The following is a 55,537-nucleotide window of genomic DNA, read 5'->3' on the forward strand; positions in this document are numbered from 1 at the left end:
GGTTCGGGAGGGCTTGCGCATGGCAGCGGACGGGGTTCGGGCGGCCGGATCGGGACTCGGGCGTCGCGCCCGGCCATGGGGCACGATCTGCGGCACGATGGTCCTGGCGGCCGCCGCCTGCGGCGCCCTTTCAGCCGCGGGCGCGCTCCCGGCCCTCGGCGGTGCTTATGCGGCCCTGTCCCTTCGCCTGGAGCACCAGCTTCACACCCAGGCGCCGGCTCCGCCGGCCCGGATCGCGCTCGGCCCGCACGGACGCGACATCCGGTTCGCCGGCGAGATCAGGGAGGGCGCGGCCGACCGCCTCGCCGCGCTCCTGGCGGCTCATCCCGCGGTGACGCGCATCCACCTCACCAGCGAGGGCGGCCTCGTGGCGGAGGCTTCGGCGATCGGCGACCTGATCGCGGCGCGGGGGCTTTCCACCTACGTGCCGGATTACTGCGTCTCGGCCTGCACCCTCGCCTTCGTGCGCGGCACCACCCGCGCCCTGGTGACCGACGGGCGCCTCGGCTTCCATGCGCCCTACGATCCCGGCCTGTTCGGCCAGGTCGTGCAGGCCGATGCCGCGGTCGAGCGAGCGGCCTACGTGGCGGCGGGCGTCGACCCGTCCTTCGCCGCCGAGGCCCTCGGCGTCGCCTCCGACAGCCTGTGGATTCCCGATCCCGCGCGCCTGGTCCGGGCCCGGGTCGCCACCGAACTCGTCGACACCGACCGCTTCCCCGATTCCACCCTCGACGACGACCCGAGCCTCGCCGGCGCCCGGGCGGCGGTTCTGCGGGCGCTGCCCCTGCTGGAGGCGCTGGCGGGGCGGGACGAGATCCTGTCCGCCCTGGCCTCCGGCTATCTCGATGGCTACCGGGCCGGGATCTCCGAGGGCGAGGCCCTGGATCGCCTGCGCGCCCGGGCGGCGCGCGCGATCCGGCAGGTCCTGCAGGGCGCCGATGCGGCGACCTGGACCGAACTGGGCGGACTCGTCCTGCGAGCCATGCGCCAGGTGGGTCCTGATGCCGATCCTGATGCCGATCCTGATGCTGGTCCTGACGCCTGCCTCGCCATCGGCGGGACGGGCGATCTTCTGGCTTTGCAGGACGTCCTGTCGGCTCCGAGCCTGAGCCCGGATCGTCCGGCGGCCGATGCCGTGCGGACCCTCCTGGCCCGGGCCGCGCGGCAGGCCGGGCCGGGCGGTCGCGAAGCCGGTCCCGCCCCGGCGGCACGCCTGCCGCGCGACTGCGCCGGTCTGATCGCCGCCTACGCCGAGGCCCTGGCGCGACCCGGGGCAGGGGGCGCCGTACGGGCGCTGGCCAGCCAGGGTGTCCGCCCGGCGCGGGAGGCCGCGGCCCTGCCCCGCTGAACCGGCAGGAGGCCTCCACCATTCTGTCACTCCGTCAGGCGCCCTCGCCTGCGCGAATCGGTCAGTGCCGCTGTCCGTCCGGCGCGTCCCGGAGGTGCCGGGCGAGTTCGTGGCCGATCTCGATCATCAGGTGGTCGAGGAGCCGGGACAGGCCCGGCCGCGCGAGAGCGTCGGCCAGGCCGCGCAGGGCGATGGCGTGCTCGGCCATCCGGTTCACCGCATGCTGGTCCCGGGGGTCGTCGGCCGGCTCCTCGGTCAGGTCGAGGACGATGCCGCGCGCCCGTGCCGGCCGTCCGGCGGCGTCCGCCTCGATGCGCCCGCGTAGGTCCAGCCGCCGCGGGGCGTGGGCGGTGCGGAAGGCGATCGCGAAGGCACCGCCTCGCGCGATGGCGGCGTGGAGTGCATTGTCGACCCGCGCCCGGTCGTCCTCGTGGGTCCGCGCCAGGAGGGTGGCCAGGGGAATGCCCCGCAGGCCCGCTTCCGGCGGCACGCCGAGGGCCACGGCCACGGCGTCCGACACCACGAGGCGGTCCGCCCAGATGTCGTGCAGCCAGACGCCGACGACGCCCGAAGCGGACAGCGCCGCCTGCAGGCCGCCGGGGAGATCCGCATCCGAATCCGGCAGGGGGGATCGCGTCATGAGCCTCCTGGACGGGGCGCTCGAAAGGTCATGGCGGGAAACGTCAGGACGACCTGAGGTTGGCATCGGGGTCTCGCGCATCCCGCCGGTACAGGAACAACCTAGAGGGGAAACCCGCTGACGCAAAGGGCGCGGGCAACATTCGATGCCAATTTTAGCAACCTGAGATTGCCGATGCGGGCTTCGGCGGCGCCGACGGCTTAACCGTTGGTTAACCATGATGCGCGACACCGGGATCGCAGCATCCTTGGGTCACAGGACGAGGGGCACGGGACAGGGGCCACCGCCCCGCCCACCGCCGGCGATCCAGATTGCGGGATGCGTCCGCCGCACATGCCACCGGGATTCCGCGCCACCGGAATTCCACGCCACCCGAATTGATCGACGCTCGCGAAGGGATGCCAGGATGAAAGCCATCACGTTCGTCACCCAGAAGGGGGGCAGCGGCAAGAGCACGCTCTGCATCTCGCTGGCCGTCGCCGCCCAGGAACGCGGGCTCTCCGTCTGCATCCTCGAGATGGATCGCCAGGCCACGATCAGCGACTGGCTCGATCATCGCACCGCCGAGGGTCCGGAGGTCGCGCAGATCGACGCGACCCAGATCGAGGGCGTGATGAACCAGCTGCGCGATTCCGCCTACGACTACGTCTTCATCGATACCCCGGGCGTCGATTCCGCCGGCACCCTCTCGGCGATCCGTGCGGCCGACCTCTGCATCATCCCGTGCCGCCCGACGCCCGCGGATCTGCGCGCCTTCAAGCCGACGCTCGCGGCGATCTACCGGCTGGAGAAGAAGTTCGCCTTCGTGCTGAACCAGACGCCGCCGCGCTCCTATCGCATCCGCGATGCCGCCGACGGCCTCGCCGTGCTGGGCATCCTGCCCGACGTCAACATCGTCGCCCGCACCGACCACCAGGACGCCATCGGCGTCGGTCAGGGCGTCACCGAGTTCAACCCGAAGGGGCAGGCCGCGCTGGAAGTGCGCAAGCTCTGGGGCTGGATCGAGAAGCGCATGCAGGTGAGCAGATCGGAGAGTAAGCCGGGGATCAAGCAGGTGATCAAGAATGCCAAAGCCGCCTAAGCTGAGTCTCGCCTCCATCGTCGCCGCCTCGAGTTCCCCGCCCAGGTCATCCCACCACCCTTCCCACCAGACCGCCGAGATCGTCCAGCTCGACACCGGCGCCCCACCCGGCCGACGCCCCAACGCCACCCTGAAGCAGCGCGCCCGACAGATGTCGGTCTATCTGGAGCCGCCGGTCTACGATCAGCTCCGCGACATCGCCCATGCGGAGCGCGCCAAGATGCACGGCCTGATGCTGGAGGCCCTCGACCTGCTGTTCAAGCAGCGCGGCGCCCGGTCGATCGATCAGCTCAACGATCCGGGCGGCCGCTGAGGCCGTATCCGAGCCTCGACGCGAGACGATGACGAAGCCCTGGCAAGAGGTTGCCAGGGTTTTCTCATGGAACGGGCGAGGGGGCGGTATCCGATCCCGCCGCCACACCGCAGTCTTCGACGAACCGGACGGCCGAGGCGTCTTCGCCTGTGGGGACAGGGGTTTGGCGCCGGTTCCGGAGGCGACGCTTCCGCGGGGGTCGGCGGAGCCCGGCGACGCTGCCGGACACCCGCTTCGCGGTTCCGTTCAGCCTTCCTTTACGCCGTCCGGACAATCTTGGCCCATCGAACGGGAGGCACAGCGTGCGTCCGTCGAGGGTCCGGCCGGTCCTGCTCTTGCCCGCCGGCGGGCCGATCCAGCGTGTTGTGCGTATCGGGGCGAGGGCTTGAGGCGGATCATCGCGATGGCGCGTAGGACGAAGCCGGAACACCAGGATCCGGCCCCGCTGCCGCTCTGGCGGCTGCTGGCCGTCTCGGCCGTGGCGCTCGCCACCGCCAATTGTGCCCAGAACCCGCAGAAGCTCGCCGGAGCCTCGGGAAGCGGCTCCGCGCTCGATCCCAAATACGGCGTCAAGGCCAGCCCGCGCCTCTATAACGAGGGCGACGTGATCCCGAAGGGCGGCGGACGCCGCTTCTCCGGCAAGCCCTACGTGGTGGCCGGGCGCACCTACGTGCCCCGCGACGACGCCAAGGGGTATGTCCGCGAGGGCCTGGCCTCCTGGTACGGCTCGGCCTTCCACGGCCGCATGACCGCCAACGGCGAGGTCTTCGACCGCCATTCGATCGCGGCCGCGCACCCCACCCTGCCGCTGCCGAGCTATGCCCGCGTGACCAACCTCGCCAACGGCCACTCGATGATCGTGCGGGTCAACGATCGCGGCCCCTATCATGCCAACCGCCTGATGGACGTCTCCGAGGAGGTGGCCGAGGCCCTGGAATTCCGCCGCAGCGGCACCGCGCGGGTCCGCGTCGAGTATGCCGGCAAAGCCTCGACCGCCGGCAGCGACGACCGCAAGCTTCTCGCCACCCTGCGCACCGACGGCCAGCCCGCAAGGGTTCACGGCCAGGGGCCGGTCATGATGGCCGATCTCGGCCCCGACGCGCCGCAGGTGCCTTCCGAGCGCCTCGCCCGTGCGTCCCAGCCGGCTTTGGCCTTCAAGGCGGACAGCGACCGCGATGCGGCACCGGAAGCTTCCGAGGAGGCCGTGCCGGCGCCGCGCCCGGTCCGGTCCGCACCGGTGCTGATGGCGAGCGCCGCCACCGTGGCGGTGCCGGCCGCCCTGCAGCCCACGGCGGCGCGGGCCGAGGCCTTCCGGCCGGTCCGGCACAACCTGCCCGAGCCGCAGGCGGGCACGACGCAGGCCGCCTCCCGCCCGAGCCCCCTCAGCCTCACGCCGCCGCCCCTGCGGCTCGCCGGTGCGCGGCCGGAGCCGGTCCGCTCCGGGACGGCCGGCGGGAGCCGCGTCGCGACGGTTCAGTCCGGCCCGGCCGCGGCGACCGCCCGGATGGCCGCCGCCCGGCTGGCCGGGCAGGGTATGGCGGGCCTCGCGCCGAAAGCGGGCGGCTCCCGGGCCCCTGCCGTTCAGGTGGCGAGCCTGAAGGCGGGGTCTTCATTGAGGCCGGGCCTCGGCGCTCAATCCGACGCCGGCCATCGATCCGGGCCGACACCGAAGGCGATCGTTGTCGCCAAGGTCTCGGCTAAGGTCTCGGCCGAGGCGGCGCGGAGCGCCCCCGGGGGGGGCAAGGCGCTGGCGTCCGGCCCGATCGCGTCCGGGACGAAGGTGGCTTCTGGACCGAAGCTGGCTTCGGGGGCCAAGGTTGTCTCCGGGGGCAAGGTTGTCTCGGGGACCAAGGTTATCTCGGGGACCAAGGTTATCTCGGGGACCAAGGCTGTTTCGGTCGGCAAGCCCGCGCTCGTCGCCAAGGCGTCGGCCCGCGCCCGCTTCGCCGAGGCGCGCTGAGCGTCGCCTCGGCCTGTCCGTGGTGTTCCGGACGCATCGTCGCGTCATCGACAATCGGGTGCGATTGGGGTTCGATCTCGGCGGCGAATGCCTGTAACGTCACGCTTGATCGTGGGGGCGATGGACGGGTCGGCGTGAGGCGGGGAATGGGTTTGAGATTGGTCCTTGCGGAGCGTACCGGATCCGGCCTCGCAGGGCGCAGCAGATCGGGCCGCGCAGTCGTGCCGGGCTTGATCGTGGCGTCGGTGCTGGCGGCGCTGAGCCTCTTCGAGACGGGCGGCGCCCGGGCCCAGAGCTTTCAGACGGCGGCGCCGCACGCCATCCTGGTCGATGCCGATTCCGGCTCGGTGCTGTTCGAGAAGGGGGCCGACGAGCCCTTCTCGCCGGCCAGCATGGCCAAGCTGATGACCACCGAGATCGTGTTCAACGAGATCCGGCGGGGCCGGCTCACCATGGATTCGGAGTTCCAGATCACCGAGGACGCCTGGCGCCGGGGCGGGGCGGGCGGCGGCGGCTCCTCGATGTTCGCGCAGCTCAACAGCCGCATCAAGCTGTCCGATCTCCTGCGCGGCCTCATCGTGCAGTCGGGCAACGATGCCGCCATCGCCATCGCCGAGGGCATCGCCGGCACGGAGGAGAATTTCGGGCGGATGATGACGGCGCGGGCGAAGGAGATCGGCCTGACGCGCTCGACCTTCCGCAACGCCACCGGCTACTCGGCGCCCGACCAGAAGGTGACCGCCCGCGACCTCGCCAAGCTCGCCCTGCACCTGATCGAGACCTACCCGGACCTGTACAAGATCTTCGCCGAGCGCGAGTTCACCTGGAACAAGATCAAGCAGCAGAACCGCAACCCGCTGCTCACCCTCGACATCGGCGCCGATGGGCTCAAGACCGGCTACCTGGAGGAATCGGGCTACGGCCTCACCGGCTCGGCTGTGCAGAACGGTCAGCGCCTGATCATGGTGGTGAGCGGGCTGAAGACCGCCCGCGACCGGGCCGCGGAATCGCGCAAGCTGATGGAATGGGGCTTCCGCGCCTTCGAGCCGCGCCAGATCTTCACCAGCGGCGAGACCGTGGCGGAGGCCTCCGTCTACGGCGGCGCGGCCGGCAGCGTGCCGCTCGTCGCCAAGAAGGCCGTGCGGGTGCTGCTGCCGCGGGGCTCCGGCGACCGGATCACCGCCAAGGTGGTCTACCAGGGACCCCTGGTCGCCCCCGTCGAACAGGGCCGCGAGATCGGCCGCCTGCGCATCACCCGCGGCGACACCCAGGCCCTCGACCAGCCGCTCTATGCGGGCGACACCGTGGAGGCGGGCACCATCCCGCAGCGGGCGCTCGACGCGACCTGGGAGGTCGGCACCGGCCTGTTCCGCAAAGCCTTCGAGAAGGCCGGCGCGAAATCGTGACGGCGGCCGGATCGGGGGGAGGGACCTTCATCACCTTCGAGGGCGGGGAGGGGGCCGGCAAGTCCACCCAGATCCGCCGCCTCGCCGCGCATCTGCGCACGGAATCCGGCCGCCCCGTGCTGACGACGCGGGAGCCCGGCGGCTCGGTCAAGGCCGAGCGCATCCGCGAGGCGCTGCTGTCGGGGCTGGCCAAGCCCCACGGTCCCTTCGCCGAGGCGCTGCTGTTCTCCGCCGCCCGGATCGACCATCTCGACACCCGGATCCGTCCCGCCTTGGCCCGGGGCGAGATCGTGCTCTGCGATCGCTTCGCCGACTCGACCCGGGCCTATCAGGGCGCGGCCGGCGGCCTCGACCCGGCCGTCCTCGGCGCCCTCGAGCGCGTCGTCGTCGGCCCGACCCGGCCCGACCTGACCCTGATCCTCGATTGCGACCCGGAGCTTGGCCTCGCGCGGGCGCGGGCGCGCCGCGAGGCCGGTTCCGACGGGGCGGTCGACCGTTTCGAGGCGGAGGCCCTCGCCTTCCATGCCCGTCTGCGCTCGGCCTTCCTGGCCATCGCGGCGGAGGAGCCGAAGCGCTGCGCCGTCGTCAACGCCGCCCTGCCGGCCGATGCGGTGGAGGCGGCGATCCGCGCCGTCGTCGCCGAGCGCCTGCCCCGCCTCCTGCGCGGCTCGGCCGGGCCCGAGCAAGACGGGCCGGGGCAGGACGATTCGGGGCAGGACGGTCCCAAGCAGGGCGGTCCGAAGCATGACGATGCGGCCTGAGCGCGCCCCCGAGGATGTCGAGCCGGGCGACCTCCCCGAGGTCCCGCGCCCGCGCGAGCAGGCCGACCTCGTCGGCCACGCGGAGGCGGAGGCCGCCTTCGTCGAGGCGATCGGCTCCGGGCGCCTGCACCATGCCTGGCTCATCGGCGGCCCGCGCGGCATCGGCAAGGCGACGCTGGCCTACCGGGTCGCCCGCTGGCTCATCGCCCATCCGACGGCGCGGGACGTGCCCGACACCCTCGCGGTCGATCCGTCCCATCCGGCGGCCCGGCAGGTGGCGGCCCTGTCGCATCCGAACCTCGTGGCCCTGCGCCGGACCCGCGCGGCCAATGCCAAGACGTTGGCGACCAAGATCTCGGTCGATGCGGCCCGGGGCGCCCTCGCGCTCTTCGGCTCCACGGCGGGCAGCGCGGGCGGCTACCGCATCTGCATCGTCGACAGCGCCGAGGACCTGAACGCCAACAGCGCCAACGCGCTGCTCAAGATGGTGGAGGAGCCCCCGCCGCGCTGCCTGTTCCTCATCGTCAGCCACGCGCCGGGACGGCTGCTGCCGACCATCCGCTCGCGCTGCCGCGCCCTCACCCTGCGCCCCCTGGCCGAGGCGGACGTGGCGCGGGTGATCACCCGGTTCGCCCCGCCCTTCGGGCAGCCCGATCCGCAGGCGCTCGCCCGGGCGGCGCAGCTCGCGGAGGGGTCGGTGGCGCAGGCGGTGGCGATGCTCGATCCCGCCCGCGCCAACCTCGTCGCGGAGGTCGAGACCCTGCTCGCCCGCCTGGACCACCCGGACTGGCGCCGCATCCTGGCCCTGGCCGAGAAGCTCAGCGGGCGCGAATCCGACGATCTGTTCGCCGACAGCCTCGACACGGTGTTCCGCTTCGTCTCGGCCGAACTCGACCGGCGCCGGCACGAGCCGCCCGCCCGCCTTGCGGCCCTGATCGAGGTGTGTGACAAGATCGCCCGCGCCGCGCGGGAGGCCGCAACCTACAATCTCGACCGCCGGCCCCTGGTCCTGTCCCTGTTCGGAGACCTGGCCGGTGCGCTCCGCGCCGTCTGACGCGGGCTGGTATCCTAGGATCCGATACCGTCGCGCCGGCCCGTGATCCCATGAACCCTGTATCCGGGGAACCTTTCGACGTGACCGCCACCGACCCGGCCGCCGCCAAGACCTTCAGCCTCTCCACCGCGATCTCCTATCCGAACGGCGCGCCGCATATCGGCCACGCCTACGAGGTGATCGCCACGGACGCGATCGCGCGCTTCAAGCGCCTCGACGGCTACGACGTGCTGTTCTCCACCGGCACCGACGAGCACGGCATCAAGATTCAGCAGACCGCCGCCAAGGCCGGGATCACGCCGCGCGACCTCGTCGACGACATGTCCGCGCGCTTCCGCGCCATGGCCGAGGCGCTCGGATGCAGCCACGACCGCTTCATCCGCACCACCGAGCCCGATCATTACGCCGCCGCCCAGGAACTGTGGCGCCGGATGGAGGCCAACGGCGACCTCTACCTGTCGAAATATGCCGGCTGGTACTCGGTGCGCGACGAGGCCTACTACGCCGAGGACGAGACCGAGATCAGTCCCGACGGCGAGCGGCGCTCGCGCGAGACCGGCACGCCCCTGACCTGGATGGAGGAGGAGAATTTCCTGTTCCGTCTGTCCGCCTATCAGGACCGGCTGCTCGCCCTGTACGAGGCCGAGCCCGACTTCATCGGACCGGAGACCCGGCGCAACGAGGTGGCGAGCTTCGTGCGCTCGGGCCTGAAGGACTTCTCCGTCAGCCGCACCAATTTCGACTGGGGCGTGCCGGTGCCGGGCTACCCGGACCACGTCATGTACGTCTGGGTCGATGCCCTGACCAACTATCTCACCGTCACGGGTTTTCCCGACGAGGCCGACGCGCGGGCGAAATTCTGGCCGATGGACCTGCACGTCATCGGCAAGGACATCGTGCGCTTCCACGCGGTGTACTGGCCGGCCTTCCTGATGTCGGCCGGCCTGGCCCTGCCCAAGCGCGTCTTCGGCCACGGCTTCCTGCTCTCCAAGGGCGAGAAGATGTCAAAGTCGCTGGGCAACGTCGTCGACCCGATGGATCTGATCGCGACGTACGGCGTCGACGCGGTGCGCCACTTCGTGCTGCGCGAGGTGCCCTTCGGCGGCGACGGCAATTACAGCCACGAGGCGATCATCACCCGCTACACGGCGGACCTCTCGAACGGCCTCGGCAACCTCGCCCAGCGCTCGCTCTCGATGATCGCCAAGAACTGTTCCGGCGCGGTTCCCGAACATGGCGATCTCACCGAGGACGACCGCGCCCTGCTGGCGCTGGCCGACGCCTTGCCCGCCACCGTGCGGACGGCGATGGACAAGCTCGCCCTCCATACCGCGCTCGCCGAGATCTGGTCCGTGATCACCGCCGCCGACCGCTACTTCGACGCCCAGAAGCCCTGGGTGCTGCGCAAATCCGATCCGGCCCGGATGGCGGCCTCGCTCTACGTGGTGGCCGAGACCCTGCGGGCCATCGGCATCCTGGTTCAGCCCTTCATGCCGGGCTCCGGTGCCCGGCTCCTCGATCTCCTGGCCGTGCCGATGGACCGGCGGCAGCTCGTCGACGTGGGGGAGGGCGGCCGCCTCGTTCCCGGAACGGCACTCCCCGCCCCCGCGGGCCTGTTCCCGCGCTTCGTCGAGCCGGAGGCGCCGTCCGCCTGAGGCGGAGGTCGGGTTGAGGAAGAGGACTGGAAGGCTCGATCGTCTCGCACTACATTCTGTAACGACAGGGCCTGATGGGTTTTCAATGGGACCCGCAGAAGGACGCGGCAAACCAATCCAAGCACCTTGTCGGCTTCCGGCAAGCCGCTGAGGTCTTCCGCGGATTTCGACTCACGCGTGAGGATACCCGAGGTGCCTACGGCGAGCCGCGGTTCATAACCCTGGGCACGTATGAGGGAACGGTGCTCTGCGTGGTTCACACACCGCGCGGCGACGACATCCGGATTATCTCAGCATGGAAGGCGGGACGACATGACCGGGAAGCGTATCTCCGAGCCCGGGACGACGGTGCGGTTTGACAGCCTCGATGCGATGCCGCCCGCCGAGCCGTTGAGCCCGGCCTTCAAGGCCCTCAGCGATGAGGACGTGGCTCATCGTGCCCTGCAGGATCCGGATGCAGGCACGGTGCCGGACGGCTTCTGGGATCGGCTGCCCGTTGCCAAGCCGGAAGCAAAGGAGCAAATCACGCTGCGCCTCGATCCGGAAGTGCTGCGCCACTTTCGAAGCCTCGGCAAAGGCTATCAGTCTCGGATCAACGCGGTGTTGAGGAGCTACGTCAGGGCGAAGGGCGGCGCGGGCTGAGGCTTTAGCCTCCCGCTGCCAGCGTTCCTGCCGGCCTGCTTCAGATGGTTCAAGGAATCCCGAGCCCCCCCATGCTGGTCGACAGCCACTGCCATCTCGATTTTCCGAACTTTTCGGAGGATCTGCCGGGCGTCATCGCCCGTGCCCGGTCCGCCGGCGTGACCCGGATGGTTACGATTTCGACGCGGGTCGCCAGGGCGCGGACCTACGAGGCCCTGTCCGAGGCGCATCCGGAGATCTGGCACACCATCGGCACCCATCCGGACGGGGCCGGCGACGAACCGGACGTGCCGACCGAGGCCATCGTGGCCCACACGCACCATCCCCGCTGCATCGGCATCGGCGAGGCGGGGCTCGACTTCCACTACGACAATGCGGCTCCGGAGGCGGTGCAGGAGCGGGTTTTCCGACGCCACATCGCCGCCGCACGCGAGACTGGGCTGCCGCTCGTCATCCATTCCCGCGATGCCGATGCCGAGATGGAGGCGATCCTCGTCGACGAGATGGGGCGCGGCGCCTTCACGGCCGTCCTCCACTGCTTCTCGTCCGGCGCGCGCCTCGCCGCGGTAGGAGTCGAGCTCGGCCTGTTCGTGTCGTTCTCCGGCATCGTCACCTTCCGGCGCTCGCACGACCTGCGGGCGATCGCCCTCACGGTGCCGCGCGACCGCATCCTGGTGGAGACCGATGCCCCGTTCCTGGCGCCCGAGCCGCATCGCGGCCGCACCAACGAGCCGGCCTACACGGCGGACACTGCCCGCTCCCTGGCCCAGACCCTCGCCCTGGAACTCCCGGACTTCGCCGCCCTGACCACGGCCAATTTCCATCGGCTGTTCCACAAGGCCGCGGCCTGAGCCGGGCAGGGGGCTCGGATCGGGGCGTGACAGGCCCTGCCCGCCTCCGATACCAACGGGCACGGAGGGGCGGATGGGTTCATTGACGGTGACGATCCTCGGCTGCGGTTCGTCGGGCGGCGTGCCTCGCGTCGGCTACGGCTGGGGGGCCTGCGATCCGGGCGAGCCGAGGAACCGGCGCCGTCGCTGCTCGATCCTGGTCGAGCGGCATAGAGACGGGCGCGATGCGACCAGGAGCGACGCGGCCACCACCCTCCTGGTCGACACCTCCCCCGACCTGCGCGAGCAGCTGCTGGGGCGGGCGGTCCAGCGCCTCGACGCGATCCTCTTCACCCATGCGCATGCCGACCACACCCACGGCATCGACGACGTGCGCGCCCTCGTGATCCATATGCGCCGGCGCATTCCGGTTTTCGCCGATGCCCGGACCCGGAGCCTGCTGGAGGCCCGCTTCGGCTATTGCTTCGAGACCCCGCCCGGCAGCGAGTACCCGCCGATCCTCGACATGAACGACCTGGCGGATGGGGAGGCGATGCAGGTGGACGGCCCCGGCGGAGCGGTGACGGCCCTGCCCTTCGGCCTGGAGCACGGCAACGAGGCGGCGCTCGGATTCCGCTTCGGCCCGGTGGCCTACGCCCCCGATGTCAGCCTGATGCCGGAGGCGGCGCAGGATCGGCTGCACGGCCTCGACCTGCTGATCATCGACGCCCTGCGGGAGACCCCGCATCCGACGCATTACTCGGTCTCGGACGCCCTGGCGCTGATCGCGCGGGTGCGTCCGCGCCGCGCCATCCTGACCAACCTGCACACCGATCTCGACTACGCCACGCTGAGCGCCAGGCTGCCGCCGAACGTGGTGCCGGCCTATGACGGGTTGAGCGTCACGCTGGACCTGTGAGGGCCCGGGAGGAGGGGGGAACGCCCCACCTCCCTGCCCCCAGCGACGGCCCTGACCTCCTGTCGAAGCCTCTTCGGCCGTAGCGGTGGGGTCTCGCCCTCAGTTCCGGGTGCTCGCGTCCTGCGGCAGGCCCGCATTGACGAGGATCTGCGCGGTGGCGGCCTGGGCCAGGCGATCGTAGCCCGCATCGGTCATGTGCAGACCATCGGGGCCGATCATCTGAGTCGGCGTCAGCAGGCCCTGGGCGGCCCAGGCGCGCATCAGGGCATTGCGGCGGATCACCGGCACGTTGAGCTCGGTGGCGATGGCGTGGAGGGCGACGCCGTAGGCCTCGGCCCCGTCGGTGGTCGAGAGCTTCTTGCACCATTGCTGGTCCATCAGCACCACGTCGGCGCCGGTGGCGCGCATGGCCTGGATGCCGGCGCGGGTCAGTTCGGAGAAGCGCGCGACACTGACGCCGCTCATCGGGTCGTTGCTGCCGGTCTGCCAGATCACGAGGTCCGGCTTGTCGGCGAGCACGTCGCGCTCCAGGCGGCGCGCCATGGCCTCCGAATCGTCGCCGCCCACGCCCCGGTTGAGCACCGTGACGGCGGAATGGGCGGCTCCCATCCCGCTCAGCCGGGCCTCGAGATCGCGCTGAAGCTGCGCCGGGTAGGTGGTGCTCGGCGAGGAGGCGCCGGAGCCCTCGGTCGAGGAGGAGCCGAAGGCCACGATCCGGATGGGCTGGCCCTGGGCGATGAGGCTGGCGAGACGGGGGAGGCGGGCCAGGGTCCGGCGCGGGATCGCCGCGCGCGTCACGGTCATGGGCGGCGCGACGGCTGCAGGCGTCTGGACCAGGGCCAACCGCTCGGGATCGGTCTGTTCGTTCGGGACGGGAGCCGGCTCGGCCCGGGCCGGATGTCCGAGGGCGACCGCAACGGACCCGAGGGCCATCAGGGCCAGGGTCAGGGCTGCGGAGGGGCGTGCGGGAATCGGCATCGCGTTCGCTTCGGAAGAGAATGGATTCGGACGGGCACCCGCCGGGATAGCGTCCGGTATCATGTATTATGAGGGGGAATTGTGACATCCGCCAGCGATTGAGTCCCGAGATCCTGCCGGCCGGACTGTGATCTGCAGATGACGTGAATCGCCGGTGTCGAGATTGCGTGAAGACCGGGTGTCGGAAAGCGGTGAACCTTTCGTCAGCACGAGCCCCCTGCCCTGATTCTCGCTGGGCAGGTTCCATAATATATCTTATGCGAACGGCATTCATGGGGTCGGGAACGAGGCTCTGAACCCGGGTCCGGGACGGTTGTCCGGCCGCTGTCCGGTCCGAGATCCGGCGCCCTGGTCCCGGCACCCTGGTCTACGCCGCCGTACCGTCCGGGTCGCCCCGGGCGAGGGCGTTTCAGGCAACCGGTTCGAGCGCCCTGCCCCGCGCCGTGCCGAAGCGCGCGAAGCGTAAGCTCAAGGTCGGCAGGATCAGGAGGTTGAGCACCGTCGAGGTGGCGAGGCCGCCGAGGATGACGATGGCCATCGGACCCTCGATCTCGCGGCCGGGCTCGCCGGCCCCCAGCGCCAGGGGTAGGAGGCCGAGGCCGGTGACCAGGGACGTCATCAGGATCGGCACCATCCGGTCGGCGGCCCCGAGTACCGCGGTGTCCCGGTTCCAGGCCTGCCCCTCCTCCACCACGAGGTGCTCGTAATGGGCGATCATCATGATGGTGTTGCGCAGGGAGATCCCGAACAGGGTGACGAAGCCGACGATCGAGCCGAGCGACAGGACCGCGCCGGTGGCGAAGACGGCCAGCACCCCGCCCACGAAGGCAAAGGGCAGGTTGACCAGCACCAGCATCAGGTTGCGCAGGCTTCCCGTGACGATGGCCAGCAGCAGCACGATGCCGAGGCCGGCCAGCCCCGAATAGACCAGGAGGTCGCGCCTGGCCCGCGCCTGCGCCTCGGCCGAGCCGGCGAAGCTCACGTAGGTGCCGGGGGGCAGGGCCACCTCGCGGGCGATCTTGCGCTTGGCATCCGCGACGAAGCCGGCGACGTCGCGGCCCGTGACGTTGGCGGTGACCGCCTGGACCCGCTGCGCGCCCTCATGCTGCACCTGGTAGCGACCGGAGGTCTCGTAGATGTCCGCCACCTGGGCGAGGCGCACCACCCGGCCGCCGGAGCCGCGCAAGGGCAGGTCGCTCAAGGACGAGAGCCGTCCGCGCGTGGCCGAATCGAGGATGACCAGGACGTTGAACACCGCGTTGCCCGCATAGGTCTGGCCGACGATGTCGCCCTGGTAGGCGGTGCGCACCACCTCCATCACCTCGACGGCCGAGAGCCCCCAGTGGCGCAGGTCGTTGGGCCGCAGGCCGACATTGACCTGGGGGAGGCCGGCGGGAGAACTCTGCTGGATATCCGCCGCGCCCCGCACCTCGGCGAGTTCGCGGGCGATGTCGCGGGCGGCCGTCTCGATCGCCCCGAGATCGTTTCCGAAGACGTTGATCACCACCGGGGCGGTGAAGCCCGAGACCGTTTCCTCGATGCGCTCGGTGAGGAACGTCTTGAGCGAGAAGGCGGCGCCGGGAAAGCCCGCCATCACGGCCCGGATGCGGGCCTCGGCCGCCCCCTGCCCCGCCCCGTCGAGGCCGGGTTCGAGGTCGATGTGGATCTCGCTGTAATGGGTGCCGGCGGTGTCCTGGCCGGCTTCGGCCCGACCGATCTGCGACGCCACCGCCCGGATGCCCGGGATCGCCTTCAGTTCGGCGGTGATGCGGCTGCCGAGCCGCATGGATTCCTGCAGCGCGGTGCCGGGCGCGGCCGCCAGGTGCAGGATCAGGTGGCCCTCCTTGAGATCGGGCAGGAAGGTCGAGCCGAAGAACGGCACGACCGCGGCGCCCGACAGGGTGACGAGGAGGCCGCAGGCGATGACGAGGCGCGGGAAGCGGTCGATCCGGGTCAGCAGGCGGGCATAGCTGCGCCGCGCGACGCGCATCACCGGCGGATCGCGCGTATCGGCCTCGCGGCGCCCGGTGAGCAAGCCCATCGCCAGCGCCGGGGTCACCGTGAGGGCGACGGCGAGCGAGGCCACCACCGCGAGGATGTAGGCGAGGCTCAGGGGGCCGAACAGCCGGCCGGCGATGCCGGAGAGCGCGAGCACCGGCAGGAACACCAGTAGCACCGCGATGGTGGCGTAAGCGACCGCCGTACGCACCTCCAGGATGGCGTCGAGGACCACCCTCCCCTCGGGCCGCGGGCCGCCGAGGCGGCGGTTCTCGCGCAGGCGCCGGACCACGTTCTCGACGCCGATCACCGCGTCGTCCACCACCTCGCCGATGGCGATGGCGAGACCGCCCAGCGTCATGGTGTTGAGGCTCTCGCCGAGCGCCTGGAGCGCCACCACGGCGGCGATGAGCGAGAGCGGGATCGCCAGCGCCGAGATCACGGCGGTGCGCCAGTCGTACAGGAAGACGAACAGCACCACGATCACCAGGATGCCGCCGAGCCCGAGGGCCTGGAGCACGTTGCCGTTGGCGATGGTGATGAAGTTGGCCGGGCGGAACAGGTCGGCGTGCAGGGTCACGCCGTCGCGCGTCAGGGAAGGGCGCAGGTCCTCCAGGGCCGCCTCGACCCGGGCGGTGACCGCCCGGGTGTTGGCGCCGTACTGAGCGCCCACCATGAGGAGCACGCCGGGCCGGCCGTCGACCAGGGCGGCGGAGATCGCCGGCTCACCGGTGGCGACCACGGTGGCGACGTCGGCCAGGGTCACGCTGGCCCCGCCCTCGTTGATCAGCACGGTGCGGGAGACCGCCTCGGGGCTCAGCGACTGGCCGTCGGTCTGGAGGGCGATGCGCTGGTTCGGGGTATCGACGAAGCCGGCGCCGCGCACGCCCGTGGCCTTGCGCGCGGCGGCGAGCACGTCGTTGACCCCGATGTTGAAGCGCACGAGGTCGTTCGGGCGGATCTGCACCTGCAGCGAGCGCACCGCACCGCCGTAGACCGAGACCTGGCTGACGCCCGGCACGGCGAGCAGGCGCAGGCGGACCGTCCAGTCGGCGAGCGTCCGGAGGTCCATGTCGGAGCGCGTCTGCGTGGTCAGGCCGACCAGCAGCACCGTGCTGGTGGCGGAGGTGAGCGCCGTCATCGCCGGCGGCAGCACCCCTTGCGGCAGGCGGCCGGCCAGGGCGGTCAGCCGCTCGGTGACGAGCTGGCGCACCCGGTAGACGTCGCTGCCGGCCCCGAAGGTCACGGTGATCACCGACAGCCCCTGGATCGAACTCGAGCGCAGGGAGACCACCCCCGGCAGGCCGTTGACCGCCACCTCCACCGGCTGGGTCACCAGCACCTCGACCTGCTCGGGGTTGAGGCCGGGGGCCTCGGTCTGGATCACCACGGAGGGGGGCGCGAATTCCGGGAAGACGTCGTACTGGGCATCCGCCAGCACCACGAAGCCGTAGGCGGCCAGCGCCAGGCTGAGCGCCAGGACGATGCCGCGAAAGCGCACCGCGAAGGCGACCAGCGCCGCCTGGGGGCCGCGGGGTCCTTCGGGGCCGGAACCCGGCGCCTCAATCGTCATCGACACCGCCCGAGACCTGCAGCTGGCTCTTCATCTCCTCGGACAGGAGCGCCTGCGCCCCCGAGAGCACGATCTCGGTGCCGCCGGGCAGATCCTCCACCACGTAGGCGTCGGCCGACATCGGCGTGTCGGCCTTCAGCCGGTGGCGGGCGAAGGCGTCGGGGCCGACCGCCCGGTAGATCCAGGCCGCCCCCTGCCAATGCACCACCGCGTCCTCGGGCACGCTCAGGCCCGTGACGCTGCGGTCGGCCGCCAGGAAGGCTAGCATGCTCATGCCGGGCAGGAAGCCGCTGTCGCCCGGCACGGTGTAGAAGAAACTCAGGCCCTGGATGCGCGGGTCCGTGCGGGTGGCGGGCGAGACGTAGACCAGGGCCACCCGGGCGCTCTGGGGCGGCACCTCGGCGAAGGCCGCGGCCGGCGGCCCCTTCAGCGACTCCCCCGGCGGCAGGGTGACCTGGACCAGGAAGTCGGTCCGCTCGATCAGCCGGGTGACGATGGCCGAGCGCTCGACGATGGCCCGGCCGATCACTGGTCCCCATTCCTGCTGGGCGGTGGCCGAGAGGGTGCGCACCTGCGATTCCGCGGCCGCCAGCGCCGCCTGGTCGGTCTGGGCGGTGCCCCCGGCCGCCTCGACCTGCACGGTGGTGGCATAGGGGCCAAGGGTCCTGGCCCGCTGCAGGGCGCTGCGCGAGACGTCCGCACGGGCCTGGGCGGTCTGGAGCGCGGCACGGGCGCTGGCATAGGCATTGGTCAAGTCGGTGACCCGGGCGAGGTCGAGGACGCTGCCATAGGCCTGCAACTCCTCCCGGTGGGCGGCCAGGGGACGGGCCTCGGTGACGAGGCCGATGCGGGCGCGCTCGGCGGCCGAGAGGCGCACCACGGTGCGGCCCTCCTCCACGGCGGTGCGCTGGGCCGGCAGGTGCGCGGGCTTCTCCGGCCCGGGGCGGGCCTGGAGGGCTTCGAGACGCTCGCGCAGCTCGCCGAGGAGGAGGGCGCCCTGCGGCGACACGGCGAGGCCGCCGAGACCGACCGCCAGGACGCCGACGAGAAGGAGGGATCGCCACGTCACCGGATGTCTCGCCCTCCCCCCTTGATCCGCGGTCGTATCGCCGCTGTGTTCCGCCCGGCATAACGGTGTTCACCCGCAGAGGGAATCGGCCTGCCGATCGATACCGGGGGATGGGTTCGGGCGCGGTTTCTCGCTTGGCTGCGGTTTCTCGCCTGGCCCCGGTTTCTCGCCTGGCCCCGGTTTCTCGCTTGGCTCCGGTTTCTCGCTTGGCCCCGGTTTCTCGCTTGGCCCCGGTTTCTCGCTTGGCTCCGGCTGTGGCCCCTGTTGATCAATGGGCGGCGGCCGCGGACGGATTTCGATGGCGGCGTTGCGCCGGACGGCCTGTCCCCGCGCGGCGGGGCGGGCTATCCCCCGGTCGCCGGCCGTGAGCCCGGTCGAGCCCAGGGAGATCCGCCCCATGTGCGTCCCGGAGACGCCCGCCGGACGCGCGGCCGAGCCCGCGGCCACGGCCTACCCGCTCCTCGTGTTCACGATGCTGCTCTGGGGTGGCAACGTGGTGGCGAGCAAGTGGGCGGCCGGCGAGGTCTCGCCCCAGGTGCTCACCTGCCTGCGCTGGGCCTTCGCCTGCCTCGCCCTGGCGTTGCCGGCCCGGGCCGGGCTCAAGGCGGAGTGGGGCCAGCTCAAACCCCACTGGCGTTCCGTGCTGCTGATGGGGGCCTGCGGGTACACCCTCTATGCCAGCCTGTTCTACGCCGCCGGCCTGTTCACCACCGGTATCAACATCGCCCTGTTCCAGGGGGCGATCCCCGTCCTGGTCATCCTCATCAATTACGGCGTCCACCGGGTGACGGTGACGGGTGCACAGGTCCTCGGCGTCGCCGTCACCCTGGCGGGCGCCGTGGTGGCGGCCACCCACGGCGACTGGCGGGTGCTGGCGACCTTCGCGTTCAACCGGGGCGACGTGCTGATGCTTTTCGCCTGCCTGCTCTATGCCGGCTACACCGTGGCGCTCGCCGGGAGGCCCAAGGTCTCGGGCCTGAGCTTCTTCACGGCGGTGGCGCTCTCCGCCCTCGTGACCTCCCTGCCGCCGCTCGCCGCCGAATGGGCCCTCGGCCACACCATCTGGCCGACGCCGAAGGGCTGGGCCATCGTGCTGTTCGTGGCGCTCGGCCCCTCGCTCCTCGCGCAGCTCGCCTTCATGCGCGGCGTCGAGCTGATCGGCCCGAACCGGGCCGGCCTGTTCGTCAACCTCGTGCCGATCTTCGGGGCCGGGCTCGCCATCCTGCTCGTGGGGGAGCCGTTCCGCTGGCACGAGGGCCTGGCGCTCGCCCTCGTCATCGGCGGCATCGCCATCGCGGAGCGGGTGGGGCGGCGGCGCTTGCGGTGAGGCGCCGGCATGCCCGCTGAGGGACGCCGTTAGAGGTCACCGAGGAACTGCGCGATCTGGTTCCGGTCTCTGAGGTGCACGACGCGGTTCGGGGCGACCCAGCGTGCCAATTCCGCATCCACACGGCCGCGCTGGGCGGCATCGAAGCGCCACGCGTAGCGAACAAGATTGATCGCGTTGCGAATGTCGCCTTCCGCGCATCCCGCCGGCAGATCGGGTCTGGCCTTGAGCCGTGCGCTCCTGATCAGGATGCGAATGGCGCAGGTCAGACGAGGGGTTTCAAGCCAGATATTGAGGTCGGCGACAGGAACGCGCAGGTCGAACGTTCGGTTCGAATAGTTGCCTTCACAAATCCAAGTCTCGCCGCTCAGGGCGTTGGCGACGCGCCGCCGAAAAAGATCCGCATCAGCCTGTTGCCAGCCCGGCTCCCAAAAAAGCTGGTCGAGATGAACGACCGGAATCTGCAAGCGTTCACCGATCAAGCGCGCGAACGTGGACTTACCGCTGCCGGAATTGCCTAGGACGTTGATCCGCTTCATCGGCTGACGATCCAGTCCTATGGCCGCAGACCCAACATCGTCCTCGACGATCGCTAATGAGTCAACGACAGCGTGTTGTCAGACCGTTTGCACGCTCGACCTGTATTTCCATCAGCGGGATGTTCTTGGGGTGAAGAGGTATTACCCACCCCCGCCCACCGGCCGGCGTAGCTCGAACCGAGTCTCCGATTCCGCCGTGAAGTAGTCGAAATAGCCGCCGCGCAGGAGCGGCCGCATGGCGCCGGTGTCGACGAGGCCGTCGCGGATGAAGCGGTCGTCGATGTAGATTGAGACCACCTGCCCGATCACCAGGAAGTGGGAGGCGTCGCTGCCGTCGAGCGGCGTGAGCGGCACGGTCTGCAGCCACTTGCACTCCAGGGCGGCCGGCGATTCGGCGACCCGGGGCGGACGCACCTTTCGCGATGGCGCCGGGGTCAGGCCCGCGAAGGCGAATTCGCTCTCCCCGCGGGGCAGGGGCGCCGAGGTGGCGTTCACCGCTTCGCGCAGGTCGTAGGTCGCAAGGTTGCAGACAAACTCGCCGCCCTCCTCCGCGAAGGTCATGGCGTCCTTGCGCCCGGACGAGGAGAACATGACCATGTCGGGGCCGGCCGCCACCGCGTTGAAGTACGAGTAGGGCGCGAGGTTCACCGCGCCGTCGCGGTTCATCGCGCTGATCCAGCCGATGGGGCGCGGGGCCACCAGGGCCTTCAGCGGGTTGTGGGGCAGGCCCTTGGTCTCGGCGTCGTAATGCATGGCTGCGCCCTCAGAGCCGGGTGACGATGTCGGCGAGCGCCGGCCGGGGCCGGTCGGGCGGCACCTCCTGCGGGCGCCCGATATGGATGAAGCCGGCGAGCCGCTCGCGGGGTTCCAGGCCGAGAACGTCGAGGATGCGGCGGTCGTAGGCGAACCACTCGGTCAGCCAGGCCGTGGCGAAGCCCGCGGCGTTGGCGGCGACCACGAGGTTCATCGAGACCGCACCCGCCGACAGCACCTGCTCCCATTCGGGAATCTTGATGTGCGGACCGGCCCGCGACACCACCGCCACCACCAGGGGGGCGAGCGCGAGGCGGTTGCGCTCGAGGTCGAGGCGGACGGCGTCGGCCTCCGGATGGTCGGCGGCGTAGGCCTCGGCGATGGTGGCGCCGATGCGGGTGCGGGCCTCGCCCGCGATCACCAGGAAGCGCCAGGGCGCCAGCTTGCCATGGTCCGGCACCCGCGACGCGAGGGTGAGGATCGTGTCCAGTTCGGCCGGATTCGGGCCGGGCTCCTCCAGGCGGAGCGGCGGAACCGAGCGACGGGTGCGCAGGAGATCGAGGGTGGCGTTCATGGGACCCTTGTGGTGAAATCCGCCGGACGGAACGGGGGCCACGGGGCGGGGCCGCCGCGCACACGCGATTCTGGCCTTGCCGCCGCCATCTTGGCCCCGCCATGGTCCGGCGCCGGGCGCGACGCCTCATGACGGATCGAGAGATGGCGCCGCTCGGGCCGCGATTCGAGACATGGCGCCTCGGCGCCGGATTGGCAACGCCGCGCCGGGCGCGGAGGAGTGACGGATGGTACGGGCTGGAAACCGGTGGGGTCTTCTGAGCGGCGCCCTCCTGATCGTCGCCGCGCTGCCCGCCGGCGCCCAGGACGGCAACGCCTTTCACAACCGCATCGGGCCCAACCTCCCCTCCCCCTCGATGTCGGACCCGTCCGTGCCACCGCTGCCCGAGATGGCGAGCGCGGCCCTGAACCTGACGGCGGTGTTCGCCGGTGGCGACAAGCCGCTGCGCTCGGGGCTGGCCTGGCGCATCTACGAGGACCGGCCGGACGGGGCCAAGCCCGGCATCGTCGCCCGCTCCGAGGCGGCCGAGCCGAGTTTCACCCTGCCGCCCGGCAGTTACGTCGCCACCGTCACCTACGGCTATGCCAGCGCCTCGCGCCGCATCGCGATGGCGGGCCAGCCCGTCGCCGAACAGCTCAAGGTCAGCGCCGGGGCACTGAGGCTGTCCGGCGCCATCGGTGACGTGAAGCTCAGCGCCGACCAGCTCGCCTTCTCGGTCTTCGTGCCGATCGGGACGAATTCCGAGGGGCGCCTCGTGCGCAGCGGCGTCAAGGCCGGGGAACTCCTGCGCCTGCCCGAGGGCACCTACCACGTGGTCTCGACCTATGGCGGCTCGAACGCGATCCAGCGCGCCGACCTCAAGGTGGAGAACGGTAAGGTCACGGACGCCACCCTCAACCACCGGGCCGCCACCCTGACCCTGAAGCTGGTGGCGGCCGAGGGCGCCGAGGCCTTCGCCGGCACCGCCTTCAGCGTGCTGACGCCGGGCGGCGACACCATCCGCGAGGCCATCGGCGCCTTCCCGCAGGTGACCCTGGCGGAGGGCGACTACGTTCTGATCGCCCGCCACGACGGGCAGGTCTACACCCGCGAGTTCAAGGTCGAGAGCGGCCTGAACCGCGACGTCGAGGTCCTCGCCAAAGCCGGCTGAGGCGAAACGTCCGGAGGGACATCGCACGGATGACGCGACTGGCGATCGGCGCCCTCACCCTGCTCCTGGCAATGAGTCCGGCCCGCGCCGAGGTCACGGACGGCTCCGACCGGGAGATCGGTCCGGACATCACCGGCCGGGTGATCGCGCTGCTCGGCCAGGGGCTGAAACATCCCGCCGCCGCCCGCTACAGCGGGCTTCGCGCCGGTCGCGCGGGGGCTGTCTGCGGCGCGGTCGACACCCCCAACCGCATGGGCAACCCGGTCGGACCCCGCCGCTTCGTCGCCGACCTCGCGGCGGGCATCGCCGGTATCGTTCCGGACGGGCCGGAACTGCGCAATCCGGCGACGCCGCAGGATTACGCGGCCATGCAGCGCATCCTGGCCCTCTACGCGGCCAGTTGCGCCACCTGATCCGGGCCTCTCCGGACAACGTGGGCCGGAGGGAGCCGGACAGACTTCCGAGGCTTTCGTTTGTCGTATCGGGATAACCGGTTGCCCCTGATCCCTGACAAACGCTACGGCGTCGGCGCCTCGCCGTGCTGGGCGTCGAGGGCGACGTTCGCGCTCGGCACGGTCTCGGCCACCGCATCCGCCCGGATGCGGTCCGGCGCAGTCGCCTCCGCCACCAGGGCCGCCAGGGTCTCGTCGAGGCCGCCGGTGCGGGTGTGCTGGCTGCCCAGGCGCCGCACCGAGACCGTGCGCTCCTCGCCCTCCTTGCGGCCGACGACGAGCATCACCGGCACCTTGGCCAGCGAATGCTCGCGGACCTTGTAGTTGATCTTCTCGTTGCGCAGGTCCGCCTCCACCCGCAGGCCCAGACGGGTCGCGGCGGCGACCACCTCGCGGGCGTAGGGGTCGGCGTCCCCCGTGATGGTGGCGACCACCACCTGCACGGGCGCCAGCCAGAGCGGGAAATGCCCGGCGAAATGCTCAATCAGAATTCCGGTGAAGCGCTCCAGCGAGCCGCAGATGGCGCGGTGGACCATGACCGGGGGCTTCTTGCCGCTCTCGGCATCGACGTAGAAGGCGCCGAAGCGCTCCGGCAGGTTGAAGTCGACCTGCGTCGTGCCGCATTGCCAGTCGCGCCCGATGGCGTCGCGCAGCACGTATTCGAATTTCGGCCCGTAGAAGGCGCCCTCCCCCGGGTTGATCGCGGTCCTGATCCGGCCGCCGGACTGCTCCTCGATCTGAGAGAGGACGCGCGTCATCACCTCCTCGGCATGGTCCCAGAGCGCGTCCGAGCCGACCCGCTTCTCCGGCCGGGTCGAGAGCTTCACCACGATCTCGCCGAAGCCGAAATCGGCATAGGTGGAGAGGATCAGGTCGTTGATCTTCAGGCACTCGTCGGCGAGTTGGTCCTCGGTGCAGAAGATGTGGGCGTCGTCCTGGGTGAAGCCGCGCACCCGCATCAGGCCGTGCATGGCGCCCGAGGGCTCGTAGCGGTGGACCACGCCGAACTCGGCCATGCGTAAGGGAAGGTCGCGGTAGGATTTCAGGCCGTGCTTGAAGATCATCACGTGGCCGGGGCAGTTCATGGGCTTGAGCGCGAACCAGCGCTTGTCCTCGGCCTCGTCGCCGGCGCTCTGGGCCGCGAACATGTTTTCACGATACCAGCCCCAGTGGCCGGAGGTCTCCCACAGGGCCTTGTCGAGGATCTGGGGAGCGTTGACCTCCTGGTAGTCGCCGCGCAGGCGCCGGCGCATGTAGGCGATCAGCTCCTGGAACACGGTCCAGCCCTTGGCGTGCCAGAACACGACGCCCGGCCCCTCCTCCTGGAAGTGGAACAGGTCCATCTCCCGCCCCAGGCGCCGGTGGTCGCGGCGCTCGGCCTCCTCCAGGCGGTGCAGGTAGGCGTCGAGGTCTTCCTTCGAGGCCCAGGCGGTGCCGTAGATGCGGGTCAGCATCGGGTTGTTGGAATCGCCCCGCCAGTAGGCGCCCGCCACCTTCATCAGCTTGAAGGCGGTGCCGACCTTGCCGGTCGAGGTCATGTGCGGGCCGCGGCAGAGGTCGAACCAATCGCCCTGGCGGTAGACCTTGAGGTCCTCGCCGGGCGGGATCGCGTCCACGAGTTCGACCTTGTAGGCCTCGCCCTTCTCGGCGAAGAGCGCGCGGATGTCGTCGCGCTTCCAGACCTCCTTGGTGAAGGGGGCGTCGCGCGCGATGAGCTCGCGCATCTTCGCCTCGATCTTCGGAAAATCCTCGGGCGTGAACGGCTCGTCCCGGGCGAAGTCGTAGTAGAACCCGTTCTCGATCACCGGCCCGATGGTGACCTGCGTGCCCGGCCACAGGGCCTGCACCGCCTCCGCCAGCACGTGGGCGCAATCGTGCCGGATCAGCTCGAGGCTGCGCGCGTCGGTGCGGTCGAGGAACTCGATGCGGGCGTCCTGCGCGATGAGGTCGTCGAGGTCGCGCACGGTGCCGTCGAGCGCCATGGCGACGGTGCGCTTGGCCAGGGATTTGGCGATGCCCTCGACGACGGCGCGGCCGGTGATCGCGGCCTCGTAGCTGCGGGTGTTGCCGTCGGGGAAGGTCAGGGTCGGCATGGCCGAAGGCTCCTTGGAAGGCTCACTCCTGCGTACGCGGCAGGTAAGCGGGGCATGGCTGGTGGGGAGATGGCTGGTGGAGAGATGGCTGATGGGGGGATGGCAGCGGGATCGGGCAAGCGGGATCGGGGAAGCAGGTTCTGGGCGGGCCCCGTAAGGTGCGCCGCGTCGGGCCGTTTAGACCTATTCCGGGCGTGAAGGAACGCGAATTCGCGCGTCCGGGAGCACGAGACCCCGACAGGACCGCCAGGCCGGGCCGGCGCCGGCCCGCACGGCTCCCGTCCCGGTCGCTGACAATCGCCAGCGATCCTCAATCACCCGTGCGGTGTCGTGCGGGCCGATCAATTGACAAAGCCCGCTTGCGCCGACTTCTGCTGACGGATGGCCTTCCGTTAAGCGCGGTCGAGACCAGCAACGAAATCCAGAAAATCAGACAAGAGCCGGCCCCTCGGGGCAAAAAGGGCTTTCGCCGGGAGACACGTTCATGCCGAGCCCCGTACCGACGGCGCACCCCGAGGGCGTTGCGATCACCACGACGGCCCACCTGCCGGGGGTCCAGACCGGGACACGATTCTGGCCGCAGGGCTGGTGGCGTCTCGTCGACCTGCAGATCGGCATCATCCCGCTGCCGGTCTACCTCATCCTGGTGGCGCTGCTCTGGGTGCTGACCTCGGAGGGCGAGATCAAGGCCGACGCGCCGACGATGATCGCCGTTCTGGTCCTCGGCGGCTTCACCTGCGCGGAGATCGGCAAGCGCCTGCCGGTCCTGCGCCAGATCGGGGCGGGGGCGATCTTCGCCACCTTCATCCCGTCGGCGCTGGTCTATTACCAACTGATCCCGGGCTCGATCGTCAAGGCGATCACCGACTTCACCAAGTTCACCAACTTCCTCTATCTCTATATCGCGGCGATCATCGTCGGCAGCATCCTGGGCATGGACCGGACGGTGCTGATCAAGGGCTTCCTCAAGATCTTCGTCCCCCTCGGGCTCGGGTCCCTGGCGGCGGGCTGCGTCGGCACGTTCGTGGGCACCCTGCTGGGGCTCGGGGCGCACCACACCTTCTTCTTCATCGTGGTGCCCATCATGGCCGGCGGCGTCGGCGAGGGCGCGATCCCGCTCTCCATCGGCTACGGCAACATCCTCGGCCTGCCCGAGGGCGACGTCTTCGCGCAGGTGCTGCCGGTCGTGATGCTGGGCAGCCTCACGGCGATCATCCTGGCCGGCACCCTCAACTGGGTGGGCAAGCGCAAGCCGCATCTCACCGGCGAGGGCCGCCTGCAACCCGACACCGAGAACGACATGCAGGCGCGGGCGCCCGTGGAGACCGGCCCCATCGACGCCGCCACGGTGGCGGCGGCCGGCCTCACGGCGGTGACGCTCTACCTGCTCGGCGTGATGTGCCACCACCTCACCGGCCTGCCCGCCCCCGTGGCGATGCTGTTCCTGGCCGTGCTGGCCAAGCTCGCCAGCGCGGTCTCGCCCCGGCTCCAGGCCGGTGGCTTCATCGTCTACAAATTCGTGCAGGTCGGCATGACCTACCCGCTGCTCTTCGCCATCGGCGTCTCGCTGACGCCCTGGGACAAGCTGGTGGCGGCCTTCACGATTCCGAACCTCATCACCATCGTGGCCACCGTCGTCACCCTGATGGGAACGGGCTACCTCGTCGGTCGCCGCCTCGGCATGTATCCGATCGAGACCGCGATCGTGAACGCCTGCCACAGCGGCCAGGGCGGCACCGGCGACGTGGCGATCCTCACCGCCGCCAACCGCATGGCGCTGATGCCCTTCGCCCAGATCGCCACCCGCATCGGCGGCGCCCTCACGGTGACGGGGACGCTGGTATTGCTGAAGTGGATCACGAAGGTCGGGTAGGCACGGCCTCCTCCCCGATCGCCTCGCAGGCGAACGGCGAGGGCGGCGCGTTCACGCCGCGCCAGCGGCCGTAGCGCCACGGGGTCAATCCGGTGGCGCGCGCCGGCAGGGACTCCGGCACCAAGTCGATGCCGTGGGTGCCGAGGGGACCGCAGCGGCAGATACGGGCGAACCCGATCCAGCCGCCTGCCCAGAGCCCGTGCCGCTGGATCGCCTCGTCGGTGTAGGTCGAGCACGAGGGCCAGTGCCGGCACTGGCGGCCGATCAGGCTCGACAGGGTGAGCTGATAGGCGCGGATCGCCCCGTGGGCGACGCGGCGGAGCCGCATGCTATTCGGCCGCCACCGCGCCGGCCTCGATCCGGTCGAGGGCCTCGACCACCGCGTCGAAGGTCAGCAGCGTCGAGGCGTGGCGAGCCTTGAAGTCGCGCACCGGCTCCAGCACGGCGAAGTCGGCCCAGGGGCCGCCGGGCGCGGGGCCGCCCTCCTTGAGCATCCGCCGCATCGCGGCGCGGACCTCGCGTAGCTCCTCCGCCCGCGCCCCGACCACGTGGCGGGCCATCAGCGAGGACGAGGCCTGGCCGAGAGCGCAGGCCTTCACCTCGTGCGCGAAGTCGGTGACCGTGCCGTCCCGCACCGCGAGGTCCACCGTGACGGTGGAGCCGCAGAGCTTCGAATGCGCGGTGGCGCTGGCATCCGGAGCGTCCAGGCGGCCGAGACGCGGGATATCGGCGGCCAGTTCGAGAATGCGACGGTTGTAGATGTCGTCGAGCATGGACTTTCGATCCTCTGGCCGTTCCGCCGGGACGACCGGGCGCGAAGCCGGCTTCCAATCCCGGAGATCTGATCCGCGCGGCCTGCATTGCGCGACGGCGCGATAACGACGATATAGGCCCCCACGCACCGTTTCGCGAGGAGGCGGCTCGTCGACCCGGGGCGCGCCCACGGCCAGGGTCGCGCCACGACAGGCGGCACCGTCCGGGCATCGGTCCATCTTACCCGACGGCCCATGGTTCGACGATGTACGCAAAGCCTGACAGCCACCCGATGACGACCCGGATCGCCCGGGCGGAAGATGCCATGGATGCCGCGCTCAAGTCCCTTTCCTACCGCCTGACCGAGACGGAGGAATCCGGGATGGAACCGACCCGCCAGAACGGCGCCCTCAACGCCATGCGCAACGACAACGCGCGCGGCCAAGCCCCTGCGCCCGAACCCGCTCCCGAGATCGCGCCTCTGCCCGCCTCCGCCCAGCGGGTGCCCGACGCCATCGCCACCGGCCGTCCCAGCCGCGAAGAGGCCGAGGCCGCCGTGCGCACGCTGCTGCGCTGGGCCGGCGACGACCCGAACCGCGAGGGCCTGCGCGACACCCCGGCCCGGGTGGCGAAGGCCTATGGCCAGATCTTCGGCGGCTACGCCCAGGATGCCGACGCGCTCCTCGAGCGGGTCTTCGAGGAGGTTGAGGGCTATTCGGACATCGTTCTGGTGCGCGACATCCCGTTCTATTCCCATTGCGAGCACCACATGGTGCCCTTCATGGGGCTGGCGCACATCGCCTATTACCCGACTAAGGGCGTGGTCGGCCTGTCGAAGCTCGCCCGCGTGGTCGACACCTTCGCCCGCCGCCTGCAGACCCAGGAGACCATGACGGCGCAGATCGCCGACGTGATCGAGAGCATCCTCAAACCCCGCGGCATCGCCGTGATGGTCGAGGCCGAGCATCTCTGCATGGCGATGCGCGGCGTCCAGAAGGCCGGCGTCTCCACCATCACCACCCAATTCCGGGGCGCCTTCCGCAACGATGCCAACGAGCAGGTGCGCTTCCTCACCCTCGTGCGCAACAAGTCCTGAGCCGATCCTCATGACCTCTGCCGTCCCCAAAACGAGCGCCTTCCCGAACCCGGGCGCCCGGGCCGAGGTCGAGGAGGGGGCCGTCTTCACCCCCCGGTTCGACGCCCACGGCCTCGTCTCCTGCATCGCCGTCGATGCCACCGACGGGCAGGTGCTGATGCTCGCCCACATGAACGCCGAATCGCTGGCCAGGACCCTGGAGACCGGCGAGGCCTGGTACTGGTCGCGTTCGCGCGGCGAACTCTGGCACAAGGGCGCCACCAGCGGGCAGGTCCAGCGCATCGTCGAGATGCGGGTCGATTGCGACCAGGATGCCGTGCTGATTCGCGTCGATGTCGGGGGGGATGGCGGCTGCTGCCACACCGGCCGGCGCGCCTGTTTCTATCGCCGCGTCGATCACGATCCGGCGACCGGACAGGGTGTCCTGAGCCCCGCCGACACCTGAGCCCGAGGCGGTTTCTTCGACCCGGTTTCTTCGACCCGGTTTCTTGGACGCGGTTTGTTCGACGAGGTTCCTGCCCGGCATGATCCCGCCTCGAAACGTCCTGGCTCGCCTGCGCACATCCTGCCGAATCCTGTGTCGATGATGTGGGATGGCCTCTCCCCGGGGCGCTCGGCCCAGGTCGAGGTCCAGCGGATCGCGCCGGCGCGCCCGCGCTTTCCCCCCGGTGCCGTCGAGCCCGTGACCCCGCCGCAGGCTCCGGGGCCGCGCATCGGCCTCGCGCTCGGCGGCGGATCGGCCCGGGGCTGGTCGCAGATCGGGGTGATCGAGGTGCTGGAGGAGGCCGGCATCCACCCGGTCGTGGTGGCGGGCTGCTCCATCGGCGCCGTGGTGGGCGGCTGCTACGCGGCGGGCCAGCTCGGCCTTCTCAAGAGCTTCGCCCTGTCGCTGACCCGGCGCAGCGTCATGGGGCTGCTCGATCTCCGGCTCCGCTCCGGCCTCATCGCGGGCGACCGCCTGAGACGGCGCCTCCAGCACGACCTCGCCGACCGTCGCATCGAGGGGCTTCCGATCCGTTTCGCCAGCGTGGCCACCGACCTCGACAGCGGCGAGGAGGTCTGGCTCACCCGGGGCTGTCTGGTGGAGGCCCTGCGGGCCTCCTATGCCCTGCCGGGCATCTTTCCGCCGGTGCGCTGCGGCGGCCGGCTCCTCCTCGACGGGACGCTGGTCAATCCGGTTCCGGTGAGCATCGCGCGGGCGCTCGGGGCCGATCTGGTGATCTGCGTCAACCTCAACGGCGACCCGCGCTCCGGCGACCCGCGGGATGCGGTCCCAGCCCGGATCGCGGCCGAGCCTGTCGTCGCGCCCGCCCCGCGCCGGCCGCGGCGCTGGGGCCTGCGCCGTCCGGGACCGCGCGCCCAGACCGCCGGATCCCAGACTGCCGCAGCCGAGGCCCCCGGGTCGGCGCACGGCCTCGCCACGCCCGGCATGGCGCGGGTGATGCTCGATGCCTTCAACATCACGCAGGACCGGATCTCGCGGGCGCGCCTCGCCGGCGATCCGCCCGATATCGCCATCGTGCCGCGTCTGGCGGAGATGGGCCTGTTCGAGTTTCATCGCGCGGCCGAGGGAATCGCCCTCGGCCGCGAGGCGGCGCGCGCCGCCCTGCCGCAGATCCGCAGCCTCGTGGCGGCGGCGGCCGCCCGGACCTGACCGGCCTCGGGGCTCCGGGTCAGGCCTGGAAATTACGCCCGGATATCAGGCCCGAAAATCAGGCCATGGTGATGTAGTCGCGCATCGCCTGGTGTTCGGCCTCGACGGCCTCGATCCGGCGCTTGACCACGTCGCCGATGGAGATGAGCCCGGCCAGGCGCCCCTCCTCGACCACGGGCACGTGGCGGAAGCGGCCCTCGGTCATGAGATGCATGACCTCCTCAATGCTGCAGGCGCGGGTGCAGGTGGTGACGTCGGCGGTCATGTGCTCGGAGACCAGGGCGTCCAGGGCGTTGGCGCCCTTGGCGGCGAGCGCCCGCATGATGTCGCGCTCGGAGAGGATGCCGCGTACGGCCCCATCCGCATCGCTGACGACGACGGCGCCGATGCGCTTCTCGGCCAGGAGATGGATGGCCTCGTCGAGACTGCGCTGCGGCTCCACCGTCACGACGGAGCGGCCTTTCTCGGCGAGGATGCGTGCAACGGTCATAGACATGTCCTTTCCCGGAATATCCCCATGGACAGGGGGCCGGATGGGCAGGGATGCCGGGCTTGGCCTGTGCGGCAGGGTGCCCGGCTCGGTCTATGGCGATAGTGTGGCCCGCGTGCGCACTTGGCAAGATCCCGCAGGATCGAGGAGGGAAATAGCACGATAGTTCAAGGCGCCGGGGTGGTCGGGAGGGGCTGCCCTCAGCGCCGGGCGCGGTCGATCAGCGGCAGCAGGAAAAAGCCCGCGAGGAAGCCGCCGAGATGCGCGTCCCACGCGACCGACGTCGCCTCGGCCCCAAGCGGCAGGGCGATGATTCCGAACAGGAAGTTGGTGACGAGCCAGATCACCAGGAACACCACCGCGGTGCGGTTGCGCATCAGTTCCGGAATGGTCTGGAGCGGGGCGAAGGCCGGCCGCTGCCAGGGTGGGCCACCGGCATAGACGGGAGGCGGCTGGAACACGAAGCGCGCGGCTGCCGCCATCAGGGCGGAGACGCCTGCCGAAGCGCCGATCAGGGGGGCGGTGCTCAGGGGATCGAGGAGGACGTGGAGGATGCCGCCCGCCACCGCGCCGACCAGGCCGATCAGGCCGTAGCGCCAGGCCCCGTAGCGGCGGGCCACCGGTGCCCCGAAAGCGGCGAGCCAGACGGTGTTGAAGATGACGTGCATCCACGAGCCGTGCAGCAGCGCGTAGGTGGCGAAGGTCCACGGCATGGTGGCGGGGTCCGCCACCACGTAACGGGCGAAGGCCTGCCGCGCCTCGACCACGTCGGGGTCTCCCGCCAGGGTCGAGGCCGCCCGGAGGAGATCCTCGGCCCGGGCCGGATCGAGGGCCACGCTCCAGCGGCCCGGGATCAGCGCGAGGTCGATCAGCGCCGCGATGTCCCAGGTGTCCGGCAATACGAACTCCCGCAGGGCATGGATGCCCACGAGCACGCCGATCGACGCGCTGACCACGCCCGGCATGTTGAAGATCGGAACGCGGTTCTGCGGCGGCAGGTCGGGGGTGGCATCCATGCGGCCACCATGTCGGGGTCGGATACGGCGCGGCAAGTCCTGCGATGCCCGAAACCACCCTGCGATGCCCGAAACCGCTCTGCCCCGCCCGAAACCAGCCCCCCTGTGCTCGAAGGCCATTGTGAGGAACACGAAGGTCCGCCGGGCCGCGACCCGGACACCGAGCCTGAATTTGCCGGTGGACAACCGGGCCTGCGCATTAACCTTGATCAGAGGTTAAGGGCGCGCGTCGATCTTGATCGGCATAGACTCTGCGCCGACCCGGCACAGACTCCGCGGGCGATCCCAGATTGCTCCCGAAGCCGCCCAATTCGAGAAGGTCCTTTGCCGGACCGTGCCATTGTGGGATCTCATGAAGCATCCGACCAGCCGCATGCTCCACGCCTACTGGGATCGTCTGCGTCACGCGCGCGCCGCGCCGGAGCGCAGCGAGATCGAGCCCGGCGAGATCCGGAACCTGCTGGCCGACAGCCTGATCCTCGAGGTCGACATGGCCCGCGGCGCGGCCTCGGTCCGGCTGGCCGGGACCCATGTCTGCGCCCTGTTCGGACGGGAACTCAAGGGCCGGGATTTCGCCGGACTCTGGGGCGTGCCCGACGCCGATCCCTGGCTGCTGGTGGAGGCCGTGGCTCTCGACACGGTCGGGGTGGTGGCCGGCCTGCAGGGTCTGACGGAGCGTGACGAGACCATCGATCTCGAACTGCTGCTGCTGCCCCTGCGGCACCATGGTGAGACCCAGACCCGCATCCTCGGGGCGCTCAGCCCGACCTGCGTGCCGCACTGGCTCGGGATACGGCCCCTGACCCGGATGCGCACGACCTCCCTGCGCATCCTCGGCCACGAGACCGTGCCGGCCTACCAGGATGCCAGGGCCACCCTCGACGACCTGCCCGAGCCGGCCAACGATTCCGCCCCGTTGCGGCGCGGCCATCTCCTGGTCCATCCGGGCGGACGCGCCTGATCGAGGCGGCCGGCCAGCGGCGGAAGGATAATCCGACAAAACTTTGGTAACCATCGGCAGGTAGCGTGAAGCCGCTTGAATCCTCGAAGCGAGTCGCCCCGCCATCATGATCGAGGACGTCGAACGTTCCGCCGGGCTGTCGGCCCGGGATCGACGCAGTCCGGACCTGCGTCGGCACCATCGCGTCAAGGTCTCGATACTCGGGCGCTACATGCTGGCCGACCGTCGGGAATATCCCTGCCAGACCGTCGACATGTCGCCGGGCGGGGTCAGCCTGACCTGTGCCGTCATGGGCGCGCTCGGTGAGCGCGTGGTGCTCTATCTCGAGCATGTCGGCCGAATCGAGGGGACGATCGCGCGCCTGATTCCCGGGGGCTTCGCAGTCCGGCTCAACGCCACGCCGCGCAAGCGCGACAAGATCGCCTCGCAGCTCACCTGGCTCGCCAACCGCGAGACCCTCGGTCTGCCCGAGGGCCGCATCCACGAGCGCCTCACGCCCCTGGTCACGGGCGTCGTCCTGCGCCTGGAGAGCGGGCGCGAGGTCGCGGCCCGGATCATCGACATCTCGATGTCGGGCGTCGCGCTCACCACCGCCAGCACCCCGGCGATCGGCGTGAGCCTGATGGTCGGGCGTACGCCCGGGCGGGTGGTGCGCCATTTCGAGGGCGGTATCGGCGTGCAGTTCATGCTGCCGATCTCGCCCGACCTGTTCCACGAGGGCCTGACGCTCTGAGATCCGGGCGCCGCCCCGTGCTGTCCCGTCCTGCTGCCTACGCCTCGGTGAGGGGCAGGCTGCGGCTGTTCGGGCTCCAGGACAGGTCCGGCGTCGTCGCGAAGAGGCGCTTGTGGGCGAGGGCCGCATAGGTATCGGTCATGCCGGCGATGTAGTCGGCGACCCGGCGGGCGATGCGACCCGGCTCCGCCAACCCGGCCGACCATTCCTCCGGCATCGCGCCGGGCTCGGCCGTGAAGCGCCCGAACAGGTCGGCCACGATGATGTTGGCCTTGGCCCGCACTGCGAGCACGCCGGGGTGGCGGTACATCCGCGCGAACAGGAAGGTCTTGATCGCCGCGTCCGCCTCCGCGATCGCCTCCGAGAAGGCGATGACCGGCGCCTGCGCCGCCCGGATGTCGCCCACCGAGGACGGATTGAGGGCGTCGATGCGCCGGGTGCTCTCGGCGATCACGTCCTCGACGAAGCGGGTGATGACCCGCCGCGCCAGCTCGTGAATCTTTCGCGAGGACTCGAGGTTTGGATGGAGGCGGTCGATCTCGGTCAGCAGGTCGCTTAGGAACGGCACCTCGGCGAGGTCCGCGAGATCGAACAGGCCGGCGCGCAGGCCGTCGTCGAGGTCGTGGCTGTCGTAGGCGATGTCGTCGGCGAGCGCCGCCGCCTGCGCCTCGGGGCCGGCGAAGCGCGCCAGTTCGAGGTCGTTGAGGGCGTTGTACTCGAGGATCGCCGCCGGGATGCCGCGGCCGATCCAGCGCCGGGTCGGCCGGCCATCCGGCTCCAGCAGGGGGCCGTTGTGCTTGACCAGGCCCTCCAGGGTCTCCCAGGCGAGGTTGAGCCCGTCGAAGCCGGCGTAGCGCCGCTCCAGCCGCGTGACGATGCGCAGGGCCTGGGCGTTGTGGTCGAAGCCGCCATGGTCCGCCATGCAGGCGTCCAGGCTGTCCTCCCCGGTATGGCCGAAGCAGGTGTGGCCGAGGTCGTGACTCAGGGCCAGCGCCTCGGCGAGATCCTCGTCGAGGCCGAGCGCCCGGGCCAGAGCCCGAGCGATCTGGCTCACCTCCAGGGTGTGGGTCAGGCGCGTCCGGTAATGGTCGCCCTCGTGATGGACGAAGACCTGGGTCTTGTGCTTGAGGCGCCGGAAGGCCGAGGAATGGATGATCCGGTCGCGGTCGCGCTGGAAATCGCTGCGCGTCGGGGAGATCGCCTCCGGGATCAGGCGCCCGCGCGTGGCCGCCGGGTCCGTGGCATAGGGCGCGCGCCAGCGCTCGCCACGCCGCTGCGGCGCCTCATCACGCCGTTGGGGCGCCTCGCCCTGCCCTGTCGAATCCGCCTGCATCACGCTCCGTCGCTCCGCATCCGGTGTCCTGACGTCCCGCCGCGTTGCAGCATCAGGGTCCCCGGCATATCTTGTATCGCATAGCAGTTGTTCCAACGTCGTCCGGGTCACGATCGGCCGGGGCGGCCGGCGGATCTCGAGACCACCCCGCGAGAACACCCCGATGGCCGACATCACCCTGACGCCCCGCGCCGCCAAGCGCATCAACGAGATCATGGGCGCCGAGCCGCCCGGCGCCTCCCTGCGGATCAGCGTGAACGGCGGCGGCTGCTCGGGCTTCTCCTACGCCTTCGACATCGAGAAGGCGCGGGCTGCCGACGATATCGCCATCGAGCGCGACGGTGCCACCGTCCTCGTCGACCCGATGTCGCTGGAATACATGAGCGGCGCGACCATCGATTTCGTGAACGACCTGATCGGGCAATCCTTCAAGATCGAGAATCCCCAGGCCACCGCCTCCTGTGGCTGCGGAACCTCGTTCTCCCTGTGAATGAGGTGCGGTCCCCGCGTGGGGCCGCCCCGCGATTGCCTCCCGCGTGAAACTGCGGCACGGAAGAGGCCCTCTCTCCGACGCCTCCGGGCTCCTCTCCCGGAACGCGATCCTTCGAAGCGCCTCTTCGCCAGCGATCCGGATACGCCCATGACCTGCTCGAAAGGCCGCCCCCTCCGTGCGTGGGCGACCGGTGTCTCGGCCTGCGTCCTCGTCCTCCTCGGCGCGGGAATCGGCGCCGGGTCCGGTGCGGCTCAGGCCCAGGAGGCGGCCTCGGCGGTGCAGGACGTGACCCTGCAGGACGTGACCCTCGCCTTCGGCGAGACGGTGCTGAAGGCGCCCCGCATCACCGCCAGCGGGACCCGACTCTCCAAGGACGAACTCTCCGCGCTGCTGAAGGGGGGAGCCGGCGAATCCTGGCCCGCCCGCCTCGTCCGGCTCGATGCCGCCAGCCTGGCCATTCCCGAATTGCGGGTCGAGCGCACGGCCGCGGCCGACGCGACGCCGGTGGTGACCTATCGCGATGTGGTCGCCCGCGACGTCCGGGCCGGGCGCATTGCCGAACTCACCGCGGCGGGCGCCTCGATCCTGGTGGCGGGCGGTCCTCAGAAGGGGACCGGCACCTACGGGCGCATGCGGGCGACCGACCTCGACCTGACCGTGCTCGCCCGCCTGTACGGCGAGCCGGGCGACGGCAAGAGGGCCCTGCAGCGGATCTACGCCACCTTCGCGGTCGACGACGTGGCCTACGTGGACGCCCGGGGCACGGCCGTGAAGATCGCCCGGATCGAGGGCCGAGACCTCAGCGGGCGACAGATTCCGGCGACCTGGACCGGGGCGCTCCAGGCCTTCACGGGGCTCGATTACGAGCGGATCGCCCCTGCCGAACGCGCGCGGCTGATGGTCCTCGGCGCCGATCTCGCCGAGGCGGTCTCGGTCGGCGCCCTGGAGGCCACCGGCCTCAGCGTTCAGGAAGCCAAGCCCCGCGATGCCTTCAGCCTCGGCGTCGCCCGCCTGGAGATGACAAGCGCGGGCCTCCACCTGGAGGACATCACCTTCGCGGGGATCGACGGCGCCAAGGCCCGCCTTGCCCGGCTCTCCCTCGACGGCTTCTCGCTCGCTCCGACCGTCGCGGCCCTGCGCAAGCTCGCCGCCCTGACCACGCCGCCCGCGGAGGCGGACCTGCGCCTGCTGACGCCCGCCCTCGGCACCCTGGCGCTGAAGGATCTCAGCCTCGATCTGCCGGCCGAGCCGCAGAACGGACGCGACCCGGTCCGTGACCCAGCGCGCGACCCTGGCGACAAGGCCGCCGCCGCGCCGATGCATGTGGGCCTGCGCGACGGCTCGCTGAACTTCGCCGCCCCGCGCGACGGGGTGCCGACCGCCGGGCGCCTCAGCCTGTCGGGCCTGACCCTGCCGGCCTCGGCGGTCGCGGGGGTGCCGGGCCTCGGCTCGCTGGGCCTCTACGGCTACCGCGACCTCGATCTCGCCCTCGTGGCCGACACTGCCTGGGACGAATCCGCCCGTGAGCTGAAGCTCGGCGAGGTCTCGGTCTCCGGCAAGGACATGGGCAGCGTCCGCATCAACGGCATGATCGGCGGCATCGGCCCGGAGGTCTTCAATCCGGACGTGGCGGTGTCGAGCTTCGCCATGCTGTCGGCCACGGCCAAGGCCCTCGACCTCACCATCGAGAATACCGGGCTGTTCGACCGCTTCATCGCCGCCCAGTCGAAGGTGCTGAGCCTGAAGCCCGAGGAGCTGAAGCAGGAATACGTCACCGCCAGCACGTTCGGCGTCCCCGCGATTCTCGGCAATTCGGCGGGCGCCAAGGCCATCGGCACCGCGATGGGTCAGTTCGTGACGAAGCCCGGCACCCTCTCGCTCAGCCTGCGGCCCAAGAACGGCACCGGCATCGGCATGCTGGAATTCAGCGCCGCCCCGACCCCGGCGGCCCTGTTCGACCGGCTCGAGGTCAACGCCAAGGCGAACTGACAGAGGGCGACGGTTGCGCGGATCGGAGCGGTGCTCGGCCGCTCCGGCCTCATGCCAGGTCGCGCACCACCACCCGGCCGCGCTCGGCCGAAAGGGCGAGGCGGCCGCTCTTGAGGGCCAGGGCCTTCTCGCCGAACAGCGTGCGGCGCCAGCCGTGGAGCACGGCCACGTCGGCGTCGTCGTCGTCGGCGATAGCCTCCAGGTCGTCCACGGTGGCGATGATCTTCGGGGCGACGCCTTCGGTCTCGCACACCGCCTTCAGCAGCACCTTGAGCAGTTCGACCAGAGCCCCGTTGCCGCCCCGGCTGCGGGCGCGCTCGGGCAGTGCGATCTCCGTGAGGTCGCGGGCGAAGCCCCGCTCCACCGCCGCCAGGATGTCGGTCCCGGTGCGCGAGCGCTCGAAGCCGGCGGGAATCGAGCGCAGGCGCCCGAGCGCCTCGACGCTGCGGGGGGCCGAGGTTGCGACGTCGATCACCGCCTCGTCCTTGAGGATGCGTCCGCGCGGCACGTTGCGGCTCTGCGCCTCGCGTTCGCGCCAGGCGGCGACCTCCATCAGCACGGCGATCTCGCGGGGCTTGCGCATCCGCCCCGCCAGCCGGCGCCAGGCGGAGGCCGGATCGGCCTTGTAGGTCTCCGGCGAGGTGAGCACGCTCATCTCCTCGTCGAGCCACTCGCCGCGATCGGTGGACAGGAGCTGGCCCGCCAGCACCTCGTAGACCTTCACGAGGTGGGTCACGTCGGAAAGGGCATAGCTGAGCTGGGCGTCCGAGAGCGGCCGGCGCGACCAGTCGGTGAAGCGCGAGGACTTGTCGACCTTGGCCTTGGCCACGTCGTTGACGAGCTGCTCGTAGGAGACCGAGTCGCCGTAGCCGCAGACCATCGCGGCGACCTGCGTATCGAAGAACGGCTGCGGCAGCAGGCCCCCGAGGAGCCAGATGATCTCCAGGTCCTGGCGGGCGGAATGGAACACCTTCACCACGCCCTCGTCGGCCATCAGGGCGAAGAAGGGCGCGAGGTCGAGGTCGGGCGAGAGCGGGTCGACGAGCACCCCCGAGCCGTCCGGCGCCGCCATCTGAATGAGGCAGAGCTTCGGGTAGTAGGTGGTCTCGCGCATGAACTCCGTGTCGACGGTCACGAAGGGATGCGCAGACAGGCGGGTGCAGGCCTCGGTCAGGGCCGCGGTGGTGGCGATCAGATCCATGAATCCGGCTATACCGAAGGTTCTCGCCTCAGGCGAGGGATGCCGGCTCATGTCCTTGGCCACGTCCCCCTAATTCGCACGCGCACCGGTCCGCTATCCCCGCCCGTCCCGGCGCTGTGGCACGGATCGGCGGCCAGGGCTCAGGCCGCGACCGATCCCGCTCGCCCGCCCCGGCGGGCCGCTTGCGCCCAGGCCCGGCGCTGCGCCGTCCGTTCGCGGCGCTGCGCCTCGGCGCGGGCCAGCAGCCAATCGAGGATGCCGGTCTCGATGCGCGTGGCGCTGGATGGATCGGTGAGCCGGCGGATGCGGTCGGCGCGGAAACCCCGGTACCCGCCGCGGCCGCGGTCGATGCCGCCGAGGAGCGTCCGGCCCGGCCCGAGCCTCAGCTCGCGCGCCTCGACGCGCCGAGTGCTCCAGGCTCCGCGCGAATCCTCGTAGACGATCTCGAAGGTGCCCTCGAGGGGCAGGACACGCCATTGGCCCTCCTGCCGCTCGCGCGGTTCGGAGGCGCCGGCCGGCTCCTGCACAGGTCCGGGCGCCCCCGACGCCGCCTGTCTCAGAATGTCGAAAAAAGCGTTGGAATTCATAGGCCTGATATGGGGATGGGCCTGCGATTCCGGAAGGGATCCGGCGCTTTTCGGTAAGGGGCAACCCGCCTTCGGCCCCTGCTCTCGACGCCTCCGGCTTCGGCTCCCGAGTCCTCGGTGCCTGCCCGTCGCCTTGACTTCGCACCCCCCACGTGAATGGTGCGCCGCTCCATCCCAAGCGCCCGTGATCTGTCAGCCCCTGATGCAACAGCCTGCCATGCACCGTTATCGGACCCATACCTGCGGGGCGCTGCGCCCGTCCGACGTCGGCGAGAGCGTCCGCCTCTCCGGCTGGTGCCACCGCATCCGCGACCATGGCGGCGTGCTGTTCATCGATCTGCGCGACCATTACGGCCTGACGCAATGCGTGGTGGATTCGGACTCGAAGGCCTTCCAGGCCGCCAACGCGGCGCGCTCGGAGTGGGTCATCCGCATCGACGGCCGGGTCCGCACCCGCCCCGCCGGCACTGAGAACCCGGACCTGCCCACCGGCGCGCTGGAGGTCTATATCGACGACCTCGAAGTGCTCGGCCCGGCCGGCGAATTGCCGATGCCGGTCTTCGGCGACCTCGACTACCCGGAAGAGACCCGGCTGAAGTACCGCTTCCTGGATCTGCGCCGCGAGAAGCTGCACGCCAACATCATGAAGCGCGGGGCGATCATCGACAGCCTGCGCCGCCGGATGCGCGACGGCGGCTTCTTCGAGTTCCAGACCCCGATCCTCACCGCCTCCTCGCCGGAGGGCGCGCGCGACTATCTCGTGCCGTCCCGCGTGCACCCGGGCAAGTTCTATGCGCTGCCGCAGGCCCCGCAGCAGTTCAAGCAGCTGACGATGATCGCGGGCTTCGACCGCTACTTCCAGATCGCGCCGTGTTTTCGCGATGAGGATGCCCGCGCCGACCGGAGCCCGGGCGAGTTCTACCAGCTCGACATCGAGATGAGCTTCGTCACGCAAGAGGACGTGTTCCAGGCGGTGGAGCCCGTGCTGCGCTCGGTCTTCGAGGAATTCGCCGAGGGCAAGCGCGTCACCGGCACCTTCCCGCGCATCCCCTATGCCGAGGCGATGCTGAAATACGGCGTCGACAAGCCGGACCTGCGCAACCCGCTGATCATCGCCGACGTGACGGCCGAATTCGCCCGCGAGGACGTCGCCTTCAAGGCCTTCAAGGGCGTGATCGCGTCCGGCGGCGTGGTCCGGGCGATCCCCGCCACCGGGGCGGCGACCCAGCCGCGCTCGTTCTTCGACAAGCTCAACGACTTCGCCCGCGCCGAGGGCGCGCCCGGCCTCGGCTACATCATCTTCGAGGACGACAACGGCACGCTCACCGGCAAGGGCCCGATCGCCAAGTTCATCCCGGCCGAGGTCCAGGCCCTGATCGCGCAGAAGACCGGGACCAAGGCCGGCGACGCGGTGTTCTTCTCCGCCGGCACCGAGGGCAAGGCGGCGGCGCTCGCTGGCAAGGCCCGCATCCGCATCGGCGACGAGCTGAACCTGTCCGACAAGGACCAGTACGCCTTCTGCTGGATCACCGACTTCCCGATGTACGAGTGGAACGAGGACGAGAAGCGGATCGACTTCTCGCACAACCCGTTCTCGATGCCGAACTTCGACCGCGAGGCGTTCCTGGCCCTCGATCCGTCGGATGCCGAGACGATCCTGAACATCAAGGCGTTCCAGTACGACATCGTCTGCAACGGCACCGAATTGTCCTCCGGCGCGATCCGCAACCATCGCCCCGACGTGATGGAGAAGGCCTTCGGTATCGCCGGCTACGGCGTCGAGGTGCTGGAGGAGAAGTTCGGCGGCATGCTAAACGCTCTGAAGCTCGGCGCCCCCCCGCACGGTGGCATCGCGCCGGGCATCGACCGCATCGTCATGCTGCTCTGCGGCGAGCAGAACCTGCGCGAGGTCGTGCTGTTCCCGATGAACCAGCGCGCCGAGGACCTGATGATGGGCGCCCCCGCCGAGGCCACCCCGAAGCAGCTGCGCGAGCTCCACATCCGCCTCAACCTGCCCGAAAAAGGCGCCTGAGGGGCCAAGCCCCCTCTTACCGCCCGGCGGGATCGTTACCCGTGACATCCGTCCTCAGGCCCGCGGAGGCCCTGGTCCGCGCTGTCGAGATCCTCGCGGCGCAGGGCTTCGCGGTGGTCGCCCGCAACACCCGGGGCGACAGCGTCTACCTCAAGCCCGAAGCCTGCGCCTTCGCCCTGCGGGTCTCGAACCACGCCCGCACCCCGAAGCAGCGCAAGAATCACCCCGACGCCATCACCAGCCTCGTCCTGCGCGACCCGACCTCCGAGGCGGCGCTGACGGAGGCGGTCGCCGTGGCGGTGCGGAATTTCGCCGGCGAGCGGGCGAAGCGGGAGCGGGTGCTCGGGGTGAGGGCGATTGACCGAACCTATCCATGAATATAGAGCTATGATAGGTTTTTATTGATATTTTGGCGTGTCTATGAGACAGATGGGCCGGTCGCTCGATCTCTCGGGAGCACCGCCCATGTCGTCGTCAGGTCGCCAAAGCGGAGAACGCGCGAAACTCCCCTATGACCTCGCAGCCCTGAGAGTCGAAGTCGGACTGCTCCGCGTCGAGCATCTCCTCTCCCGGGCGTACGATCCTGATCAGCCTCGCACCCCGGCTGGCCAGACCGGGGCCGGGCGATGGACCTCTGGAGACGACGGGCAGGACGTCATCGCCGATGACGGCTCGCGGGTGCTCTCGCTGCGGGTTCGCAGCCAGCCGTCCGAGACCTGGGACGAGCGGCACGTCGTCATCGCGCCGGATGGAACCAAGACGCTCTTCGAGATGGAGGGGCGGACCCAGACCATCAGCGATGGCGAGACGGGAGAGATCCTGTCGCGCGGCACTCGGATCGACGGCCGGGTGGAGCCGGAAGCATTCGTTCAAAGCGCGAGAGCCCCACAACCATCCCGGTCACGGACCGCAGCAGCTGTCGAGGCCGGGATGGCCTTGCTCTCAATCCTTTCTCTCCGGAAGAGCCGGGATGGCACTGCGATCTTCGAGGCGCCGGCCAGCGCGTATGAGCCCGGGTCGGATGCGAACAATCCGGCCATGTGGGTCGGTCGGGTCGACCAAGCGGAACTGGACGCCGCCTGTCCGCGTCGTGGCGAGGTTCAGGGGATCCTCGATGACTCCGTCTCTCAGGTGCGCACGACCGGTAATTTCATGGACGCGCAGGATTTCGGCAATAAAGTTCACGCCGTCGCTGCTGCAAAAATTCGTGCACTTAACGATCCGAATCTTGTTCAAGAAGTTTCATATGTTCCTGGTACAACGGAACCGGTTATTCCCGATAAAACAGACCCGGTGCCCTACGGAACTCAGTTCTCAATTCGTCTCGACGCCCTTGAAAAAAGTGACCCATTGACGGTCTGCGTCCACGATTTCAAGACCGGCAAGAGCGGCCTCGCAGCTCTACGTGCCACCCATATCGCACGGATGGTTGCCATCAATTTCCCTGGCACGCGGCGCATTATCGTGAATGAAATAAGGCCTTCCCGATGACGAACGCCAAGCAGATCAAACAGATTTTCGGGCCCCTGGCAGCGCAGTATGACGATCTGAGACAGATCGGGTCCCACTATCTCTGGCTTCTGCCGGTTCGGCACGTGGCGCTGCGTGTCCTGATCGACCGAAGTTCGCACAAGGATCTGTGCACGCCGCAATGGACGATGTTGCAGACCTTCATGCCGGGTCCCGATCTGCTGACGAGCATCGGCTATTCCGGCTACCTGCATCGTCCCGCATCGTCCCGCGTGGTGGAATGGGACTGGTCGGATCCGACGATGATCGACGATCTGCTCTCGGTCATCGCGACGGAAGCACTACCCCGGCTTCGCGCGATCGATTCGCTGCCGGCATTCTGGGCGGTCTACACCGACGGCACCGATCGCAAGGTGCCGCAATGGCCGGAAACTCGCCTGATCTTCCACATCGCTCTCGGCGACCTGGATTCGGCGCGGGCGCTCTACGAAACCCTGGAGCCGGAGCTTCGCGAAGATCGGTATCCCAATATCGCCTGGGTCCAGAAACGCCGCCGGATGGTCCTGAGCGTCGCCGAACCGCTCCTGGCCGGCGACCGGGCCGCCCTCGCAAAAATCCTGCACGGCTGGGAGGCGGACAACATCCGCGGCACCAAGCTCGAGCCCTACTGGCAGCCGACGCCGTTCCCGCTGGAGGACGCGTCGGCCTGAGGCTCAGCCCTCGACCGGAGTCTCATCGCGAAAATACGGCTCCACGGGGCCCTTGAGCTTCACCGTCATCGGATTGCCGGCGCGGTCCAGGGTCTTGCCGGCCGAGAGGCGGACCCAGCCCTCGCTGACGCAGTATTCCTCGACATTGGTCTTCTCGACGCCCTTGAAGCGGATGCCGATGCCGCGCTCGAGGATCTTCTCGTCGTAGAACGGGCTGTTGGGATTCACAGCAAGGCGGTCGGGAGGCGTATCGGACATCGTCGCGGACCTTGGGTCGTTTCACGTCGCAGGGTGAGGATTTCGAACGCAAGCGGGTACGGGATTCGGGGCGCTCTCGCAACGCCGAGCCGCTTTCGGGGCGCAGGCAGGCCCGCAAACCGGTCCGCGATGGAACAAAACGCCCCGATCGTCAGCGTCGGATCTCGGCCCCGACGCGACAATGCCGGCCGGCCACGGGCATTTGCTCCGATGGGGAAACCGGCCCGAACGGCGATTGGGCGCGGTCGATTCGGGGTTTCCGGCTCGGGTTGCGCCCACTGGGCAGCCGGTGCAACAGGAGCCCCAGTCAAAAACCCCGCCGATGATGGGAGACGCGCTCCGACGCCGGGGGCAGCGCGACATCCGAAGGAGGACGACCATGGGCGACAACATGTCCGACGATCTCAAGTCGGGAGCACTGGTCTACCACCGCCTGCCGCGTCCCGGAAAACTCGAGATCCAGGCGACCAAGCCGCTCGGCAACCAGCGTGATCTGGCGCTGGCCTACTCGCCCGGCGTCGCCGCCGCCTGCATGGCGATCCACGAGGACCCGCAGGAGGCCGCCACCCTCACCATCCGGCAGAACCTCGTCGCGGTGCTCACCAACGGCACCGCCGTGCTCGGCCTCGGCAATATCGGGCCGTTGGCCTCGAAGCCGGTGATGGAGGGCAAGGCCGTCCTGTTCAAGAAATTCGCCGGCATCGACGTGTTCGACATCGAGGTCGCCCAGAACGACGTCGCCAAGCTCGTCGACGTGGTCTGTGCCCTGGAGCCGACCTTCGGCGGCATCAACCTCGAGGACATCAAGGCGCCCGAGTGCTTCGAGGTCGAGGAGCAGTGCCGGGCCCGGATGAACATCCCGGTCTTCCACGACGACCAGCACGGCACCGCCATCATTGTGGCGGCCGCCGTCCTCAACGCCCTCGAACTCGCCGGCAAGAACCTCCCCGACGTCCGCATCGTCACCTCGGGTGCGGGCGCGGCGGCGCTGGCCTGCCTCAACCTGCTGGTGTCGCTCGGCGCCCGGGTCGAGAACATCACCGTCACCGATATCAAGGGCGTGGTCTACAAGGGCCGGCCCGAGTTGATGGACCGCTGGAAGGACATCTACGCCCAGGAGACCGAGGCCCGCACGCTGGCCGAGGTGATTCCGGGCGCGGACGTGTTCATCGGCCTCTCGGCCGGCGGCGTGCTGAAGCCCGAATATCTGGAGAAAATGGCCGAGAAGCCGCTGATCATGGCGCTGGCCAACCCCTACCCCGAGATCATGCCCGACCTGGCACAGGAGAAGCGCCCCGACGCGATGATCTGCACCGGGCGCTCGGACTTCCCCAACCAGGTCAACAACGTCCTGTGCTTCCCCTATATCTTCCGGGGTGCGCTCGACGTCGGCGCCACCTCGATCAACGAGGAGATGAAGCAGGCCGCCGTGAAGGCAATCGCGGCGCTGGCCCGTGAGACGCCTTCCGACGTGGTCGCCCGCGCCTATGGCGGCGAGGCCCGGCCCTTCGGCCCGCGCTCGCTGATCCCGAGCCCGTTCGACCCGCGCCTGATCCTGCGCATCGCCCCCGCCGTCGCCCAGGCGGCGATGGATTCCGGCGTCGCCGGCCGGCCCCTGGAGAACGTCCAGGCCTATACCGACAGCCTCGACCGCTTCGTCCACCGGTCGGGCTTCATCATGAAGCCGATCTTCTCCAAGGCGAAGGAGAACCCCAAGCGCGTCATCTACACCGAGGGCGAGGACGAGCGCGTGCTGCGCGCCGCCCAGGCCATCTGTGAGGACAAGGTCGCGCGGCCGATCCTGGTCGGGCGCCCCCGGGTGATCGAGACCCGGATCAAACGCTTCGGCCTCTCGCTCAAGCAGGGCGTCGATTTCGACCTGATCGATCCCGAGGACGATCCGCGCTACCGCGACTACGTCGCCACCTACCTGGAGGCGGCCGGACGGCGCGGCATCACGCCGGACGCCGCCCGCACCCTGGTGCGCACCAACAACACCGTGATCGGCGCCATCGCGGTGCGTCGCGGCGAGGCGGATGCGCTGATCTGCGGCCTCGAGGGCCGCTTCGAGACCCGCCTGCGGGTGATCCGCGACGTGATCGGCCTCGCCCCCGGCGTGCTCGACTTCGCCGCCATGAGCCTGATCGTCACCAAGGAGGGCGCCTACTTCCTGGCCGACACCCACGTGCGGCCGGACCCCAGCGCCGAGGAGATCGCCGACGTCGCCGTGGCCTGTGCCGAGCACGTCAGCCGCTTCGGCCTGACCCCCAAGATCGCGCTCTTGAGCCACTCGGATTTCGGCCAGTCGGATTCGCGCTCGGCGGTGAAGATGCGGACCGCCCTCGGGCTGATTCGGGAGCGCCGGTCCGACCTGGAGGTCGACGGCGAGATGCAGGGCGATTCCGCCCTGTCGGAGGTCATCCGCGACCGGGTGATGCCGGCCTCGCGCCTGAAGGGCGCGGCCAACGTGCTGATCCTGCCGAACCTCGATGCGGCCAACATCGCGTTTCAGTTCGCCAAGGTGCTGGCCGACGCCCTCCCGGTGGGTCCGCTGCTGATCGGGCCGGCCAAGCCGGCCCACATCCTGTCGCCCTCGGTCACCGCGCGCGGCATCGTCAACGTCACGGCCGCCGCCGTGGTCGAGGCCCAGGCGGCCGAGATCGGCGTCGGGGCGGCGCTGGCCGAGCCGGGCGTCGGGCCGACCTCGGCCTGAAGCGGAACCCCTGCGTGCGACGCAGGGCGCGGCGGCCGAACCGCCGCCTCGCCCTGGCGGGCCAAGTGCGATAGCCCTGCTCGCGAGGGAGCGTGCGACGGCCGGGCTCGAGTCCGGCGCGTCATCGCGGACACGGGAGACACGGGATGCAACTCGGCATGATCGGCCTCGGCCGGATGGGCGGCAACATCGTCCGCCGGCTGCTGCGCGACGGGCACGACGCGGTCGTCTTCGACCAGAACCCCGACGCGGTCGCCGCCCTGGTGGCGGAGGGCGCGGTCGGCGCGGACAGTCTGGAGGACTTCGTCGCCAAGCTCTCCGCGCCCCGCGCCGCCTGGGTGATGCTGCCGGCGGGGACCATCACCGAGGCCACGGTGAAGACCCTCGGGGGGCTGATGGCGGCGGACGACGTCGTCATCGACGGCGGCAATTCCTTCTACAAGGACGACATCCGTCGCGCCGCCGAGCTGAAGAGCGCCGGCATCCACTACGTCGATGTCGGCACCTCCGGCGGCGTCTGGGGTCTCGAGCGCGGCTACTGCATGATGATCGGCGGCGACAACGCCGCCCTTGAGCGCCTCGATCCGATCTTCAAGACGCTGGCGCCGGGCGTCGGCACCATCCCGAAGACCCCCGGCCGCGAGGGGCGCGATCCGCGCGCGGAGGCGGGCTACATCCATGCCGGGCCGAGCGGTGCGGGCCACTTCGTCAAGATGGTCCATAACGGCATCGAGTACGGCCTGATGCAGGCCTATGCCGAGGGCTTCGATATCCTCCGGCACGCCAATTCCCAGGATCTGCCCGAGGCCCAGCGCTTCGACCTCGACATCGGCGACATCGCCGAAGTCTGGCGCCGCGGCAGCGTGGTCTCGTCCTGGCTCCTCGATCTGACCGCCGGTGCCTTGGCGCAGGACGAGACGCTCGAACATTTCTCCGGCTTCGTCGCCGATTCCGGCGAGGGCCGCTGGACCCTGAATGCCGCCATCGAGGAATCCGTGCCGGCCAACGTGCTCTCGGCCGCCCTCTACGCGCGCTTCCGCTCCCGCGAGGAGGCGAGCTACGCCGACAAGCTGCTCTCGGCGATGCGCAAGGGCTTTGGCGGGCATCAGGAACCGAAGTAGTTCTGGAGCCGAAATAGGCCCGCGTCGGTTGTCCGCTGGTCCGAGGGGCACCCCGGACCTCATTCCCTGCCAGCCTCGAGGGCCTGCGCCGATGATCCCCCTGCCCGAGCGCGCCGAGATCCTGCCCGACGCCGATGCGGTGGCGGCGGCCGCCGCCGACCGTCTCGTGGCCCTGTGCCAGTCGGCGCCGCGCCCGGCCATCGCGGTCTGCCTCTCCGGCGGCTCGACGCCGAAGCGACTCTACGGGTTGCTGAGCGGGCCGGCCTACCGGGCGCACCTGCCTTGGGAGCGCCTGCACTGGTTCTTCAGCGACGACCGGATGGTGCCGTGGACCGATGCGGCAAGCAATGTCCGCATGGCGCGCGACGCCTTCGGGGAGGCTCCGATCCCGGAGGGCCATCTCCACGCCATGGACACGCACGGCACGCCGGAGGCCGGCGCCCGCGCCTATGCCGAGACCCTGCGGGCGTTCTACGGCGCGGACGTGCTCGACCCGGCCAGACCGCTGTTCGACCTCGTCCTCCTCGGCCTCGGCGAGGACGGCCACACCGCCTCGCTGTTTCCGGGCAAGCCTGCCCTGAGCGAGCGCCACGCGTGGACGGCACCGGTGCCGGAGGCGGGGCTCGCCCCCTTCGTGCCCCGCATCACCCTCACCGTCCCGGCCCTCGCCTCCGCCCGCGAGACCCTGTTTCTCGTAACCGGTGCCGGAAAGCAGGAGCCCCTGCGCCGCCTCGCGCGCGGCGAAGACCTGCCCGTCCGGCACGTCCGCAGCGTCGGGCGGCTCGCCTGGCTCGTCGACCGGGAGGCGGCAGGCGCCTGACCGGCAACGGGACCGGAACGGCTCCGGTTCACCGAAGCCCTGAGGGCCGGTCGAATCCGTCGGCCCGGAGGATTTCGGCATCCCCGGCGCGTTGCACAGCTTGGCTCATCGGGTGTCGGTCCGATCGGCGCGGGCCGACACCCGTGATGAAAAGTGTTGCGTTCTGGAAATCCGCGAGCGAACACTTGGCGATAGCCGGAATCGCCCGGTTTCACGACGCCGCGCCACGGGCCAAGAACTGTTATGGGCCAAGATCCTTTTGCCGGTGGTCCTGTAGTCGGTGGTCCCTGGGTCGGTCTGCCCCGGCGCCCCGTTCCGGCGAAGCGGTGGCGCCGGTCCTCGCATCAACGCATCGGACCGTTGCGCCCGCTCGACGAATCGGGACCCCATCCGGTCCTCCGCGGAATCCGCTCCGGCGCCGTGGCGGGCCTGACCCTGGTGGCCGTCCTCAGCCTGCCGGTCCTGCTGGTTCTGACCGTGAAGGCACCGCACCCGGCCGACGATGCGGCGCTGGCGCCGGCCCGTGTCTGGGCCGCGTCGCACGAGGCAGAGATCGCGGGCGCGCGCCCGGCCTCGGCGATGCCCCTGCGGGCGCCGCCTGTGCCAGGAGACCGGGTTCAAACGGAGCGGGCGGAAGCGACGCCGGCCGCTCCCACGCTCCCGCCGGTCAAGGCCGCGATGCCGACGGCATCCGTCGCGGTGGCTCCGACGCCATCGCGCAAGGGTTCTGCGTCCGTGATGGCCGCCGTGTCCGAAGCGGCCCCGGGCCGTGCCGAGCCACTGCGCGGCGAGGCCCGCTCCACCCGACCTCTCCTCACCCTGGACCAGATCCCGGTCCTCGACGATGCGAGCGGCGCGCTGACGACCGAGGACGCGCCGGTCTCCGCTGCAAGGCCGGCCCGGTCCGGTCGCCCTGCCCCGTCGGCCCGGACCGCGAAGGCTCCCTAACCGGACGATCAGGCGGCGCGTCGGGCCGCCGTGAGCGTGTTGTCGTTGAGCGCGACGAACATGCCGGCCGAGGCTTTGTCCGGGAGGACCGAGCCCGAAGCGGCATCGTCGGTGAGGAGGGCCAGCATCGGCCCGATGGCGACGGCACACAGGCCGAGAACGAACAGAGCGATCATGGTGCGGATTCCGATGGCGATCCGGGTTTATCGCACTGCACAACGGTCTCTGGTATATCGTATACCGCTACGCGGTCATGCAGCCGGAGCGTGGCTAGTGCGTTCGGCTGCGCTGTCCTCGGCGCGGCGCGGCCGCCGAGCCATCCGGCCGGGTGATCTACCGGTGAACGGGATCGGCGACGATCGGGGGTAGCGGCAGCAGGTAGTACCCGCCGACGAGCAGGATGGCCGACAGGACCAGGCCGAGCGACGAGACATACAGGATGGCGAAGACGTCACGGTTGAAGTCCGCCGTTCGCAGGACGATGGCCGCGAAGGGAATGCTCACCAGGGCGAGGAGGATGGAGACGACCATCGCGGAATCCTTTGCCGGTGCGAGGTCGACCGGGGCGCCCCGGTTGTCGCCCTCGGCCTCGAACGACTGCGAGCCGGAGGGGATCCGGCTCGCAGGGGATAGGCAAGTCCCGCGCCCGGTACCGGGGCGCGGGATGGGTCAGGCATGCGCCAGGGCGCCGGCCGGCTGGACCTGCCCTTGCGCCGCATGGTGGCGCTTGAGCATCGGCCGCAGCACCGCGATGGCCAGGAAGGCTGCCACGAGGTCCATGATCGCCACGGTGTAGAGCACCGTCGCCCAGGTCCCGGTGGCCTGCATCAGCAGGTTGCCCACCGGTACGAACAGAGCGGCGAAGCCCTTGGCGCAGTAGAGCACGCCGTAGATCTTGCCGATGTGCTTGGAGCCGAAGGTGTCGGCGGCCGTGGCGCTGAACAGCGAGTAGACTTCGCCCCAGGCCAGGAACACGATGCCGGAGAGGATCACGAAGGCCCACGGGTTGGTGCCGAAATAGCCCAGCGCCACGATGCCGATGCCCTCCATGGTGAAGGCGATGAACATCGTCTTCTCACGGCCGATCCGGTCGGAGACGTAGCCGAAGAGCGGCCGCGAGATGCCGTTCATGATCCGGTCGAGCATCAGCGCGAAGGGCAGCGCGGCCATGGCGAAGAAGTACAGGTTGACCTGGAATTCCTTCACGCCGAGATCCTGCGCGATGACGCCGAGCTGGGCCACGGCCATCAGGCCACCCGTCACCGTGCAGGTGAACATCAGCAGCATCACCCAGAAGACCGGCGTGCGCAGGGCCTCGCGCAGGGTGTAGTCGCGCCGGGTCTGCAGCACCTTGGTCGAGAAGGTGACCTCGCCCTTGGACGGCGCCCGCAGACCGATGGCCGCCAGCATGATGATGCCGCCCTGGATCAGCCCGAACACGAAGAAGGCCTGGGCGTAGCTGCCCTGCGAGATCATGTTGGCGATCGGGATGATCGTCAGGGCCGAGCCGGCGCCGTAGCCGCCCGCCGTGAGGCCGACCGCGAGGCCGCGCTTGTCCGGGAACCACTTGAGGGCGTTGTTGATGCAGGTGGCGTAGACGCAGCCGACGCCGATGCCGCCCGCCACGGAGCCCATGTAGAAGCCGGTGAGCGTGGTGGCGTAGGAGTTGATCACCCAGGCGAGGCCGGTCATCAGACCGCCGAACATCACCACGCGGCTCGGGCCGTACTTGTCGATGAAGTAGCCCTCGATGGGAGTCAGCCAGGTCTGCACCACGACGAAGATGGTGAAGGCGACCTGGATCGCGGCGCGATCCCAACCGAAGGTCTTCTGGATCTCGGGGACGAACAGAGTCCACGCGTACTGGATATTGGCGGCGGCCACCATGCAGGCGACGCCGAAGATGAGTTGCAACCATCGATTGGCGGACGGTTTCGCTATAGGGGGCGCGGCAGCGGACATCGCCATGAGCTGAGTTCCTCGTTCTGCTTGGGACGTTGAGCGTTTTGCTGAGGATCCGAATTGGAATGCTCGTTTGCGCCCCGCCCGCCTGAGATCAGCCACGCGTTTCACTTGGCGGTTCGCATATTGGCATTATTTGGTATACCAGAAGTCCGCGCAAGCAGAATAATTCTACATTCGGTGCTGAATTTTCGGGATTAAAGGATAGGCCAAGCGCGTTTATGCCCCTGGTCGCCGCCTGAGGCGGTTTCCTCCATTCCGGCTCAGCCCCGAGGCGTCATGCCGGTGCAGGGCCCGCGCGTTTGCGTGCGTCCGCGCACGGCGTTGACGGCGCCGCCGGGATCGATCCGGGTCGCGGAAGAGCGGTCGAAGCACCGGCCGGAAGACTTCGCCTGAACAGAAGACTTCGCCTGAACAGAAGACTTCGCCTGAACAGAAGACTTCGCCTGAACAGAAGACTTCGCCTGAACAGAAGACTTCGCCTGAACAGAAGACTTCGCCTGAACAGAAGACTTCGCCTGAACAGAAGACTTCGCCTGAACAGAAGACTTCGCCTGAACAGAAGACTTCGCCTGAACAGAAGACTTCGCCTGAACAAGGGACTGGAAGACGTGGCCGGGACGGCCCGGTATGGTGTCCTGAGGTCCGGTCTTCCTGCGTTCGCGACGGCGCCTATTGGCCCGGCATCGTCAGGATCAGCGGTCCGCTGCGGGAAGCGACGACGGTGTGCTCGTACTGAACCGTCAGGGCCTGCGGTCGGCTGTAGAGGGTCCAGGGGTCGTCGCCATCCTCCGCGTAGTCGGCGCCGAGGGACAGGAAGGGCTCGACGGTGAACACCAGGCCCTCCTGGATGATCCGGCGCTCGGACGGGTCGGGCCAAGTCGCGATTTCGGTCGGCGCCTCGTGCAGCGACAGGCCGACCCCGTGGCTGGCGAGGTTGCGCACCAGCGTATAGCCGTTCTTGCGCGCGAAGGCCCCCACGGCGTTCCCGATCTCGGCCAGCGGCTTGCCCGGACCGACCTGGCGCAGGCCGGCCCACATCGCCCGGCGCCCGTCGCGGCACAGCCGTTCCACCGCCCGCGTCACCGGCGGTACGGCGAACGAGGCGCCCGTATCCGCGAAGTAGCCGTCCCGCTCGGCGGAGACGTCGATGTTGACGAGGTCCCCCGGACCGATCCGGCGCTCTCCCGGGATGCCGTGCGCGATCTCCTCGTTGACGCTGATGCAGGTCGCGCCGGGAAAGCCGTAGACCATCTCGGGCGCCGGCCGGGCGCCGGCCGTCTCCAGGAACGCCCGGCCGATCCCATCGAGGTCGCGCGTGGTCATGCCGGGCTCGATGGCCCGGCCCATCGCGTCGAGCGCATCGGCGACGATGCGCCCGATCCGCTTCAGCGCCGTCAATTCGTCGTCGTTGGACACGGTCATGGCATCTCCGCAGGTCCGGAGTCGGCCGGAGGCGAAGGTCTCGCCTCAGGCGAAATGTTTGGAGAGCTTCAGCCCCTGGGCCTGATAGTTCGAGCCGGCGCCTGCGCCATAGAGGGTGGCGGGGCGTTCGGCCATGCGCTCGTAGACGAGGCGACCGACGATCTGCCCGTCCTCCAGCAGGAACGGCACGTCGCGCGAGCGCACTTCGAGCACGGCCCGGGCGCCGGCGCCCCCGGCGGCGGCGAAGCCGAAGCCCGGATCGAAGAAACCCGCATAATGCACGCGGAACTCGCCCACCAGGGGATCGAACGGCACCATCTCGGCGGCGAAGTCGGGGGGCACCTGCACCGCCTCCTTCGAGGCCAGGATGTAGAACTGGCCCGGATCGAGGATCAGGGCCCGCGAGGCGTCGGCCTGCAGCGGCTCCCAGAAATCCGCGGCCCGGTGGGCTCCCGGCGCATCGACGTCGACAAGGCCCGTATGGCGCCGGGCGCGATAGCCGACGAGGCCGGAGAAGCCCGCGAGATCGATGGAGACGCCGATGCCGCCCTGGAAGGTCGGGTTCGGGGCGTCGACCAGCGGTGATGTCGCATGCAGGCCCGCGAGTTCGGAATCGGAGAGGCGGGGCTCGCCGCGCCGGAAGCGGATCTGCGACAGGCGCGAGCCGGTGCGGACCTTCACCGGAAAGGTCCGGGGCGAGATCTCGGCGTAGAGCGGCCCGCGATAGCCGGCCTCGACCTGGTCGAAGGCGGCGCCCCGGTCGGTGATGACGCGGGTGAACACGTCGATGCGGCCGGTGGAACTCTTCGGGTTGGCGCTGGCCGCGAGATCGGCCGGCAGGGCGAGGTGCTCCTGCAATTCGGCGATGTAGACGCAGCTCGTCTCCAGGACGGCGCCGTGCGTCAGATCCATCTCGTGCAGCACGAAGGCCTCGATGCAGGCCGCTACCGTGCGGGCGCCGGGCAGGAAGCTGGTGCGTACGCGGAACACCCGGGCGCCGAGGCGCAGGTCGAGGCTTGCGGGCTGGATCTGGTCGGGCGCGTAGGGCGTGTCGGGCCGGATCGCGCCGGACCGCGTCAGGGCCAGGATGCCCTGCGCCGCCAAGATCCCGTAAGGGCCGGGGCCTGTCTTGTCCTGATCTGCGTCCGGCATCCGCTCGCACCACCCGCTCTCGTTCGGGCACCACCCCGTCGGCCGGGGCGGGAACGCCGCATTCTGCACGCATGCCGCGGGATCGCCTAAGACCCGGTTAAGCCTCCGGCTCGGACGGGATGCGCAGCACGATCCAGGCCAGGACGAGGCGCGCGATGGCCCCCATGGCGATGAGCCCGGCGAGCGCGCTGGCCAGCACCGGGAAGCCCGCCGGCCAGACCAGGAGGGCTGCTGCGAACAGCACGGCGCCGAGGCCAGACCCAGGGCCGAAGGCGAGCACCAGGGAGGGCAGGCCGACGATCCGGGGCAACCCGTCCCCGCGACGGGCGAGCCAAGCCCCCGTGCCCTGCGCCGACCCGTCGAGAACCAGGGCGAGCGCCAGGGCGAGGGCGGCCCAGCCGTTGCGATCGGGCGCGGCCCAGGCGAAGGCACCGGCCAGCCCCGCGAGGGCGAGGCTGGCGAGGAGCGCCCGGCCGGGTGGCGCGGCGGCGGCGCGACGCGGAACGGTCTGCTCGAGCACGGGGGACGGACCTCGACGTTGCGTCGGCACGCCTGGAACAGGCGCGCATGGACGGTGCGTGGGCATGCATGCGCCACGCACGCATTCACCACGATTGACGGGCATTTGCGAGGGCCGTACCACGACCCCCAGTGCTTGTCGCGACCGCAGGGCGATCGGGGTTCAGGTCCGGGCAGGGAGGCAATGACGGGGATGTACAAGGCTCAGACGCGCGGAATCAGCGTGACCGTGATGCCTCGCTTCGTCGAGGAGGAATCGTCGCCGGCCGAGAGCCGCTACTTCTTCGCCTACACGGTCGAGATCGTGAACAACGGCTCGGAGCAGGTGCAGCTGCGCTCGCGCCACTGGCGTATCATCGACGGGCGCGGCGAGACCCAGGAGGTGCGCGGCGCCGGCGTCGTCGGCAAGCAGCCGGTGCTCGAGCCGGGCGAGTCGTTCAGCTACACCAGCGGCTGCCCGCTCACCACGCCGGACGGCCTCATGGCCGGCAGCTACACCATGGCGACCGATGCGGGCGAGAGCTTCGAGGCGGAGATTCCGGCCTTCTCCCTGGATTCCCCCCACGTCCGCCGCAGCGTCCATTAAGGTCATGTCGCGCGACGGCCCGCGCCCGGAGACCCTCGACTGGCTGGCGCGGCTCGTGGCCTTCGACACCGAAAGTTCGAAATCGAACCTCGCGCTGATCGACAGCGTGGTGGCCGCCCTCGACGCTCTCGGCGTGCCCTTCGTCCGCGTCCCGAACGCCGACGGCGACAAGGCGGCCCTGTTCGCCACCATCGGGCCGATGGTCGATGGCGGCATCGTGCTGTCCGGCCATACCGACGTGGTGCCGGTGACGGGCCAGGCCTGGAGCGCCGACCCCTTCACCCTGCGGGTGGCGGACGGGCGCGCCTACGGACGCGGCGCCGTCGACATGAAGGGCTTCTGCGCCCTGGCGCTCGCGGCGATCCCGCGCTTCCAGGCCGCCGACCTCAAGCGCCCGATCCACATCCTCCTGTCCTACGACGAGGAGACCACCTGCCTGGGTGTGACCGACACCATCGCGCGCTTCGGTGCCGACCTGCCGCGTCCCGGCGCGGTCATCGTCGGCGAACCGACCGACCTCGAGGTGG

55 protein-coding genes (1 of these 55 cut by a window edge) are annotated in these 55,537 nt (G+C 70.1%); 33 read left to right on the plus strand and 22 right to left on the minus strand.

Going from position 1 to position 55,537, the window contains the following annotated elements:
• Positions 1–1,348 (plus strand): hypothetical protein (locus J7U37_RS16345; RefSeq protein ID WP_348772999.1); only part of this gene is annotated, 1,348 nt, incomplete at its 5' end.
• Positions 1,349–1,409: 61 nt separating this feature from the next.
• Here J7U37_RS16345 and J7U37_RS16350 read toward each other — a convergent pair.
• Complete coding sequence (locus tag J7U37_RS16350; protein WP_056184893.1) at positions 1,410–1,988, minus strand: PAS domain-containing protein; 579 nt, start codon at positions 1,986–1,988, stop codon at positions 1,410–1,412.
• Positions 1,989–2,394: 406 nt separating this feature from the next.
• On the opposite strand from J7U37_RS16350, the gene J7U37_RS16355 reads away from it, so the two are divergent.
• From J7U37_RS16355 to J7U37_RS16405, 11 genes are all read left to right on the plus strand, one after another.
• Positions 2,395–3,069 carry a ParA family protein gene (locus tag J7U37_RS16355; protein ID WP_247636401.1) on the plus strand — a complete coding sequence of 225 codons (675 nt, stop codon included), beginning with the start codon at positions 2,395–2,397 and terminating at the stop codon, positions 3,067–3,069.
• On the plus strand, positions 3,053–3,382 hold the full coding sequence (locus J7U37_RS16360) for a ribbon-helix-helix domain-containing protein (RefSeq protein WP_056184886.1): 330 nt from the start codon (positions 3,053–3,055) through the stop codon (positions 3,380–3,382). The genes J7U37_RS16355 and J7U37_RS16360 overlap by 17 nt, the downstream gene beginning before the upstream one ends.
• Positions 3,383–3,785: 403 nt before the next feature.
• Positions 3,786–5,342 (plus strand): septal ring lytic transglycosylase RlpA family protein, encoded by a 1,557-nt coding sequence (locus tag J7U37_RS16365; protein WP_247636402.1) that lies wholly within the window; start codon positions 3,786–3,788, stop codon positions 5,340–5,342.
• Positions 5,343–5,488: 146 nt separating this feature from the next.
• Positions 5,489–6,748, plus strand: coding sequence for a D-alanyl-D-alanine carboxypeptidase family protein (locus J7U37_RS16370; RefSeq protein WP_082504261.1), 1,260 nt, complete (start codon positions 5,489–5,491; stop codon positions 6,746–6,748).
• Positions 6,745–7,509 (plus strand): dTMP kinase, encoded by a 765-nt coding sequence (gene tmk, locus J7U37_RS16375; protein WP_247636403.1) that lies wholly within the window; start codon positions 6,745–6,747, stop codon positions 7,507–7,509. The genes J7U37_RS16370 and tmk overlap by 4 nt, the downstream gene beginning before the upstream one ends.
• On the plus strand, positions 7,499–8,563 hold the full coding sequence (locus J7U37_RS16380) for a DNA polymerase III subunit delta' (protein ID WP_247636437.1): 1,065 nt from the start codon (positions 7,499–7,501) through the stop codon (positions 8,561–8,563). The genes tmk and J7U37_RS16380 overlap by 11 nt, the downstream gene beginning before the upstream one ends.
• 80 nt (positions 8,564–8,643) lie before the next feature.
• A complete protein-coding gene (metG, locus tag J7U37_RS16385; protein ID WP_247636404.1) occupies positions 8,644–10,218 on the plus strand; it encodes a methionine--tRNA ligase in 1,575 nt (524 codons plus the stop codon).
• A 74-nt stretch (positions 10,219–10,292) separates the two neighbouring features.
• Positions 10,293–10,577 (plus strand): BrnT family toxin, encoded by a 285-nt coding sequence (locus tag J7U37_RS16390; protein WP_082507923.1) that lies wholly within the window; start codon positions 10,293–10,295, stop codon positions 10,575–10,577.
• Between the two features lie 13 nt (positions 10,578–10,590).
• The gene (locus tag J7U37_RS16395) at positions 10,591–10,860 is read left to right on the plus strand and encodes a BrnA antitoxin family protein (protein WP_056487501.1); all 270 of its coding nucleotides are present in this window, start codon (positions 10,591–10,593) and stop codon (positions 10,858–10,860) included.
• 71 nt (positions 10,861–10,931) lie between these two features.
• Entirely contained in the window at positions 10,932–11,711 is a 780-nt protein-coding gene (locus J7U37_RS16400; RefSeq protein WP_247636405.1) for a TatD family hydrolase, read from the plus strand.
• Between the two features lie 73 nt (positions 11,712–11,784).
• A complete protein-coding gene (locus tag J7U37_RS16405) occupies positions 11,785–12,609 on the plus strand; it encodes an MBL fold metallo-hydrolase (protein WP_247636406.1) in 825 nt (274 codons plus the stop codon).
• A gap of 99 nt (positions 12,610–12,708) precedes the next feature.
• Here the strand turns inward: J7U37_RS16405 and J7U37_RS16410 are convergent, their stop codons facing one another.
• From J7U37_RS16410 to J7U37_RS16420, 3 genes are all read right to left on the minus strand, one after another.
• Positions 12,709–13,587: an SGNH/GDSL hydrolase family protein gene (locus tag J7U37_RS16410; protein WP_247636407.1), complete on the minus strand. Its 879-nt coding sequence runs from the start codon at positions 13,585–13,587 to the stop codon at positions 12,709–12,711.
• 409 nt (positions 13,588–13,996) lie between these two features.
• Positions 13,997–17,158 carry an efflux RND transporter permease subunit gene (locus J7U37_RS16415; protein ID WP_247636408.1) on the minus strand — a complete coding sequence of 1,054 codons (3,162 nt, stop codon included), beginning with the start codon at positions 17,156–17,158 and terminating at the stop codon, positions 13,997–13,999.
• Positions 17,148–18,227: an efflux RND transporter periplasmic adaptor subunit gene (locus tag J7U37_RS16420; protein WP_247636409.1), complete on the minus strand. Its 1,080-nt coding sequence runs from the start codon at positions 18,225–18,227 to the stop codon at positions 17,148–17,150. Before J7U37_RS16420 ends, J7U37_RS16415 begins: the two co-directional genes overlap by 11 nt.
• A 397-nt stretch (positions 18,228–18,624) precedes the next feature.
• Here J7U37_RS16420 and J7U37_RS16425 point away from each other — a divergent pair, with 397 nt between their 5' ends.
• Positions 18,625–19,554: a DMT family transporter gene (locus J7U37_RS16425; RefSeq protein ID WP_056487119.1), complete on the plus strand. Its 930-nt coding sequence runs from the start codon at positions 18,625–18,627 to the stop codon at positions 19,552–19,554.
• 29 nt (positions 19,555–19,583) lie between these two features.
• On the opposite strand, the gene J7U37_RS16430 is transcribed toward J7U37_RS16425, so the two are convergent.
• From J7U37_RS16430 to J7U37_RS16440, 3 genes are all read right to left on the minus strand, one after another.
• A complete protein-coding gene (locus J7U37_RS16430) occupies positions 19,584–20,093 on the minus strand; it encodes an AAA family ATPase (protein WP_247636410.1) in 510 nt (169 codons plus the stop codon).
• Between the two features lie 141 nt (positions 20,094–20,234).
• Positions 20,235–20,846: a flavin reductase family protein gene (locus J7U37_RS16435; protein ID WP_247636411.1), complete on the minus strand. Its 612-nt coding sequence runs from the start codon at positions 20,844–20,846 to the stop codon at positions 20,235–20,237.
• Between the two features lie 10 nt (positions 20,847–20,856).
• Entirely contained in the window at positions 20,857–21,420 is a 564-nt protein-coding gene (locus J7U37_RS16440) for a nitroreductase (protein ID WP_056185493.1), read from the minus strand.
• A 226-nt stretch (positions 21,421–21,646) separates the two neighbouring features.
• On the opposite strand from J7U37_RS16440, the gene J7U37_RS16445 reads away from it, so the two are divergent.
• On the plus strand, positions 21,647–22,570 hold the full coding sequence (locus J7U37_RS16445) for a hypothetical protein (RefSeq protein ID WP_056185490.1): 924 nt from the start codon (positions 21,647–21,649) through the stop codon (positions 22,568–22,570).
• Between the two features lie 29 nt (positions 22,571–22,599).
• Positions 22,600–22,983 carry a hypothetical protein gene (locus J7U37_RS16450; protein ID WP_247636412.1) on the plus strand — a complete coding sequence of 128 codons (384 nt, stop codon included), beginning with the start codon at positions 22,600–22,602 and terminating at the stop codon, positions 22,981–22,983.
• A 104-nt stretch (positions 22,984–23,087) separates the two neighbouring features.
• On the opposite strand, the gene thrS is transcribed toward J7U37_RS16450, so the two are convergent.
• Positions 23,088–25,115 (minus strand): threonine--tRNA ligase, encoded by a 2,028-nt coding sequence (thrS, locus tag J7U37_RS16455; RefSeq protein WP_056185484.1) that lies wholly within the window; start codon positions 25,113–25,115, stop codon positions 23,088–23,090.
• Between the two features lie 484 nt (positions 25,116–25,599).
• Between thrS and J7U37_RS16460 the strand changes: the two genes are divergently transcribed.
• On the plus strand, positions 25,600–26,988 hold the full coding sequence (locus J7U37_RS16460) for a 2-hydroxycarboxylate transporter family protein (RefSeq protein WP_247636413.1): 1,389 nt from the start codon (positions 25,600–25,602) through the stop codon (positions 26,986–26,988).
• On the opposite strand, the gene yidD is transcribed toward J7U37_RS16460, so the two are convergent.
• A complete protein-coding gene (yidD, locus tag J7U37_RS16465; protein ID WP_056185482.1) occupies positions 26,972–27,316 on the minus strand; it encodes a membrane protein insertion efficiency factor YidD in 345 nt (114 codons plus the stop codon). The two genes, J7U37_RS16460 and yidD, sit on opposite strands and share 17 nt — an antisense overlap.
• Position 27,317: 1 nt before the next feature.
• The gene (locus J7U37_RS16470) at positions 27,318–27,761 is read right to left on the minus strand and encodes an iron-sulfur cluster assembly scaffold protein (protein WP_056185479.1); all 444 of its coding nucleotides are present in this window, start codon (positions 27,759–27,761) and stop codon (positions 27,318–27,320) included.
• A 245-nt stretch (positions 27,762–28,006) separates the two neighbouring features.
• Here J7U37_RS16470 and folE point away from each other — a divergent pair, with 245 nt between their 5' ends.
• From folE to J7U37_RS16485, 3 genes are all read left to right on the plus strand, one after another.
• Positions 28,007–28,837, plus strand: a complete 831-nt coding sequence (gene folE / locus J7U37_RS16475; RefSeq protein ID WP_056185477.1) for a GTP cyclohydrolase I FolE — start codon at positions 28,007–28,009, stop codon at positions 28,835–28,837.
• A gap of 10 nt (positions 28,838–28,847) precedes the next feature.
• Positions 28,848–29,282, plus strand: coding sequence for a phosphoribosyl-AMP cyclohydrolase (gene hisI / locus J7U37_RS16480; protein ID WP_056185473.1), 435 nt, complete (start codon positions 28,848–28,850; stop codon positions 29,280–29,282).
• 141 nt (positions 29,283–29,423) lie between these two features.
• The gene (locus tag J7U37_RS16485) at positions 29,424–30,491 is read left to right on the plus strand and encodes a patatin-like phospholipase family protein (RefSeq protein WP_247636438.1); all 1,068 of its coding nucleotides are present in this window, start codon (positions 29,424–29,426) and stop codon (positions 30,489–30,491) included.
• A 58-nt stretch (positions 30,492–30,549) separates the two neighbouring features.
• Here the strand turns inward: J7U37_RS16485 and J7U37_RS16490 are convergent, their stop codons facing one another.
• Positions 30,550–30,981, minus strand: coding sequence for a CBS domain-containing protein (locus tag J7U37_RS16490; RefSeq protein WP_056185470.1), 432 nt, complete (start codon positions 30,979–30,981; stop codon positions 30,550–30,552).
• Positions 30,982–31,181: 200 nt separating this feature from the next.
• On the minus strand, positions 31,182–31,997 hold the full coding sequence (locus J7U37_RS16495; RefSeq protein WP_247636414.1) for a rhomboid family intramembrane serine protease: 816 nt from the start codon (positions 31,995–31,997) through the stop codon (positions 31,182–31,184).
• 352 nt (positions 31,998–32,349) lie between these two features.
• Here J7U37_RS16495 and J7U37_RS16500 point away from each other — a divergent pair, with 352 nt between their 5' ends.
• Entirely contained in the window at positions 32,350–32,958 is a 609-nt protein-coding gene (locus J7U37_RS16500) for a PAS domain-containing protein (protein WP_056487098.1), read from the plus strand.
• Positions 32,959–33,064: 106 nt separating this feature from the next.
• Positions 33,065–33,691, plus strand: a complete 627-nt coding sequence (locus tag J7U37_RS16505; protein ID WP_247636415.1) for a PilZ domain-containing protein — start codon at positions 33,065–33,067, stop codon at positions 33,689–33,691.
• A gap of 37 nt (positions 33,692–33,728) precedes the next feature.
• Here J7U37_RS16505 and J7U37_RS16510 read toward each other — a convergent pair whose 3' ends face one another.
• Positions 33,729–35,024, minus strand: a complete 1,296-nt coding sequence (locus J7U37_RS16510) for a deoxyguanosinetriphosphate triphosphohydrolase (protein WP_247636416.1) — start codon at positions 35,022–35,024, stop codon at positions 33,729–33,731.
• Positions 35,025–35,187: 163 nt separating this feature from the next.
• Between J7U37_RS16510 and erpA the strand changes: the two genes are divergently transcribed.
• Positions 35,188–35,514, plus strand: coding sequence for an iron-sulfur cluster insertion protein ErpA (erpA, locus tag J7U37_RS16515; protein WP_056185457.1), 327 nt, complete (start codon positions 35,188–35,190; stop codon positions 35,512–35,514).
• Positions 35,515–35,664: 150 nt separating this feature from the next.
• Positions 35,665–37,506 carry a hypothetical protein gene (locus tag J7U37_RS16520; RefSeq protein ID WP_247636417.1) on the plus strand — a complete coding sequence of 614 codons (1,842 nt, stop codon included), beginning with the start codon at positions 35,665–35,667 and terminating at the stop codon, positions 37,504–37,506.
• Positions 37,507–37,555: 49 nt separating this feature from the next.
• Here J7U37_RS16520 and rnd read toward each other — a convergent pair whose 3' ends face one another.
• Both rnd and J7U37_RS16530 read right to left on the minus strand, forming a co-directional pair.
• Positions 37,556–38,707 (minus strand): ribonuclease D, encoded by a 1,152-nt coding sequence (gene rnd / locus J7U37_RS16525; RefSeq protein WP_056185451.1) that lies wholly within the window; start codon positions 38,705–38,707, stop codon positions 37,556–37,558.
• A 140-nt stretch (positions 38,708–38,847) separates the two neighbouring features.
• Positions 38,848–39,294, minus strand: coding sequence for a hypothetical protein (locus J7U37_RS16530; protein WP_200935908.1), 447 nt, complete (start codon positions 39,292–39,294; stop codon positions 38,848–38,850).
• A 217-nt stretch (positions 39,295–39,511) separates the two neighbouring features.
• On the opposite strand from J7U37_RS16530, the gene aspS reads away from it, so the two are divergent.
• The 4 genes from aspS to J7U37_RS16550 all read left to right on the plus strand — a co-directional run bounded on the left by aspS (position 39,512) and on the right by J7U37_RS16550 (position 43,506).
• Positions 39,512–41,326: an aspartate--tRNA ligase gene (aspS, locus tag J7U37_RS16535; RefSeq protein ID WP_247636418.1), complete on the plus strand. Its 1,815-nt coding sequence runs from the start codon at positions 39,512–39,514 to the stop codon at positions 41,324–41,326.
• A 41-nt stretch (positions 41,327–41,367) separates the two neighbouring features.
• Positions 41,368–41,703 (plus strand): hypothetical protein, encoded by a 336-nt coding sequence (locus J7U37_RS16540; protein WP_247636419.1) that lies wholly within the window; start codon positions 41,368–41,370, stop codon positions 41,701–41,703.
• A gap of 88 nt (positions 41,704–41,791) precedes the next feature.
• Positions 41,792–42,817 carry a hypothetical protein gene (locus J7U37_RS16545; RefSeq protein ID WP_156634084.1) on the plus strand — a complete coding sequence of 342 codons (1,026 nt, stop codon included), beginning with the start codon at positions 41,792–41,794 and terminating at the stop codon, positions 42,815–42,817.
• Positions 42,814–43,506: a hypothetical protein gene (locus tag J7U37_RS16550; RefSeq protein ID WP_247636420.1), complete on the plus strand. Its 693-nt coding sequence runs from the start codon at positions 42,814–42,816 to the stop codon at positions 43,504–43,506. Before J7U37_RS16545 ends, J7U37_RS16550 begins: the two co-directional genes overlap by 4 nt.
• Positions 43,507–43,509: 3 nt before the next feature.
• Here the strand turns inward: J7U37_RS16550 and J7U37_RS16555 are convergent, their stop codons facing one another.
• On the minus strand, positions 43,510–43,764 hold the full coding sequence (locus tag J7U37_RS16555) for a DUF3297 family protein (protein ID WP_247636421.1): 255 nt from the start codon (positions 43,762–43,764) through the stop codon (positions 43,510–43,512).
• Between the two features lie 379 nt (positions 43,765–44,143).
• Between J7U37_RS16555 and J7U37_RS16560 the strand changes: the two genes are divergently transcribed.
• The 4 genes from J7U37_RS16560 (at position 44,144) to J7U37_RS16575 (ending at position 49,366) form a co-directional block, all read left to right on the plus strand.
• A complete protein-coding gene (locus J7U37_RS16560; RefSeq protein ID WP_056185432.1) occupies positions 44,144–46,477 on the plus strand; it encodes an NADP-dependent malic enzyme in 2,334 nt (777 codons plus the stop codon).
• A 146-nt stretch (positions 46,478–46,623) separates the two neighbouring features.
• Positions 46,624–47,598: a phosphogluconate dehydrogenase (NAD(+)-dependent, decarboxylating) gene (gnd, locus tag J7U37_RS16565; protein ID WP_056185430.1), complete on the plus strand. Its 975-nt coding sequence runs from the start codon at positions 46,624–46,626 to the stop codon at positions 47,596–47,598.
• 91 nt (positions 47,599–47,689) lie between these two features.
• The gene (pgl, locus tag J7U37_RS16570) at positions 47,690–48,418 is read left to right on the plus strand and encodes a 6-phosphogluconolactonase (RefSeq protein ID WP_247636422.1); all 729 of its coding nucleotides are present in this window, start codon (positions 47,690–47,692) and stop codon (positions 48,416–48,418) included.
• A gap of 420 nt (positions 48,419–48,838) precedes the next feature.
• Entirely contained in the window at positions 48,839–49,366 is a 528-nt protein-coding gene (locus J7U37_RS16575) for a hypothetical protein (protein WP_247636423.1), read from the plus strand.
• Between the two features lie 8 nt (positions 49,367–49,374).
• On the opposite strand, the gene J7U37_RS16580 is transcribed toward J7U37_RS16575, so the two are convergent.
• The 6 genes from J7U37_RS16580 to J7U37_RS16605 all read right to left on the minus strand — a co-directional run bounded on the left by J7U37_RS16580 (position 49,375) and on the right by J7U37_RS16605 (position 54,425).
• Entirely contained in the window at positions 49,375–49,542 is a 168-nt protein-coding gene (locus tag J7U37_RS16580) for a hypothetical protein (RefSeq protein ID WP_156376258.1), read from the minus strand.
• A 157-nt stretch (positions 49,543–49,699) separates the two neighbouring features.
• Positions 49,700–49,897 carry a hypothetical protein gene (locus J7U37_RS16585; RefSeq protein ID WP_056185421.1) on the minus strand — a complete coding sequence of 66 codons (198 nt, stop codon included), beginning with the start codon at positions 49,895–49,897 and terminating at the stop codon, positions 49,700–49,702.
• Between the two features lie 138 nt (positions 49,898–50,035).
• Positions 50,036–51,334 carry an oxalate/formate MFS antiporter gene (gene oxlT / locus J7U37_RS16590; RefSeq protein ID WP_056487067.1) on the minus strand — a complete coding sequence of 433 codons (1,299 nt, stop codon included), beginning with the start codon at positions 51,332–51,334 and terminating at the stop codon, positions 50,036–50,038.
• 666 nt (positions 51,335–52,000) lie between these two features.
• Entirely contained in the window at positions 52,001–52,753 is a 753-nt protein-coding gene (gene map, locus J7U37_RS16595) for a type I methionyl aminopeptidase (RefSeq protein WP_056487064.1), read from the minus strand.
• 45 nt (positions 52,754–52,798) lie between these two features.
• On the minus strand, positions 52,799–53,905 hold the full coding sequence (locus tag J7U37_RS16600) for a 2'-deoxycytidine 5'-triphosphate deaminase (protein WP_247636424.1): 1,107 nt from the start codon (positions 53,903–53,905) through the stop codon (positions 52,799–52,801).
• A gap of 97 nt (positions 53,906–54,002) precedes the next feature.
• Positions 54,003–54,425, minus strand: a complete 423-nt coding sequence (locus J7U37_RS16605; protein ID WP_247636425.1) for a hypothetical protein — start codon at positions 54,423–54,425, stop codon at positions 54,003–54,005.
• 192 nt (positions 54,426–54,617) lie between these two features.
• Between J7U37_RS16605 and apaG the strand changes: the two genes are divergently transcribed.
• Positions 54,618–55,010 carry a Co2+/Mg2+ efflux protein ApaG gene (apaG, locus tag J7U37_RS16610; protein WP_056185404.1) on the plus strand — a complete coding sequence of 131 codons (393 nt, stop codon included), beginning with the start codon at positions 54,618–54,620 and terminating at the stop codon, positions 55,008–55,010.
• 4 nt (positions 55,011–55,014) lie between these two features.
• A protein-coding gene (gene argE, locus J7U37_RS16615) for an acetylornithine deacetylase (protein WP_056487054.1) crosses the window boundary here: on the plus strand, positions 55,015–55,537 show its 5' end (the start). Its footprint extends 650 nt past the window's final position; only the first 523 of its 1,173 coding nucleotides appear in the window; it begins with the start codon at positions 55,015–55,017; the stop codon falls past the right edge of the window.

It is taken from the genome of Methylobacterium sp. 37f (genome assembly GCF_023093475.1).
Classification (GTDB): Bacteria; Pseudomonadota; Alphaproteobacteria; order Rhizobiales; family Beijerinckiaceae; genus Methylobacterium.

Bases quoted from the DNA above. Each gene is read 5' to 3' on its own strand.
- J7U37_RS16350 (WP_056184893.1), bottom strand. From the start codon at position 1,988: ATGACGCGATCCCCCCTGCCGGATTCGGATGCGGATCTCCCCGGCGGC.
- J7U37_RS16355 (WP_247636401.1), top strand. From the start codon at position 2,395: ATGAAAGCCATCACGTTCGTCACCCAGAAGGGGGGCAGCGGCAAGAGC.
- J7U37_RS16360 (WP_056184886.1), top strand. From the start codon at position 3,053: ATGCCAAAGCCGCCTAAGCTGAGTCTCGCCTCCATCGTCGCCGCCTCG.
- J7U37_RS16365 (WP_247636402.1), top strand. From the start codon at position 3,786: ATGGCGCGTAGGACGAAGCCGGAACACCAGGATCCGGCCCCGCTGCCG.
- J7U37_RS16370 (WP_082504261.1), top strand. From the start codon at position 5,489: ATGGGTTTGAGATTGGTCCTTGCGGAGCGTACCGGATCCGGCCTCGCA.
- J7U37_RS16380 (WP_247636437.1), top strand. From the start codon at position 7,499: ATGCGGCCTGAGCGCGCCCCCGAGGATGTCGAGCCGGGCGACCTCCCC.
- J7U37_RS16390 (WP_082507923.1), top strand. From the start codon at position 10,293: ATGGGTTTTCAATGGGACCCGCAGAAGGACGCGGCAAACCAATCCAAG.
- J7U37_RS16395 (WP_056487501.1), top strand. From the start codon at position 10,591: ATGCCGCCCGCCGAGCCGTTGAGCCCGGCCTTCAAGGCCCTCAGCGAT.
- J7U37_RS16400 (WP_247636405.1), top strand. From the start codon at position 10,932: ATGCTGGTCGACAGCCACTGCCATCTCGATTTTCCGAACTTTTCGGAG.
- J7U37_RS16405 (WP_247636406.1), top strand. From the start codon at position 11,785: ATGGGTTCATTGACGGTGACGATCCTCGGCTGCGGTTCGTCGGGCGGC.
- J7U37_RS16410 (WP_247636407.1), bottom strand. From the start codon at position 13,587: ATGCCGATTCCCGCACGCCCCTCCGCAGCCCTGACCCTGGCCCTGATG.
- J7U37_RS16415 (WP_247636408.1), bottom strand. From the start codon at position 17,158: ATGACGATTGAGGCGCCGGGTTCCGGCCCCGAAGGACCCCGCGGCCCC.
- J7U37_RS16425 (WP_056487119.1), top strand. From the start codon at position 18,625: ATGTGCGTCCCGGAGACGCCCGCCGGACGCGCGGCCGAGCCCGCGGCC.
- J7U37_RS16430 (WP_247636410.1), bottom strand. From the start codon at position 20,093: ATGAAGCGGATCAACGTCCTAGGCAATTCCGGCAGCGGTAAGTCCACG.
- J7U37_RS16435 (WP_247636411.1), bottom strand. From the start codon at position 20,846: ATGCATTACGACGCCGAGACCAAGGGCCTGCCCCACAACCCGCTGAAG.
- J7U37_RS16440 (WP_056185493.1), bottom strand. From the start codon at position 21,420: ATGAACGCCACCCTCGATCTCCTGCGCACCCGTCGCTCGGTTCCGCCG.
- J7U37_RS16445 (WP_056185490.1), top strand. From the start codon at position 21,647: ATGGTACGGGCTGGAAACCGGTGGGGTCTTCTGAGCGGCGCCCTCCTG.
- J7U37_RS16450 (WP_247636412.1), top strand. From the start codon at position 22,600: ATGACGCGACTGGCGATCGGCGCCCTCACCCTGCTCCTGGCAATGAGT.
- thrS (WP_056185484.1), bottom strand. From the start codon at position 25,115: ATGCCGACCCTGACCTTCCCCGACGGCAACACCCGCAGCTACGAGGCC.
- J7U37_RS16460 (WP_247636413.1), top strand. From the start codon at position 25,600: ATGCCGAGCCCCGTACCGACGGCGCACCCCGAGGGCGTTGCGATCACC.
- yidD (WP_056185482.1), bottom strand. From the start codon at position 27,316: ATGCGGCTCCGCCGCGTCGCCCACGGGGCGATCCGCGCCTATCAGCTC.
- J7U37_RS16470 (WP_056185479.1), bottom strand. From the start codon at position 27,761: ATGCTCGACGACATCTACAACCGTCGCATTCTCGAACTGGCCGCCGAT.
- folE (WP_056185477.1), top strand. From the start codon at position 28,007: ATGTACGCAAAGCCTGACAGCCACCCGATGACGACCCGGATCGCCCGG.
- hisI (WP_056185473.1), top strand. From the start codon at position 28,848: ATGACCTCTGCCGTCCCCAAAACGAGCGCCTTCCCGAACCCGGGCGCC.
- J7U37_RS16485 (WP_247636438.1), top strand. From the start codon at position 29,424: ATGTGGGATGGCCTCTCCCCGGGGCGCTCGGCCCAGGTCGAGGTCCAG.
- J7U37_RS16490 (WP_056185470.1), bottom strand. From the start codon at position 30,981: ATGACCGTTGCACGCATCCTCGCCGAGAAAGGCCGCTCCGTCGTGACG.
- J7U37_RS16495 (WP_247636414.1), bottom strand. From the start codon at position 31,997: ATGGATGCCACCCCCGACCTGCCGCCGCAGAACCGCGTTCCGATCTTC.
- J7U37_RS16500 (WP_056487098.1), top strand. From the start codon at position 32,350: ATGAAGCATCCGACCAGCCGCATGCTCCACGCCTACTGGGATCGTCTG.
- J7U37_RS16505 (WP_247636415.1), top strand. From the start codon at position 33,065: ATGATCGAGGACGTCGAACGTTCCGCCGGGCTGTCGGCCCGGGATCGA.
- J7U37_RS16510 (WP_247636416.1), bottom strand. From the start codon at position 35,024: ATGCAGGCGGATTCGACAGGGCAGGGCGAGGCGCCCCAACGGCGTGAT.
- erpA (WP_056185457.1), top strand. From the start codon at position 35,188: ATGGCCGACATCACCCTGACGCCCCGCGCCGCCAAGCGCATCAACGAG.
- J7U37_RS16520 (WP_247636417.1), top strand. From the start codon at position 35,665: ATGACCTGCTCGAAAGGCCGCCCCCTCCGTGCGTGGGCGACCGGTGTC.
- rnd (WP_056185451.1), bottom strand. From the start codon at position 38,707: ATGGATCTGATCGCCACCACCGCGGCCCTGACCGAGGCCTGCACCCGC.
- J7U37_RS16530 (WP_200935908.1), bottom strand. From the start codon at position 39,294: ATGAATTCCAACGCTTTTTTCGACATTCTGAGACAGGCGGCGTCGGGG.
- aspS (WP_247636418.1), top strand. From the start codon at position 39,512: ATGCACCGTTATCGGACCCATACCTGCGGGGCGCTGCGCCCGTCCGAC.
- J7U37_RS16545 (WP_156634084.1), top strand. From the start codon at position 41,792: ATGTCGTCGTCAGGTCGCCAAAGCGGAGAACGCGCGAAACTCCCCTAT.
- J7U37_RS16550 (WP_247636420.1), top strand. From the start codon at position 42,814: ATGACGAACGCCAAGCAGATCAAACAGATTTTCGGGCCCCTGGCAGCG.
- J7U37_RS16555 (WP_247636421.1), bottom strand. From the start codon at position 43,764: ATGTCCGATACGCCTCCCGACCGCCTTGCTGTGAATCCCAACAGCCCG.
- J7U37_RS16560 (WP_056185432.1), top strand. From the start codon at position 44,144: ATGGGCGACAACATGTCCGACGATCTCAAGTCGGGAGCACTGGTCTAC.
- gnd (WP_056185430.1), top strand. From the start codon at position 46,624: ATGCAACTCGGCATGATCGGCCTCGGCCGGATGGGCGGCAACATCGTC.
- pgl (WP_247636422.1), top strand. From the start codon at position 47,690: ATGATCCCCCTGCCCGAGCGCGCCGAGATCCTGCCCGACGCCGATGCG.
- J7U37_RS16580 (WP_156376258.1), bottom strand. From the start codon at position 49,542: ATGATCGCTCTGTTCGTTCTCGGCCTGTGTGCCGTCGCCATCGGGCCG.
- J7U37_RS16585 (WP_056185421.1), bottom strand. From the start codon at position 49,897: ATGGTCGTCTCCATCCTCCTCGCCCTGGTGAGCATTCCCTTCGCGGCC.
- oxlT (WP_056487067.1), bottom strand. From the start codon at position 51,334: ATGGCGATGTCCGCTGCCGCGCCCCCTATAGCGAAACCGTCCGCCAAT.
- map (WP_056487064.1), bottom strand. From the start codon at position 52,753: ATGACCGTGTCCAACGACGACGAATTGACGGCGCTGAAGCGGATCGGG.
- J7U37_RS16600 (WP_247636424.1), bottom strand. From the start codon at position 53,905: ATGCCGGACGCAGATCAGGACAAGACAGGCCCCGGCCCTTACGGGATC.
- apaG (WP_056185404.1), top strand. From the start codon at position 54,618: ATGTACAAGGCTCAGACGCGCGGAATCAGCGTGACCGTGATGCCTCGC.